Raw genomic sequence first — 57179 nt, forward strand, 5'->3', positions numbered from 1 at the left:
CCTACCGGACCTTCGACCACAAGGGCACGCGGTTCGTGCTGCTGGCCAGCGCGTACGGCACGCTGCGCGGCACGGAGTGGGACCAGCTCCCGATGCTCCGGAAGGCGCTCGCGAGCGCCGAGCGGGACCGGTCGGTGAGCAACGTCGTCGTCTTCGCCCACCACCCGGTGACGGACCCGGGCGACACGGCGGACAGCCAGCTCGGCGACGGCAACGAGGTCGCGCTGGTCCAGAAGCTGCTCACCGGGTTCCGGGAGCGCACGGACAAGGGTGCGGTGATGGTCGGGTCGCACGCCCAGATCGTCGACGTGCGCCGCGAGGAGGGCGTGCCCTACGTGGTCCTTCCCTCGTCGGGCAAGGGCCCGTACGGCACCCCGGACCGGGGCGGCTTCACCGGCTGGGTGAGCTGGTCGGTGGACCCGCGCCAGGACGCGAGCGAGCAGTGGGTGGAGGCCGACGTCCGCGCGTTCGCGCAGTCGGTCGCGCTGACTACGCCGGAGACGCTGGAGACGGGTGCGTCGGCGCAGCTCAGCGGCAGCATCGTGCAGCCGAACGGGGTCGCGGAGGGCAGCCGGGTGGTGCCGCTGAGGTACCCGATGTCCGTGCACTGGAGCGGTTCGCGGAACCTCGTGATCGGCACCGGTGAGCGTGCCGTCGAGTCGGCCCGCCGGGCCGGCAAGGTGGCGGTGCTCGACCCGGAGACCCGGACCCTGACGGCGCTGCGGCGCGGCGAGGTGACCGTCACGGTCACCAACGACGCGATGCGGACCTACGACGGTGCCGCCTCGCTCGCACCGGTCTCGACGTCCGAGACGATCGAGGTGGTCCCGTCCGCCGGTTCCGGGCCGCGGGTCACGGCCGAGGCTCCCGTGTTCACGGAGCAGCCGGTCGGTACACGCGGTCAGGTGCAGCAGGTGACGATCACCAGCACGGGCACGGCGCCCGCGCGGATTCGTTCGGTGGACGTGGTCGACGACGAGCGGCGAAGCCCGTTCAGTGTCGACCGCGACCGCTGCTCGGACCGGACGCTGGCCCCGGGCCGCACCTGCACCGTGTGGGTGCGGTTCGACCCGGAGCGCCCCGACGTGGCATCGACCGCCGAGCTGCGGCTCACCACGAACGGCGCCGAGCGCACCGAGACGGTGCCGCTGACCGGCACGAGCACCAGGCTCACCTGGACCGTGCCGGACGACGGCCCGGCCCGCCACTAAGGCCCGACCCTGCTTGGTCGTGGGCGTGATCGTTGCGAAGAACTGCCCGTTCCAGGCTCGACGATCACGCCCACAACCAAGGTCGGCTCAGTCGCAGAACTCGTTCAGCTCGAAGTCGTGCACCACCGTCTGTCCCTTGATGATGCGTGCAGACTTCGTCTCCGGCGGGTACCCGGTCGCCGAGCTGAGCAGCGTCAGCCGGTTGTTGGAGACCCCCATCCAGCGGGCGTAGCCGCCGTCCGCCCCGGTGACGAGCGTGACGTCGTGCTCGGACCCGTCGATGACCACGAAGGCGCCCTCGAGCGGGACCGTCTCGTCGTCGCAGGTGGCACCCGTGACCGTGCCGGTGATCTTGCCCCAGCTGGCGAGCGGGGTCACCGAGAGCGACACCTGCACGCGCGGCTCGTCGTACGGCGTACCGCCGTTGGCGACGACGGCCGACGTGTAGGTGCCCGGCTGGTCCACACGGCTGCTGTCGAGGTCGACGTGCACCGTCGTCGACTGACCGGGCTCCAGCGTGAACGCCGGCGGCTGGACGTCGAGCCACGGCACCTCGACGGTGGTCTCCCCGGTCACGTTCAGCACCGTGTGCATGTCCGGGAAGCCGATCTCCTCGAGCGTGGCGGGCTCGGCGTTGCCGCACTCCTCGGCAGCGATGTACGACGGCGCCGTCTCCGGCTCCGCGTTGGACCCGATGAAGATCTCGCCGTCCACCCCGACCACCTCGACGACGAGCGTGCTGCCCGCCGGCGCGGTGCCGGTGACCGGCACGTCGACCATCGTGAGCTCCTGCGGCTCCAGGGCCACGTCGGACGAGCCGAGCAGGGTCATGTTCGAGTACACGAGCTCCCCGTCGAGCTCGTACAGGTTGACCGTGACGTCCGTGGCCGCGAAGACCGACTCGACGCCGAAGGACACGTCGGTCACGGCGAACTCGCCGTCGATGTCGAAGTCCTCCAGCGTGAACGTCCGGAGCCATTGTGTCTGGCCGGACCCGCAGGCCACGGAGTTGCCCATCGTGATGTCCTGCGACGACGAGTGGGTGATGGTCGTCCCCTCGCCCGCGAGGAGCGACGGCGGGGCGGACGGCGTCCCGGTCGCCCCGGGCCGCTTCCCGTTCCGGGAGTACGTCTCACCGTCCTTCGCGGCCGGGCTGCGCTTCGCGCCCGACGACGCTGTGCTCACCTCCGTCGTGTCGTGGGTGGTTCCCTGGATGACGCCGGTGCCGCCGGTCGACCCGAGGATCTCGAAGTCGGACGAGCCGGGTGCGACCTCGACGTCGGCGGGCGCGGTGCCCTCGTTCGTCACGGTGAACGTGCCGGACCGGGTGCCGCCCATCCGCACCTGCCGCGACAGCTCCTCCGGCGAGACGGTGAGCAGCGGGGCGGCCAGCTCCACGTCCTGCCGGGTGATGGCGTCGGCCGCGACGATCACCGTGGCCTCCGTGCCCGTGTAGTCCTTGGCGGTATAGCCGATCTGCTGCTCGCCGACCCCCGTGGAGAACAGCGAGTAGTACCCGGCGCCCACGCCCGGGTTGGCCGGGTCGACGGACCGGGTGCTCTCCTCGGCCCCGGCGGTCACGGTCGCGCCGTTCACGCCGTCGCCCGTGTTGAGGTCGTGCACGAACCCGGCCACGAGGCCGCCGTCGACGGGCAGGCACTGGCCGATGGAGACGTTGTCGACCTGCCACCACAGGCCGAACGCGGCGTCGCCGTAGTGGAACCGGACCCGCACGTCGGACTCGCCGCCGGCGCCCGTGAGGGCGACGATCGCGCGCCCCTCGGCGTCGGAGGTCTGGTGCAGCGCGGTCTCCCAGGTCTCGCCGCCGTCGACGCTGACGTCCACGTCGGCGAAGTCGCCCGTCGCGAGGTAGCTCTGGTCGAACGTCAGGAGCGGCGCCTCGACGTCCGTCAGGTCGTAGGACGACGACGTGAGCGTCGTGTCCTGCGTCCCGTCGTCGCCGTAGCCATCGCTGTTCACCTCGGCGAAGAGGCCCTCGCCGCCGGTCATGTTGCCGTACCCGAAGGCGTCGTCGAACGTCCAGACCTGCTCGGTGCCCGCCAGGTCCTCGACGGTCCAGCCGTCGGGCACCTCGCCCGACTCGAACTCCTCGACCCCGGAGCCGGCCCCGGTCATCGCGTAGCCGGGAGCGGTGCACTCGCTGAGCACGGGCGTCGCGACGTCGGCCGACGCCGGCTCCGTGCCGACCTCGACGTCCTGCGTGAGCGTCCCGTACCCGGTCACCGACGGCTGGACCACCAGCGTGTGCGTGGTCGACTGCGGCAGCTCGAACGAGTACTCCCCCGTGAACGGGTCGGTCCACGCCACGACGCTGCTCGGCGCGCCCTGCACGGCGACCTTGGCGTCGAGCGGCCAGCCGTGCCCGGAACCGTCGGTGACGGTGCCGCTCACGGTGGTGGTCGGCGCCGCCTCCAGGCCGAGGTCCAGCGTGGTGGTCTCGCCCTCGACGACCTCGACCTCCGCCGTCGCGTCCAGGAATCCGAAGGCGGACACGCTCACCTCGTACGGACCCTCCTCCAGGCCCAGGCGGTACGCGCCCTCGGCGTCGGTCGTGTCGGAGCGCTCACCCACGGTGACCCGCGCGCCGGCGACCGGCTCGCCGTCCGGCCCGGTGACCGTGCCCGCGAGGAAGCCGTAGCCGTCGATCGGCGCGTTCGAGACCAGCGCCTGCACGTCGAGCTTGCCCTCGCCCCAGACGTTGTTGTCGGCGGTGGTGCCGCCGCACGTGTCGTCGGCGACGTCGACGGAGGTCTGGTCCAGGAGCTGCTGGGTGGCCTCGATGTCGCCGACCAGCACGGGCGCCGCGCTCCACAGGAGCGCCACCGCGCCCGCCAGGTGCGGGGACGCCATGGACGTGCCGCTGAACTCGGCGTAGTCGCCGCCGGGCACGGAGGAGCGCACCTCGTCACCGGGCGCGGCCAGGTTCGGCTTGGTCTCGCCGTCCTCGCCCGGTCCGCGCGACGAGAAGTCGGCGATCTCGCCGCTCTCCCCGAACGCACCGGACGCGTAGGTGGCCACGTTGGCCCCGGGGGACGACGTCGACGCGCAGCCGGCCTCGCCCGCGTTGCCCGCTGCCCATGCGCCGAAGATGCCCGCCGCCTCCCAGGCGGCGATCTCCTCGGACATGAAGTCGTCGATGGCGCCGGGCATCACCTGGCCCCACGAGTTGTTCACGACGTGCGGGCGCTGCGACGGGTCGGGGTCCGACCCGTCGGCCCGGGTCGGCGCGAGGATCCACTGGCCCGAGGCGAGCAGGTCCGCGTCGGAGCAGGTGGCGCAGCCGTTGGCCGCGATCCAGTCGGCGTCCGGGGCGACGCCGATCTGGTTGCCCTGCCCGTCGTCGCCCACCATGGTGCCCATCACGTGCGTGCCGTGGGCATCGATGTCGCAGGGCGCCCCGTCGCAGGAGCCGCTGGCGTCGAACCAGTTGTAGTCGTTGCTCAGGCCCTCGTCACCGAGATAGCCGCGGTAGTGCTCCACGAGGGCGGGGTGCTCGACGTCGACCCCGGAGTCGATGTTGGCCACGGTGATGCCGTCGCCGGTGTAGCCCATGTCCCACACGTCGGGGGCGCCGATGGCGTCCAGACCCCACTCGGTGGCGAGCGGCGCGTTCCTCGTCGGAGCCTTCCGCTCGACCGGCTCGATCTGCTGCGCCACGAACCGCTCGTGCACCTGCTCCACCTCGCGGCTGGCGGCCACCTGCTTCGCGAGCGCCTCCGTGCCGTCCTCGACGAGGATCGCGTTGCTGATCCAGTAGGTCTCGTAGTCGACGCCCGCCGTCTCCAGGTCGGCGACGACGTCCGCCTGCGACGCCGTGGCCGTGCTGGTCAGGGCGTCGTAGACGAACTGGCCGCGCTCGCCCCAGTCGGCGATGTCCTTGGCCGGCTCCAGGTCCGCAGCGTCGGCGAACCGGATCCAGAAGTCGGCGGACTCCTTGGCGTCGAGCCGGGTCTGCACGGCCGGCGAGATCTTGTCCGCCGGCCGCTCCGGGACGTCGGTGGTGACGGTCGGCGGTACCCCTGCCGGTGCAGGTGTACTCGCGAGTGCAGGTGTCACGCTGACCGCTGTCGCCAGCAGGGCGCCGACCGCTGCGAGAGCGATCGGTGCGCGTCGTCGTGGCATGCGACTGTGCATTCTTGCCTCCGGGGTGCAAGCGCCCCGCGCGGGGCGCGACCACTGGCCCACGAGCGTGTGCCAGGTCACAGCCTGGGAGCCAGGGGTGAAATGGGCAACGAAAGTCACCCGGTGCCCGGCCCGCACGCCGGTCTGTCGTGGTCCGCTGCGGGAACGCTGTTCGGCGTGTTTCCGGGCAGGAGGGCACGCTCAGCAGCGTGCTGAAGACGGACCGGGTGAAATCACCGCGGTGTGCCGCGGAATGTCTGGAGCGGGAGGTGGCGTTGGTGCCGACATGGACTTCAACCAGCAGATCATCGACACCTTCCGGGCCAACGGCGGCGAGGTCAACGAGCCGATGCGATTCGGCAAGAGCCTCGTGCTCGTGCACGTGCCGAAGAAGGACGGCAGCATCCGTGTCGCCCCGCTGGCCTCGATCCAGGACGGCGGCGCCTGGCACGTCGTCGGGTCCGCCGGCGGCTCGCCCAAGCACCCCGCCTGGGTCTTCGGCCTGCGCCGCACCGAGCAGGTGGACATCGAGGTCCCCGGTGACCCCGTCAAGACCCTCCAGGCCGAGGTCGAGGAGCTGACCGGAGACGAGCGTGACGCCCTGTGGGCCCGCTTCAAGGAGCTCTCCAGCGGTTTCGCGGAGTACGAGAAGACGGCGGAGGGCCGTGTCTTCCCGATCTTCCGGCTGAGCGCCTGACATGCTCGGGGTGCGGCCTGCGCGGCAGCCCGCATCCCGCTCCTGTTCGACGACGAACCCGAGGAGAACATCATCTGCCGGTATGAGCGCGTCCTGGTCACCGGCGCCGCCGGGCGCATCGGCCGCGGGGTCCTCGACGTGCTCGCCCGGGAGTCGGTAGCCGCCACGGCACTGGTCCTGGAGGACCCGGGCGACCTGGTCGCCGACCGCGTGGTGGTCGGCGACGCCCGGTCACCGGAGACCGTGGCGCAGGCGCTGGACGGGGTCGACGGCGTCGTCCACCTCGCGGCGATCCCGACGCCGCTGGACGACCCGCCCGAGGTCGTCTTCGGCACGAACACCCTGTCCACGTTCACGGTGCTCGACGCCGCGGGGCGCGCGGGCGTCCGGCGTGCGGTGATCGCGAGCAGCCAGGCCGCCTCGGGGATCCCCTTCGCGGCACAGGAGCTGCACCCGGTCTACGTGCCGGTCGACCACGAGACCCCCGACCAGGTTGCGGACGCGTACGCGCTGTCGAAACGGGCGGACGAGCTGACGGCGGACATGGTGGCCCGGCGCTACGGGATGCCGGTGGCCGCGCTGCGGTACCCGTTCGTCGGAGGCCTGGACGAACGGCTCCGCGACTACGCGGACGCCGTCGCGCGGGACCCCGCCGAGGGCGCGGACGGACTGTGGGCGTACCTGGAGACCCGGGATGCCGCGGAGGCGGCCTGGCTGGCCCTCCTGTGCCCGGCCGACGGCGCCGTCGTCATGCACGTCGCCGCCCCCGAGACGCTGGTGCCGGAGCCGACCCTCGACCTGCTGCGCCGGTACCACCCCGGCACTCCCGTGCGCCGCCCGATCGAGGGGCGCGCGGTGCCCTACGACCTCACGGCCGCCGAGCAGGTGCTCGGCTTCGGGGCCCGGCACCACGTGGTCGGAAGGCCGGAGCCGACCTGACTCTCCCCGTTGGTCGACCTCGACGCTCAGGCCCGCTGACGGGCCAGCAGCCGCTCCTCAGCGGCAGCAACCTTCTCCGGATCGACCGGGCGGGCCCGGTCCAGGTCGTCAAGACTCCTGGTCATCGCTCCCCTCCTGTTCCTGCTCCGCCGTCGTCAAGCTTCTTTGTCAGCGCCTTGAGGTGGCTGTCGTAGCGATCGTCAGCCAAAGGGATCGCCGATCTGCACCAATCCCGCCACCGCCCGGCTTTGTCTCCGGCCACGAGCAGGATCGCAGAACGCGCTGGGTCGAACGCGAACAGCACTCGAAGTTCGCTCCGGCCCGCAGACCCAGGCCGCCCTCCAGATCGGTCAGCCACACGAACACCGCCTGCGGAGCCAGCGGCTTGCATCAGGCCGACATCGACTCCACCGGCTCGCGCCGGACGCCCTCCACCTCAGGTGAGACGCGGCGTCCGAGCGCGAACGCCACCACGGCGATCCCGGCGCAACCGGCCACCACCACGCCGATGAAGCCGCCGGCCCAGCCGCGTTCCAGCAGCAGTCCCGCCACCACCGGGCCTGCGATGGTGCCGCCCTGGAACGCGCCCGAGCTGATCGCGTTGTACCGGCCGCGCAGGTGCGCGGGCGCCATGTCGTTCGTCAGGGCCGGCAGGGCGGACTGCATGAGGGTCTCTCCCAGCCCGAAGAAGGCGTGGAACACCAGGACGATCACCACCGCCGCCATGCCACCGGGCACCAGCCCTGCGACACCCAGCAGCAGCCACGCCGCCGCCCATACCGCGGCCATCAGCGCGAGCGCCCACGTACGGCGACGTCCGCGGACCCGGTTCATCACCCAGAACTGGAGCGCCACGATCACCACCGTGTTCACCACGAACGCGAAGCCGATGGTGCGGGTCGAGACCTCGGCCACCAGGCGTGCGAAGGCGGGGAACCCACCCTCCATCTGCCCGTAGCCCACGAAGGCCGCGAGCAGCCCGAGCCCGGACAGCCAGAGCACCTCGGGCCGGCGCAGGATGCTCAGGTAGCCCTCTGCCGCGCCGACGACGTCGGCCGGCCGGTCGACGCGCCCGTGCAGGTGCCGCAGCGGTCCCAGGAGCACGACGACGGGGACCACGAACGTCGCCGCGTTGACGAGGAACGCCATGACGAACGTGGCGGGCCGCTCGACGTCGACCACGAGGCCACCGACGACGCCGCCCACGCCGACGCCGAGGTTGAGCAGCGCGAAGTTCACGCCGTAGTACCGCTGCCGCAGGTCACCCTCGACGACGGTGGCGACCATCGCGTTGACCGACGGCCAGCCGACGCCGAGCTGCACGCCGAAGAGCGCGAGTCCCACGGCAGCCACGGAAGGGACGGTGGCGAACGCGAGCACCGAGTAGCCGGCGATGGCGAAGAACAACCCGGTGAGCATGACGCGCCGGGCGCCGTACCGGTCGACGAGCGCGCCGGCCGGTCCGGTGACGAGCAGGCCCACCACCGCGATCAGACCCATGAGCGTGCCCGACAGGCCGAGCGAGAACCCGCGCACCTCGTGCAGGTAGATGATCGTGAACGGGAGCGTCAGGCCGCGGCCGAAGAACTGCACCACCACGGTGGACAGGAGCCAGCGGCCGTCGCGGGGCAGCTCCGACCAGAATTCGAGCGCGCCGGAGCGTGGAGAGGATGTCACCGGCTGATCCTCGCTCGCGCCGCGGCGGGCCGGCTAGCGGATATCGGACGCTGTGGTGAGCGTGGGGCCGCGACGTTCAGCCCGCCGTCCGCCATGCCTCCGCCAGCGCCGCGACCGACTGCCATCGCGCCTCCCGGTCCGGCCGCATCGCTCGCGCTGCGACGTCGAACTGCGCGTCGGTGCCGACCCAGGCTTCTCGCGACTTGGTCTCGTCGTCGCCCAGGAACGTATGGGCCAGCGCCCCGAGCGCGAAGACGTTCGTGACCTCGTCGATGGGTGCGCCGAACTGGTACTCCTCGGGCGACATGAACCGGGTCGAGCCCCACATCCGCCCCATCCGGTTGACCACCGGGCCGCGTTCATAGAGGTCGACGTCGCACAGGACGACCCGCCCGCTGTCGGCGTCGAGCATCACCGAACCGTCGTACAGATCGATCGCTACCCAGCCGCGCCCCGCGGCGTGCCCGTGGAAGTCGTAGATCTGCTGCACGGCGGCAGCCCGCGCAGGCAGTCCGAGGTACCGCACGACGTGCGACCGCTCGTACTGTCGGCCGACCGGCGTCGCGTCGGCCCAGTCGAACACGAGGGCGTGCCCGCCGCCGACGTCGACGGCCTCGCGCAGCGTCACGAGGGACGGGTGCGCGAGCGCCCGGTAGACCTCGGCCGAGCGGCGGAGGTTCGCCACTGCCGTCTCGGCGGCGCCGTCGTACCGCACGGTCGGTGCGCCCGCGTACTTGACGAACACCCTGCCTGCGCGGCCCTCGACGCCGAAGCAGAGGTTGCCCGAGTCCTGCTGGTCGAGGACGGCGAACACGGTGCCCCAGCGCGCCAGGAAGGACAGGTCGTGCGGTGCACGGAGTCGCACGGGGACTCCGTCGAGCTCGGTAACGATCACGCGCGGGAGCCTAGGGCCGGGCCAGGGCGGGTGTCCCCCACATATCCAGGCTCATTCCCGGCTGCCGCCGGGGCGCCCCTCAGCACTCTCACCGCGCTGGTGCCCACGGCGGGCGTCGCGGTCGAAGATGCCGATGATCTCGCACGGGCCGCCCTCGGCGCCGATCGCGTGCGGGAGCATCGTGGGGAACTCCGCGGCCTGGTTGGTCTCGACGCGAAAGCGCCGGTTGCCCAGGAGCAGGGTCGCGGTGCCCGAGATGACCACCAGCCACTCGCGACCCGGGTGAGCCCGCAGGCGGGACGGGCTGTCGGGGGCCGGGTTGGTCATGCGCTGCCGCACGACGGACATGCCCGGTTCTGCCTTGATGGGCCAGCGCATCATGCCCCGCTGGGCGTCGATGGTCGGGTTGGCGATGACGTCGTCGGTGGCCGTCTCGACGAGCTGGTCCAGGGACGTGTCCAGCGCGCGGGCCAGCGTCACGAGCTGGTCCAGGGCCAGACGCCGCTGACCGTTCTCGATCCGGCTCAGCGTGGACTGGCTGACCTTGGCGCGGGTGGCCAGCTCCTCCAGCGACCAGCCCTGCGCCACCCGCAGGGCGCGGATGCGTTTGCGTACGAGGCCGTCCAGCTCGCCATCTTCTTGCGTCATAGGCAAGATCGTATGCCCGCACCGCAACATGACGCTAGCGTCGTCCGTGTCCGGCCCTCAACCCGGGCCGCTACGGAAGGGAACGACATCCATGTCTGCCACGAGCCCCGCCCCCGAGCACACCACCGGTGAGCTGCCGGCCGAGCCGATCGACGCAGTGGTGATCGGCGGTGGCGCCGCCGGCCTGAACGGCGCCCTCATGCTGGCGCGGTCACGCCGCTCGGTGGTCGTGATCGACAGCGGCACGCCCCGCAACGCGCCGGCCGAGGGCGTGCACGGTCTGCTGGGCCACGACGGCGTCCCGCCGGCGGAGCTGCTGGAGCGTGGCCGCGCGGAGGTCCGTGGCTACGGCGGCACGGTGCGGACCGGCGAGGTGATCAAGGCCTCCGCGACCGACCCGTCCGCCGACGGCGACCCGCGCTTCACCGTCACCCTCGCCGACGGCGCCACGCTGCACGCGCGCCGGCTCCTCGTGGCCACCGGCCTGCGTGACGTGCTGCCCGACGTCCCCGGGCTGGCCGAGCACTGGGGCCGCGGTGTGGTGCACTGCCCCTACTGCCACGGGTGGGAGGTCCGCGACGAGCCGATCGGCGTCATCGCGACCGGGCCGGCGTCGGTCCACCAGGCGCTCCTGTTCCGCCAGCTGACCGACGACCTCGTCTACTTCGTCCGTGGCACCACGCTGGACGAGGAGACCCGGGACCGCTTCGCGGCACGCGGCATCCGGGTCGTCGACGACGCCGTCGACCAGGTCGTGGCCGACGACGACGGGGGCATCGCGGGCGTGCGGCTCGCGGACGGCCGGCTCGTGGCCCGGCGGGTCCTCTCCGTCGCGACCACCATGCTGGCGCGCACCGACGGCCTGGAGGACCTGGGGCTGCCGATGCAGGACCTGCCCCATGGCATGGGCCGCCACGTCGTGACCGGGATGGCCGGGACCACCGAGGTGCCGGGCGTCTGGGTGGCCGGTAACACGACCGACGCGTCCGCTCAGGTCGGCGCCTCTGCGGCGGCCGGCGCGATGGCCGGTGCCCACATCAACGCCGACCTGGTGACCGCCGACACCGCAGCGGCCCTCGCGGAGACACTCCGGTAGCGTGTGCGTCCCCTTCCGACTGCCCGTCGACGTACTGTGCAGCTGTGCGCCCCCGCCGCAAGTTCCCGACCGCCACGCTGTCGACGGCAGCACGCGCGCGGTACACGAAGCGGCGGCAGCGCCGGCTCGCCCGTGTAGAGAACGACCTCACCGCCGCGCAGTGGGCCGACCTTCTCGCCGCCTGGGCGGGGTGCGCCTATTGCGGGGCAGAGAGCGCCGAGCTTCAGCGTGACTGCGTCACGCCGATCTCGCGTGGCGGCCGCTACACCCTGGAGAACGTGGTTCCTGCCTGCCCGTCCTGCAACGCGAGCAAGCACAACAGCGAGGTCACCGGGTGGCTCCGGCGCAAGAAGCTCGACGAGCGCACCTTCCTGCTGCGCCACGCGACGATCCTGCCCACCCTTCGTCCTGCCGGCTAGGCATGCTGGCCGGCCCCAGGCAGGCCGCTGCGAGGCAGAGGTGCGAGGCAGCGGGCAGCACGGTCGCCGGACAGGACGAAAGCCGGTGGGCGCCCGCTGACGCGGGAGCCCACCGGCTCGTTCACCACCGGACGAGCGACGGTCAGTCGCAGGCGTCGCAGCGGCCGGTCGCGGGCAGCTGCATGTAGCAGCCCGGGCAGCTCGCGGGAGCGGCGTCGGGCGCGTGCGCGAAGGTGTTGGTCTGCGTTCCGGAGAACCCGGCCATCAGGACGCGCTTGTACCCGCCGCCGTCCTGCTGGAGGTCGACGAAACCCTTGTTGAAGAAGGCGCTCGCATCCTGACCGGGGCCGGCCGACACCGCCACGTACGAGCGGGACGAGGGGATCCAGATGCGGGTCTTGTCGAGGCCCTCGGCGATCTCGCGCATCGCCGGACGGTGCACCTGCGGGATCGGCAGCGCCTCGAGCGCGGCCTCGAACGAGTCGAAGTCGTCGGGGGTGGCGCCCGAGAGTGCCACGAGGCACGTCTTGCACACCTTGAACTTCTGCCTGTCGAGGTCGGTCGCCGGCTGCAGGGAAGCCAGGCGATCCTCGGACAGGTGCTGGCAGTCCCTACCGTGCAGGACCTTGCCGTATGGAACCCGGAAGAGGAGCTCTACCGGGATCTCTGCTCCTGCCAGTGCAGGGGTCTCGCTGGACGTAGTCACCTGTTAAGTATCACTGCTGAAAGTGGCCTGTGGGGCCGCCTCGGCGAACTCGTCCTCGGACGGGCGCCTGAGGCGGCCCCGCCGATCGTGCGCCGGGCCGTGCGTCCGTGCTCGTCAACGGCTCGTCAGAGGCCCCTGCGCGATCCGTCGCGCATGGTCATGCGGCGGCCCGCAGCATGCGGAGGTGACCGATCTCGGTGACGTTCTTCATGAGCTCGGCATTCACCCACGCGAGCATGCGAGCGACCGTGTACTCAGGGTCGTCCTGCGGCGGGAACATGGCGACGGTCTCCAGCTCGGTGTCGGTGAGGCCGTCGAGCACTGCTACCCAGTCCTCGCGCAGGCCACGCAGCCACGCGACGGCGGCGGGCCCGTCGCCCGGCCACGTGACGTCGGTCCGATCCCGGGGCGGCAGCCCCCGCGCGTGATCGATCGCCACGCTCCACCACCAGCCGATGTGCCAGCTCACCCAGGCGATGGTGGGCACGGGAACCGGGTCCGGCTCCGTGTCCGCCCAGTCCGGCGCCCAGGCACCGTCGGCGGCCGGGCGTACCGTCCAGCAGAGGGCGGCGGGCTCCCACAGGAAGTCCGCGGGCTCCAGCCGCTCCAGGTGGTACTCGAACAGCGACCAGGTGAGGTCGAACTGCCAGCGCAACAGGTCACGTCGGGAATCGCTCACCCGAGGACCCTGACACGCCCTCCCTCGTCCAGGAAAGCGGTTATCCGGCGGCTGGCCTCCCCCGCTGCTACCAGGGCAGCACCCCGTTCTCGTCCTGGAAGGTGCCGGTCGGCCCGTCCGGACCGAGGGTCGCCAGCCGCACGACGGTCCGCGCGCTCTCCTCCACCGGCCTGCCGATGCCGTAGGCCGCGGTCATGTCCGTGGCGGTCGCCCCGGGCTCGAGCGCGTTGAACGTGATGTCCGGCTGGGACTTCGAGTACTGCACGGTCAGCATGGTCGCCGCCGCCTTGGACGCTGCGTAGAGCGCGAGCGGTATGCCGAACTCGGGACGGTCAGGATTGGTCACCGCCCAGAACGAGCCCATACTGCTCGAGACGGTCACCACGACCGCCTTCGAGGACTTGTGCAGCAGGGGCAGTGCCGCCTCGGTGACCCGCACCATGCCCACCGCGTTGGTGTCGAAGGCCCGCAGGGCCGCTGGACCGTCCACGGGCCCGTCCGCCAGGATCCCCGCGTTGTGCACCAGGACGTCGAGCACGCCCTCGGCCGAGCCGATGGTCACCAGCGCGCCGGCGACCGAGGCGTCGTCGGTCACGTCGAGCTGTACGAACCGGGCGCCGAGCGTGGCTGCCGCCTTCTCCCCCCGCTCGACGTCCCGCGCCCCGATGTAGACGGTGTGGCCCAGCTCCAGGAGCTGGCGGGCTGTCTCGTAGCCGATGCCCTTGTTGGCTCCGGTGATCAGTGCGACGGTCATGCGTCTCCCTCGTCGAAATACCTGGCCCGACCGGGCCGTTGGCAACGCTATGGACGTCCACCCGCACCGACCAGAGCCCTCCCGAGCCTGGGGTGTGACAGGGCCCCCGCTCCGTGCGGCCCGGCGCCATAGGTTGATCTCGTGAGCAAGAACCCGAACACCCTGGGCGCCTACCTGCGCGCCCGACGCGAGCTGGTGACCCCGCAGCAGGCAGGTATCCCCGAGGTCGGCGTGCGGCGCGTTCCCGGGCTGCGCCGCGAGGAGGTCGCCATGCTCGCCGGGATCAGCGCCGACTACTACCTGCGGCTGGAGCGGGGCCGGGACCGCAACCCGTCGGTACAGGTGCTCGAGTCGATAGCGCGGGTGCTCCAGCTCGACGACGACCATCTCGCCTACCTGCTGTCGCTGGTCGTGGAAGCGCCCCGGCAGCACAGGCACCGGGCGCGCACGGCGAGCGTGCCGGCCGGGGCGCTCAAGCTCCTGGGCTCCCTCGCCCAGCCCGCCTTCATCGAGGACCGGTACTTCGACGTCCTGGCCTCGAACGCTCTGGCCAGGGCACTCTCCCCCCGCCTCGCCGTCGGGGGCAACCAGCTGCGGGACATGTTCCTGGACCCGGCCGAGCAGGCCCTCTACCCCGGGTGGGCCGACTACACCGAGTGCTTCGTCGCCAACCTGCGCCAGGCGGTGGGCACCGACATCGACGATCCACGCTTCATCGACCTGGTCGGCGAGCTCTCGCTGGGCAGCCCCCTGTTCCGCCAGCTCTGGGCCCGCCACGAGGTACGCGGACAGCGCGGCGGGCTGATCCGGCTCGACCACCCCCAGGTCGGGGAGGTCACCCTCAACCGGGAACGACTGGAGATCGGCGGGAGCGAGGGCCTGATGCTGGTGGTGTTCCACCCGGACGCCGGGTCCGGCGACGCAGACAAGCTGGCCCTCCTGGCGTCCGCCGGTCTACCCACGTCGGGCAGGGCGACCCACACCCCCGCTGAGGCCGACTAGGAGCGTGACCGGTCGCTTCCACCTCCCACCGCGGCGGTCGTGCAGGTGGTCGGGCGCCTGCCCGGTGGCCGCCGGACCGGTGGCCACATACCGGATTACTGCTGACCGGATGGGCTGCTTATCAGACTGCGGGCGCGCAGGGCTGCGGCGGTGACTTCGGTCCGATGCATCGCGCGCACATGACTTCGGTCGGTTGCTCTGAGATCGGTCGGTTAATTGACCGATCTCAGAGCAACCGACCGAAGTCAGCATCCCGGGCTGACGCCTCGCGCGTAGCGGTTCACCAGCAGGCCGGCGGGAGGAGCCACTTCAGGGGATCTTCCTGCCGGCCGCCGCTACGGTGTCGCCAGGCACATCACCGACTGTGAACGGGGCACCATGGCGAGACGACCGAGCACGGACCGCCTCCGACGGCACTGGGACCGGCAGTCCGCGGGCTACGACCGGAAGATGGACCGCGCCGAGCGCCTGTTCGGCGACACTCGTGACTGGGTGTGCCGCCAGGCGACGGGGCAGGTCCTCGAGGTCGCCGTCGGCACCGGCCTGAACCTCGGCCGGTATCCCGAGCAGGTCACGCTGACCGGCATGGACCTCAGCCCGGCGATGCTCGACGGCGCCCGCGAACGTGCGGCCGCGCTGGGCCGTGACGTCGACCTCCGGGTCGGCGACGCTCAGCAGCTCGAGTTCGACGACGCCTCGTTCGACACCGTGGTCTGCACCTTCGGGCTGTGCGCGGTGCCCGACGACCAGGGCGCCGTCGACGAGATGGTGCGGGTGCTGCGCCCTGGTGGCCTGCTGCTGCTCGCGGACCACGTGGTCAGCACCTCGCCCGTGGTCCGGCTGCTCCAGGCGGCCGCCGAGCTGTACAGCGTGCCGGTCGAGAACGAGCACTTCCGGCGGCGTCCGATCCGGCACGTCAGGGCCGCCGGGCTCGACGTCGAGCGGCAGGACCGGTTCACGAAGGGGACCATCGAGCGTCTCGCGGCTCGCAAGCCCGCGACCCACGCCGTCGCCGGTTGACTTCATGTCGACGTGAGCTCGCATCATGACGGGGACACAGTCGACCCGACCGGACGAGGACACATGGGCGCGCAGCACTGGGACGAGCGGTATCGCAGCCGGGGTCGACTCTTCAGCGGGAACCCCAACGGGGTGCTCGTCACCGAGGCCGCCGGCCTGGCACCGGGCCGGGCGCTCGACGTCGGCTGCGGTGAGGGCGGAGATGCACTCTGGCTGGCCGGGCGCGGGTGGCAGGTGACCGCCGTCGACATCTCCCAGGTCGCCCTGGACCGCGGCGCTGCCGCGGCCGCGGAAGCGGAGCTGACGGGGCGGGTGACGTGGCAGCAAGCCGACCTCACCGCCACGCCACCGCCCACCGGGCCGTTCGACCTGGTGTCGCTCCAATACTTCCCGCTCCCCGCCCGGACGGGCCACGCCGCGGTGCACCGCCTCCTGGACGTGGTGGCGCCCGGCGGCGCGCTGCTCGTCGGCAGCCACGACATGTCCGACCTGGCCACGTACCGCCACCCGGACTTCGACCCCGCCGACTACTACGCGCCCGGTGACATCGCGCAGCTCCTCGGCGACGACTGGGCCGTCGAGGTCAACGAGAGCAGGCTCCGCACCACCGCCCCGCCCGAGGGCACGCACCACGTCCACGACACCGTGCTGCGCGCCCGGCGCCTGCGGTGAAAGGGCTCGTCAGGCGGCTGCCAGGGCAGCCAGAGCGCGAGCCATCGCGGCGTTGAACTCCTCCGGCGCCAGCGGCAGCCGCGCCTTGACGTCCCGGCTCCACTGGTCGGCGAGGACCTCGGCGGAGCCTGCCTCCACGCCGTCGAGCACCGCGTCGGCCAGGTCCGACGGTGCGAGCTTGGCCACGGGCCACCCGGCCGCCATGTCGGTGTCGGCCAGCCCCAGGTGGACGCCGGTCACGAGCGTGCCCTGCTCGGCGAGCTCCAGCCGTACACCGTTGGTCATGGCCCACGCGGCGCCCTTGGTCAGGTGGTAGCTGTTGCCGCGGTCGACCCCGAACCACGACATGGCGGAGAGGATGTTCACGATCGCGCCGCCACCGTTCGCGGCGAGGGTCGGCGCGAGCTCCCGGATCATCGCCAGACCGCCGAACAGGTTGGTCTCCAGCTCGTGGCGCAGGCGGTCGAGCGGGCCGGTCACCAGGTCGGTCGACGTCTGGATGCCCGCGTTGTTGACCAGCAGCGAGACGTCGGGGGCAGCCTGCGCCGCCGCACGTACCGACGCCGGGTCGGTGATGTCGAGGGCCAGCACCTCGACGCCGGGGAGGTCCACGGTCTCGGGGCGCCGGGCCGCCGCGTAGACGGTGCGCGCGCCCCGTTCGAGAAGGCGCTGGGCGATGGCGCGGCCCAGACCGCGGTTGGCTCCGGTGACGAGGGCGACCGAGTTGTTGATGTCCATGCCCCGCACGCTAAGACCTGACGTTGACGTCAGGGGCAAGAGGGCCGGTTCAGCGCCGCCCACCGGTGGCCCGGCCGCGGTGCCGTAGCCACCAGGTCAGCGCCACGCTGAGCACCAGCAGCACGGCGACCACCGCTGCCATTCCCCCGGCGCCGAGCATGTCCACGCCGTCGACCAGCCAGCGCTGGACGTTCCGTCCTGCGCCGATGACCGGGTCGTCCAGAGCGCCGTCGCGCAGCACCCGGATGTCGTACCAGCCGTAGTAGGCCACGTACACACCGGCGACCAGCAGGAGGCCGCCCCCCAGCCGCGGGACGATCTGACCGACCTTCCGCAGCCACGCCACCACCGCCGTCTGTGCCAGGGCCACCGCGAGCGAGACCGCCACGATCACCAGGCCCATGCCCAGCGCGTAGGCGCCGAACACCGCGAGCCCGGCGGCGACCGACTCCGCCCGGAAGCTCGCCACCACCGTGGCGAGGAACGGCGCGATCGTGCAGCTCAGCGAGGCGGTCGCGTACGCGACGCCGAACATCGCCATCGACGACGCCGACCGGGTCAGCGTCGGCCGCTTGACCCCGGCGACCCGCAGGCCGGGCAGGTCACGCCCGGCCAGCAGCCAGGCGCCCAGCCCGATCAGCACGACGCCGAGCACCACCGTGAACCACGGCAGGTACCGCTGCACCACACCGACGCTGGAGGCCAGCGTGAGCAGCAGCCCGAAGGCGCCGAACACGGCGGTGAACCCCGCGGTCATGGCCAGTGCGAAGGCGAGCGCCCGCCGGATCGCCACCGCGCGCCCGGGTGTCTCCTTGCCCATGACCAGCATCGAGGCATACGCGGGGAGCATCGCGAACCCGCAGGGGTTCACCACGGCGACCATCCCGGCAGCCAGCGCGAGCCCGAGCGGCAGTCCGTCCATGCCTCAGCCGACCAGCTCGGCGACGCGGCCGGCCAGCTCGTCCGGATCCAGGTGCCCGGTGTGGGTGACGACGCCGTTCTTGTCGAGCACGGCGAACGTGCTCTGCTCGGTGATGCCGAACTGCCGCCACACCGCGCCTTCCTCGTCGTTCAGATGGGTGAGGCTGTCGGTGTCGGTCATCTCGATGAAGTCGGCCATCGCAGCGGGCTCGTCGAGACCGGCGACGCCGACGACGTTAACCGCGTCGCCGTGCTCCTCGGCGAGGTCGAGCACCTGCGGGGACTGGGAGACGCACGTCGGGCACCACGGCGCCCAGAACCAGAGCACGGTGGGGCGACCGGCGAGGTCGGCCGCGGCGAAGTCCGCGCCGTCCACCGTGGTCGCGGTGAACGTGAGCGCCGAGTCCGCCTGCTCCGACTCGGTGGCGTCCGACTCGGCCGGGTCGGGCTCGGTGCTCGGCGCTTCGGTGGTGTCGGGCTCGGCCGTGGCCAGGTCGCTCGCCGGCGGCACGTCACTCTCGGCGGCGCAGCCCGCCAGCAGCAGCGAACCCGCTGCCACGACGACGACCAGCGCCTTTCGGCCCTGCATCACGGTACGACGTATCACTGCGACCCACTCCGTCCAGAGCTCTGCACCGGCACGCGGAAGGTGCCCGTTGCCGTAACCCTCGCGTACCGGCCCCGTCCCGTACAGAGGATGAGCCCTCTCCAGCGGACCTGTAAGAAGGACGTAAGGCCGGTGGTCAGCGACCCGAAAATCGTTGGGCTCGGACAGCACCTGGATGGTCTTCTGGCCCCATGACGCCTGAGACGGAGCCGGCCGATCCCCTGTGGAGGTCCAGGGACGGGCGTGCCCGCGCCGTGCGACGCCCGGACGGCAGGTGGCAGCTCCGGCTGCCCGCCACTGCGCAGGACGCCTGGCCCGAGCTGGTCGGCGAGCTACGACAGGGCGTGACCGGAACCGTGATCACCACCGCACCGGAGGATCCCTGGTCCGCACCCCTGCTCCGGGCGGCCGGCCTGGTCCCCGTTCGCCGGATCCAGCACTGGTCCGTGCCGATCGATGCCGAGTACCTAGCGCACATCGGCGTCCTTCCCGGTGACGAGCCGGCGAGCCCGCGACATCCGACCGCACATCGGCTGCTCCGGGTCACGGATGCCGACCCCGCAGCGGTGGTCAGCCTGGACAACACGCTCCGCCACGAGATCCCCGGTACGGCCGGGTGGCAGGGGACGGAGGCGGACCTTCGCGAGGATCTGGCGAGTGCGGCCTTCGACCCGGAGCTGTACCTGGTGGTCCAGGACAAGAGGTCCGGAGACTACGCCGGGCTGATCCGCGTGTGGCTCAACGAGGACGGACCACGGCTGGGCTGTGTCGCCGTCCGGCCGGCGGTGCGCGGCACCCGCGTGACAGGCGCACTGATCCGTGCCGTCGCCACCGAGCTCGTCCGACGTGGGTACCACCGGATCATCGCAGAGACCGCCGCGACCCATCGTGCCGCCGTCCGGCTCGCCCGGCGCTTGGGGGCGTCAGCGACCCGGGTCGAGGTGGAGTGGGCCACCCCCGACGGCGACGGCCCCGCGAACTGATGGTCCGTCCGCGCGGGCACATCGCGGAGCGGGCGTCCGGCTACGGCCGGCCGACCCGCTCGCCGTCGACGTAGAGCTCCAGGTCGGCGCTCTTCTCCGGCCAGAAGCAGACCAGCCCGGCCACCCGCAGCGCCTCGCGCAGCGGCGTCTCGTAGCCCCAGACCACGTCGGTCACCTCGAGGTCCCCGACCCGGAGGGTCCAGTACGACGCGGATCCCTTGTACGGGCAGTGGCTCACGGTGTCGGTGGGCGTGAGCAGGTCCATCCGCACGTCGGTCCGCGGCAGGTAGTAACGCGGGCCCAGCCCGGTCTCGGTGAGCACCACCGGCCGGCGCGACTCGGCGACCACCTCTCCCCCGGCCACCACGCGCACGTGCCGGCTCGACGGCAGCGCGTCGATCCGCACGTACGGGCTGCGCGCGTGGGTGTGCAGCACCTCTTCTTCCTCGAGCCAGGTGTCGAAGGCCGACCACACCAGGGTGAACCTGCTCCGCACGGCCTCGTCCGGCGCTTCCGGATAGTTCCGTGCGGCACCCTTCAGCATGCGGTCGCCGACGACGACGTCGAACAGCTCGCTGATGCCCAGCGACTCGGAACGCTTGCCCTGGCCTGCCGGGCGCAGCTCTGCCCTCAGGTCCTCGGGCGCGAAGAAGTACCGGGGGAAGTACGCGTTCTCCCAGACCAGCAGCGCCGGGTCGGCGTCGGCCACCAGGGCGCCCGCACTGAAGGCGCGGATCCGGGTCTGCCCGGGCCGGGCCGCTCCCGCCGGGATCACGAACGGGTTCTCGCCGTTGTCAGACATCTCTGTCACCTCTCGCTGCGGGGCCTGGTCCCGGAAGCCACGCTACCCACGGCCCCGGGCGTCTCACCCCTCGACAACCCGTCGGGCCGTCGGGGTTGTTCCCGCCCGGGGCCGGCCGTCACGCGTCGAGGACGACGGCGATGACCACCGGTTCCCGTCGGGAGCTTCGGGCGAGCGACCGCGCGACGGCCTTCGCGATGATGTCCTCGAGCTGGTCGCCGGCGGTGGTCTTGTTCCGCGTGGCGTCCGCCAGCGCCTTCTCGACGGCGCGGGAGGCGTTGTCGAGGCTGTCCTGGCCGTGCACGGAGCCGCGGTGCAGGTACTCGAGCGGCTCGGCGAGCTCCGCCGTGCCGGGGCGGAGGAACGCCAGGACGGTCAGGACGCCGGCCGCACTGAGCTTGCGCCGGTCGGCCAGGGTGTCCTCGGTGACGTGGCCGACGGTCTGGCCGTCGACGTAGACGAGGTCGTTCTCCACCTGCCCCACGATGCGTGCGACCCCGTCGACCAGGTCGACGACGACGCCGTCGCGGGTGATCAGGACGTTGTCCGCGGGAACCCCCGTGCGCTCCGCCAGGGCGCCGTTGGCACGCAGGTGCTTGGGCTCGCCGTGGACCGGCATGACGTTGCGCGGGCGCAGGATGTTGTAGCAGTAGACGAGCTCGCCGGCGCTGGCGTGGCCGGACACGTGGACGCGCGCGTTGCCCTTGTGGACCACGTTCGCGCCCAGGTCGGTGAGCTTGTTGATGATGCCGTAGATCGCGCTCTCGTTGCCCGGGATCAGCGAGCTGGCCAGCAGGACGGTGTCACCGTCGCTGATCCGGACCTCGTGCGTCTCGCCCGCCATCCGGGCCAGCGCCGCCATGGGCTCCCCCTGGGAGCCGGTGCAGATGAGCGTCACCTTGTTCGGCGGGAGGTTGCGGGTCTTGGCGTAGTCGATCACCAGTCCGCGCGGGACGGTGAGGTAGCCGAGCTCACGCGCGATGCGCATGTTGCGCACCATCGACCGGCCGACGAACGCCACCTTGCGACCGCGGGCGTGGGAGGCGTCCAGGACCTGCTGGATGCGGTGGACGTGGCTGGCGAAGCTGGACACGATGACGCGCCCGGGCGTCGTGGTGAAGACCTGGTCGATCGCCGGGGTCAGCTCCGTCTCGGAGATGGTGAAGCCCGGGATCTCCGCGTTGGTGGAGTCCACCAGCAGCAGGTCGAGCCCTTCCTCGCCCAGCCGGCCGAAGGCGCGCAGGTCCGTCAGGCGCCCGTCGAGCGGGAACTGGTCCATCCGGAAGTCGCCGGTGTGCAGCACCACGCCGGCGGGCGTCCGGATCACGACGGCGAGCCCGTCGGGGATCGAGTGGTTGACGGCGATGAACTCGAGCGAGAACGGACCCGCCGTGTGGCGGTCTGCGGCCTCGACGTGCACGAGGACGGGCTTGATGTTGTGCTCGGTGAGCTTGGCGGACAGGAACGCCAGCGTGAGCTGCGAGCCGACGACGGGGATGTCCGGCCGCTGCTTGAGCAGGTACGGCACCCCGCCGATGTGATCCTCGTGCCCGTGCGTGAGCACGATGGCCTCGATGTCGTCGAGGCGGTCCTCGATGCTCGTGAAGTCGGGCAGGATGACGTCGATCCCCGGCTGCGTGTCCTCCGGGAACAGGACCCCGCAGTCGACGACGAGCAGCTTGCCGGCGTGCTCGAAGACCGTCATGTTGCGGCCGATCTCGCCGATGCCGCCGAGCGGCGTCACGCGCAGCGCTCCGGGGTTCAGTGCTGGAGGGCTGGCGAGGTCTCGGGCTGCAGTGCGCATGAAGTCCTTCTGGGCGGTGACGCCGGGTATTGGGGAGTGGGTGGCACCGACCCGTGGAAACGGAGAATCATGGGGGCCGAGCCATCCGCGACCTTACCCTAACGTCGGGGCAGGTTTGCATCCGGCGCGTCATGGGGGACACCGCTGCGTGGGCATGGCCGACCTCGCTGACCCTCACGTCACGGCAGTGTTCCGGGTCGCCCCTGCGGGCTGAGCCGACAGGACCGGCTCGTCGCGCAGCAGCTCGGGCAGGTCGCGGATGGTGGACCACCTCGATCGGGAGCCTGTCCGCGCTGGTGCGGTTCAGGACCAGCGCTCCGGGCAGGTCGCGCGTCGATCCGGGTGGCGCCAGATCGGGCGCGATCCGGGGAAGCGGGCGGGACGCCGGGTCCAGCACGTGGCGTGGCAGGTTCCCGTGTCGTCGGCAGGGTCACAGGACGGCCCATCTCTCACGGAGCGTGAGTGTACGGTGAATGCTCTACCGCTGTCGTCAGTCAAACCGCGACGCACGCGTCTTCCGTAGCGGTAGAGTAGGGCTTTCGAGCGGAGGAGGCGCTGTGGGCTTGCAGCACAAGCAGATCGGCGAGGTGGCGGAGCGTATCGGGCTGTCGCTGCGCACGATCCGCTACTACGAGGAGGTCGGCCTCGTGACGCCGTCGGCCCGGTCACAGGGCGGGTTCCGCCTCTACACCGAGTCGGACATCGCGCGCCTGCAGCTGATCAAGCGGATGAAGCCCCTGGGGTTCTCCCTGGACGAGATGCGCAGCCTGCTCGACGCGCTCGACACCCTGGACGCGGGGCACGACGCCGAGGTCCCGGACGAGGGTTCGCGAGGCGCGGCCCTGGACCGCCTGAGCATGTTCGAGTCTGCGGCCGAGGAGCGGTGCGAGGCGCTGCGCGACCAGCTCGCGATGGCCGAGGAGTTCGCCGACAGCCTGCGCAGGGAGGTGCGTCGGCAGCAGCGGGGAGTCCGGTCCGGTGAGGTCCGCGCGGGCGGGACCCGTTGACCGCGCTCGCCACCGGATCAGGTACCGTCCGTGCGAAGGCCGCACGCCACCGCAGCATCACCGTCATCTCCCAGCTGACGCCGGCACGTCGACGCTGACCGAGACGCTGGCGCCACCTGGAACCGTTGCAGCTCTCGACGGCCCCGAGGTCGCCCTGACCCCGCTGGTCGCCGGCGGGGACTGACGGAAGGAAACAGGCAGCACGTGTCGTTGAAGCACCCGCACGCCACATCCCCGCAGGGCTTCTACGGATGGCACATCGTCGTCTACGCGGCGCTCGCCCTGGCCGCCTCCGGCCCTGGCCAGACCGCGGGCATCTCACTGTTCATCGACCCGTTGATCGCCGACCTGGGCATCAGCCGGTCGATGATCTCCACGTCGTACCTGATCGGCACCGTCACCGGCGCGCTCGCCCTGCCGTGGGTGGGACGAGCCATCGACCGGTACGGCACCCGCCGGGTCATGGCCTGCATCGGCCTGGGCTTCGGCGGCATCCTCATGGCGATGTCCTTGGTCAGCGAGATCGTCGGCCTCACGGCCGGATTCGTGGGGGTCCGGATGGCCGGGCAGGGCGCGATGGCGCTGACGGCCACCACCGTCGTCGCCCACTGGTTCGAGAAGCGTCGGGGCCTCGCCGGGGGCCTGGCTGCCGCGTTCGGCGCGATGGGCATCTCGCTCACCCCGCTGATCGTGGAACGCCTCATCGCGGACGTGGGCTGGCGCACAGCCTGGCTCATCGAGGGTGCGGCGGTGTGGTGCATCGTGCTGCCACTGGCCCTGTTCGCGATCCGTGACCGCCCCGCCGACCTGGGCCAGATGCCCGACGGCGCCACCCCCGACCCCGAAGCCGTCCACGCCCCGGTCCGCGGGCTGACCCGCGCCCAGGTCGTGCGGCAGCCGTACTTCTGGCTGGTCACCAGTGCTCTGGCGGCCTCCGCGATGCTCGGCACGGCCATCGCGTTCCACCAGATCAGCCTGCTGACCGCAAACGGGCTCACGGCCACGCAGGCTGCGGCGAACTTCCTGCCGCAGACCGCCGCCGGGCTCGTGGCCACGCTGGGTGGTGGCTGGCTCATGGACCGGGTCGGCGGACGTGCCCTGCTGGTCACGTCCATGCTGGCGCTGGCAGGGGCGCTGCTCTGGGGCACGGTCGTGGCGCCGGGCTGGTCGGCGATCGGGTTCGGGATCTGCCTCGGCGTGGCACAGAACGTGGCGCGGGCGGTCGAGAACGCCGGTCTGCCGAACTACTTCGGCATCCGGCACATCGGGTCGATCCGCGGACTGGTGTCCTCCGCCGGAGTGGCCGCCTCCGCCGTCGGGCCACTGGTGTTCGCCGCCGTGTACGACGCCGTCGGAAGCTACGCACCAGCGCTGATGGCCACCGCGATCGTGCCGGTCGGGATCGCCGTCTGGGCTGCGGCCGCCCCTGAACCGCACGCCCTGGCCCAGCTGCCCGAGCGGGACACGTCACATCCGGATGAATCGACTCTTCCCTAACGTCAGGGTAGAGTTCCCCACGGCGCGGTCCTCCTGCCTACCCATGCCGGGTGCCGTCGCCGACCCACATTCTTCGTACGCAGTGTCGCGTGCTCAGTCCTGTCCACCCGGACCGGGTCTCGCGACCTCGGTCCTTGGGGCGTGCGCGCCCCGGAGCCCGTAAGGAATACTGCGTGTCTCACACTCCCCTTGACCTGCCCGATCCTGCCCCGGAGCCGATCCCGGTGACGGGCGCACCGGAGGCGACCGCATCCGGCTCGTTCAAGGCCGCGTTCAGCTCGGTCAGGACGCTGCGCACCGAGGTCCTCGCCGGCCTCGTGGTCGCGTTGGCCCTCATCCCCGAGGCGATCGCCTTCTCGATCATCGCGGGTGTCGACCCGCGGCTCGGTCTGTTCGCGTCGTTCACGATGGCGGTGTCGATCTCCTTCCTCGGTGGTCGCCCTGCCATGATCTCCGCGGCGACCGGCGCCGTCGCGCTGGTCATCGCACCCGTCGCCCGTGAGTACGGCATGGACTACTTCATCGCGACAGTGATCCTGGCCGGCGTGCTCCAGGTGGTCCTCGGTGTGCTCGGCGTCGCGAAGATCATGCGGTTCATCCCCCGCTCCGTCATGGTGGGCTTCGTCAACGCGCTGGCCATCCTGATCTTCCTGTCCCAGGTGCCCCACCTGACCGGTGTGCCGTGGATCGTCTACCCGCTGGTCGCCGTCGGGATCGTGATCATGGTCCTGCTGCCCCGGTGGACCAAGGTGATCCCCGCGCCGCTCGTGGCCATCGTCCTGCTGACGGTCGCGGTCGTCCTCGCGGCGATCAACGTGCCCACCGTGGGTGACGAGGGTGAGCTGCCCGAGTCGCTGCCCAGCCTGTTCTTCCCGAACGTCCCGCTGAACCTCGAGACGCTCCAGATCATCGCGCCCTACGCGCTGGCGATGGCCCTGGTCGGCATCCTGGAGTCGCTGCTGACCGCCAAGCTGGTTGACGACGTCACCGACACCCACTCCAACAAGACGCGCGAGGCGTGGGGCCAGGGCACCGCCAACATCATCACCGGCTTCTTCGGTGGCATGGGCGGCTGCGCGATGATCGGCCAGACGATGATCAACGTGAAGGCCTCCGGAGCACGCACCCGCCTGTCCACGTTCCTGGCCGGCGTGTTCCTGCTGATCCTCGTGGTCGGCCTCGGCGACGTGGTCGCCATCATCCCCATGGCCGCGCTCGTCGCGGTGATGATCATGGTCTCGGTCGGCACGTTCGACTGGCACTCCGTCCGCCTGTCGACCCTGCGGCGCATGCCGAAGTCGGAGACGACCGTCATGGTCGCGACAGTCGTGGTGACCGTGGCGACGCACAACCTCGCCTACGGTGTGATCGTCGGCGTGCTGGTCGCGATGGTGCTGTTCGCCCAGCGGGTCGCGCACTTCACCTCGGTCAAGCGCCTGGACGCCTCGGACGCCGACGACCAGCGCGTGTACGCGGTGGAGGGCGAGCTGTTCTTCGCGTCGTCGAACGACCTGGTCTACCAGTTCGACTACGCCGGCGACCCGAAGAACATCGTGATCGACATGACCAAGGCCCACATCTGGGACGCCTCGACCGTCGCGACCCTGGACGCGATCACGACCAAGTACGAGGCCAAGGGCAAGTCGGTGACGATCATCGGCATGAACGACGACTCCGCGGCCCGGCACGAACGGCTCGCGGGAAATCTCGGCGCAGGCCACTGAGCCGATTCGCGTGACACGTTGAGCCCCGGCTCCTCCTGGTGGTGGTCCCACACCAGGAGGAGCCGGGGCTCTCTGTCTCGAGGTCACGCTGTCTCGAGCTCACGCCCTCCCCAGCGACTCCGGCTCCCGCAGCATGTGCGACTCGATGAGCTCGTGGCGCCGGAAGTAGGTGGTCGCGACCGCCTGGATCGTCGCGGCGACGGGCAGCGCGAGGAACGCGCCGAGCACCCCGAAGACCGCGCCGAACGCCAGCACCACCAGCAGGCTGACCGCCGCGTTCATCTCCAGCGCCCGGGCCGAGACCTTGGGGGCCAGGTACAGGTTCTCGAACTGCTGGTACGCGATCACGAAGGCCAGCACGCCCAGCGCCTGGGGCCACCCCTGCGCGGTCAGGGCGACCATGGTGGGCAGCGCGCCGCCGAGGTAGGCGCCGATGGTCGGCACGAACTGGGAGACCACGCCGACGAAGACGGCCAGCGGCAGCGCGTACGGCGTCTGCAGGATGGCGAGGAACGCGAACGTGACCCCCGTCGAGACGGCGGCCAGGACCACGCGGGAACCGATGTAGTCGGACACCTTGCCCTGCGTGACCTCCCACAGGTGCAGCATCTCCTGCTGGCGCGCCGGCGTCAGCCAGCCGCACACCGCGGCACGGAACCGCGGCCCGGCCGCGAGCAGGTAGTAGGAGACGAGCAGGATGGTGAGGGTCGCGAGGAGCCCGCCGACCACCGTCGTGCCGACCAGCAGCGCCCCGGAGGCGACGTCGTCGCCGAACTCCTCGAGCGCCTGGCGCAGCAGGTTCCCGGAGTCGGGGACGATGATGTCGAACCGTTCGGCGACGAAGCCCTGCAGGCCCTCGTAGAGGCGAGGCACAGACTGAGCGAGCGCGACGAGCTGCTGGACGAACAGGTTGCCGAACAGGGCCATGAGCACGATGACCACGACGAGCGACCCGAGCAGGGTGACGGCGGCGGCCAGGCCCCGCCGCCAGCCGCGGCGCACCAGCCAGACCGTGCCCGGCTCGAGGGCCAGCGCGATGAAGACCGCGATGAGCACGTTCACGAAGAGCCCTTCGAGGGCTCCCAGGGCGTTCCACGCGAAGACCGCGACGAAGACCGTCACGACCGCCATGAACAGCGCCCGGGGCAGCCAGCGCGGCGGGCGCGGTGAGTCGGGAGCACCCGGCGGTGGATCCGGCGGGTCCGTCGGGGGCCGGCCGGACGGCGGCTGATCGGTCGGCGGCTGGTCGGAACCGGGTGGCACGTCAGGGCCGGGAGCACCCGTCTCGGACGGGCTGGGCGACGTCATGCCCAGACCGTATTCCCCGCTGCTCGACGAACGGGTGTTCCCGGGCCGGAGTGTCGGCTCAGACGCCGCTGGCGACCAGCGGGACCAGCGGGACGTCGGGGTGCGCACGCTCGAACGCACGCGCGTGCCAGACGTCGCGCAGCAGGACCAGCGGGGTCCCGTCACCCCGCCGCACCACCTCCACGCCCGGGTAGCCGGCGATGGTATCGATGTCGCTCGGCGCGGCCTCCCGGGCGAGGGACAGCCCGAGCGTCTCCATGCGGATGGGCGCGGAGAACTCGTGCTCCATCCGGAACGTCGCCACCTCGAACTGCAGCGGACCGACGGCGGCCAGGATCGGGTTGCCGTCGCCGCGCGCCTCGGAGATCAGGACCTGGACGACGCCCTCCTGCTCCAGCTGGGCGATGCCCTTGCGGAACTGCTTGGAGCGGCCCGGGTCGGCCACGCGTGCGGCGGCAAAGTGCTCGGGCGCGAACACCGGCATCGGTGGGAACCGCACGCGGGGTCCCGAGGAGTCGAACACCGTGTCGCCGACGGCGAGCGTGCTGGCGTTGACGAGGCCGACGACGTCGCCGGGGTAGGCGTCCTCGACCGTCGACCGCTCGCGGCCGAAGACCGACAGGGCGTACTTGGTGGCGAACGGCCGGCCGGTGCGCTCGTGCGTCACGACCATGCCGCGCTCGAACCGGCCCGAGCACACGCGGATGAACGCGACGTGGTCACGGTGGTTCGGGTCCATGCCCGCCTGCATCTTGAACACGAACCCGCTGAACGGCTGGGTGACCTCGCGGGCTCCGCCGTCGACGTCGGGGCGGGCGCCCGGGGCGGGCGCGAGCTCGACGACGGCGTCCAGGAGCTGGCGGACGCCGATGTTGGCCAGCGCCGCACCGAAAAGCATCGGCGTCGTCGTGCCGGTGAGGAAGGAGTCGTGGTCGACCGGGTCGAGCAGCTGCACGCTCTCGACGGCCTCGGTGTGGTCGTCACCCAGGGCCTCGGCGGCGGCCTGCGGGGTGAGCACGCTCTCCTCGGCGATCGAGGCGCCGCCCGGGGTGCGGCGGTAGGTGCGGACCTCGCCGCTGGCCCGGTCCAGCAGCCCGAGGAAGCGGCCCGCCTCGCCGATCGGCCAGGTGAGCGGCGTCGGGCGCAGGTTGATGCGCTCCTCGAGCTCGTCGCACAGCTCGAGCGCCTCGCGTCCGGGCCGGTCCCACTTGTTGACGAACGTGATGACCGGCACCCCGCGGCGGCGGCAGACCTCGAACAGCTTGAGCGTCTGCGGCTCCAGGCCCTTGGCCGAGTCGAGCAGCATGACGGCGGCGTCGACGGCGGTCAGGACGCGGTAGGTGTCCTCGGAGAAGTCGGCGTGGCCGGGCGTGTCCAGCAGGTTGATCACGACGTCGCCGTAGACGAACTGGAGCGCCGCCGACGTGATCGAGATGCCGCGCTTCTGCTCCATCTCGAGCCAGTCCGACACGACGCCGGCGCGGTTGCCCTTGCCGTGCACCGCCCCGGCCTCCTCGATGGCGTGCGCGTGCAGCGCCAGGGCCTCGGTCAGCGTCGACTTACCGGCGTCGGGGTGCGAGATGACGGCGATGCTGCGCCGTCGTGCCGCCTCGACGGCAACGGGACGGGCGTCAGAGGTAAGGACGGTCACCGGGACCCACCGATCTGTTCGTGCTGCACAACCCACCTGTCTTCCGTCGACCAGCGCCCAACTCTACCCGTCACACCACCACCCCCTCGTTGAGTGCTGGCTATTTGCGGCTCAGAAGGGCCGGACAGCGCAGATATCCAGCACTCAACTAGCTCTTCGTGGGGTGTATACATCGTGTGTATAGTTCCGTGCATGAGTATCGGACACGCACTGCTGGGGCTGCTCGAGGGCGGGCCGCGGCACGGGTACGACCTGAAGCGTTCCTACGACGAACGTTTCGGCCAGGACCGCCCCCTGGCCTACGGCCAGGTCTACTCGACGCTCGCCCGGCTGCTGAAGAACGGCCTCGTCGAGGTCGAGTCGGAGCCTGGCGCGGGGCCCGAGCGCAAGAAGTACGCGATCACCGACGCCGGTGTGTCCGACGTCGGCGGCTGGCTCGCCCGGCCCGAGAAGCCGGAGCCCTACCTGCAGAGCACGCTCTACACGAAGGTGGTGCTCGCCCTGCTCACGGGGCACGACGCCAACGACGTGCTCGACACGCAGCGCTCCGCGCACCTGCGCCTCATGCGGGACCTCACCCGCCGCAAGGCCGGCGGCGACCTGGCCGACCAGCTCATCTGCGACCACGCGCTGTTCCACCTCGAGGCGGACCTGCGCTGGCTCGAGCTCACCGCCGCACGCCTGCAGCAGCTCGCCGCGCAGGTCCGCGCGTAGCCCTCACCGGCCCGTTCCCCGCCGAGACCACCACACACCTGGAGCCCTGATGCCCACCGAACCACTGCTCACCGCCGAGGACCTGCACCTCAGCTTCGGCTCCACCCCGGCGCTGGACTCCGCGTCCGTCGAGGTGCACGCCGGCGAGATTCTCGCCCTCATGGGCCCGTCCGGGTCCGGCAAGTCCACCCTGCTCCACTGCCTGGCCGGGATCCTCACCCCGGACTCGGGCCGCGTGACCTACGCCGGGCGCGACCTGACCGCCCTGCACGACAACGAGCGCAGCGCCCTGCGGCGCAGCGAGTTCGGGTTCGTCTTCCAGTTCGGCCAGCTCGTCCCGGAGCTCACCTGCCTCGAGAACGTGGCGCTGCCCCTGCGGCTGGGCGGTGCCAGCCGCCGCGCGGCCCTGCGCAGCGCCGAGGCCTGGCTGGAGCGGCTCGAGGTGTCCGACGTCGCGGACAAGCGCCCCGGCCAGGCCTCCGGCGGACAGGGGCAGCGGGTCGCCGTCGCCCGCGCGCTCGTGACCCGGCCCAAGGTCGTCTTCGCCGACGAACCGACCGGCGCCCTGGACAGCCTGAACGGCGAGCGGGTCATGGAGCTCTTCGTCGCAGCGGCCAGGGACACTGGAGCCGCCGTCGTGCTCGTGACGCACGAGCCGCGCGTCGCGGCGTACTCCGACCACGAGGCGGTCGTGCGCGACGGCCGCGTGCGCGCGCGGGAGTACGTCCGATGAGGCGCATCGCGGACCTCGCCCTCGGTGTCCGTCTCAGCGTCGGCGGCGGGCGGTCCGGCTGGACCCGGCTCGCACTGATCGCCGTCGGCGTGGGGCTCGGGGTGGCGATGCTGCTGATCGCAGCCAGCATCCCCACGGTGCTCGAGTCCCGCACCGCACGAGCCGACGCCCGCTCCGTGGCCTGGGACCAGCAGCTGACCCCGGGCGAGCCGACGGTCCTGACCCAGGAGGTGCGGTCGACGTTCCGCGACTCCCCCATCGTCGGTCTGCTCCTCCAGCCCGACGGCGACGACGCCCCGCTCCCCCCGGGCCTGACCGAACAGCTCGCGCCCGGCGACCTCGTCGTCTCCCCCGCGCTCGCCGATCTGCTTGCCTCGGACGACGCCGACGCACTGCAGGGCCGGTGGGGGGAGCGCGTCGTCGGCACCATCGGGACCGAGGGCCTGACCGGCCCCAACGAGCTCCGGTTCTACCTGGGCACCGACGAGCTGACCGCCGAGTCCGCCTCCACCCGGCGCATCCAGACGTTCGGCGGGGCCCAGGGGACCAGCGAGGGCCTCGGCCCCGTCCTGCTGCTGCTCGCCCTGGTGGGCATGGTCGTGCTGCTGCTCCCCGTCGCGATCTTCATCAGTACGGCCGTGCGCTTCGGCAGCGAGAACAGGGATCGTCGCCTCGCGGCGCTGCGGCTGGTCGGCGCCGACGTAGGTATGACCCGCCGGATCGCCGCGGGCGAGACCCTGGCGGGTGCCGCGGGCGGGCTGGCCGTCGGCGCCCTGCTCTTCCTCCTGATCGGGCCCGTGGTGGCGTACGCCGTGCCCGCGGGCATGGGCTTCTACCCGGAGGACCTTCGGCCGGCGCCGGCACTGGTGGCGCTGACTGTCGTGCTGGTCCCGGCGACGACGGTGCTTGTGACTCTGTCGGCGCTGAAGCAGGTGCTGGTCGAGCCGCTGGGCGTCGTCCGGCGCGCCAGCGAGCGCCGGCGGCGGTTCTGGTGGCGGCTCGTCGTACCGGTGGTAGGCCTGGCCCTGCTGACCCCGCTGATCGGTGGGCTCGACACCTCACTGGTCAGCCAGGTCATGGTCGTGGCGGGCCTGGTCCTCGTGCTGGTGGGCGTGGCGTTGATCCTTCCGTGGCTGGTCGAGGCGACGGTGCACCGGCTGCGCGGCGGGGGCGTCGCGTGGGAGCTCGCGGTACGGCGCCTGCAGCTCGACAGCGGGACGGCGGTGCGCGCCGTCTCCGGGATCGCCGTCTCGGTGGCCGGGCTGATCGCGGTGCAAGGGCTCGTCGGGGCGATCGGCACGGTCAGCCCGTGGGGGCAGGCCGACACCAGCACGTTCCAGGCAACGGTGCTGGACATCGATCCAGAAGGGGACTCCGCGGAGGTGTGGGAGCGCGAGCTGTCCCGGGCCGAGGGCGTGACGGGGGTCGGGACGCTGACCTCGGTGTGGGCGCGGTCCGCGCCGGCTCAGGCGGGGCAGTCCGTGTCGGACGACGAGACGCTGATCGACATCGGAACGTGCGAGGTGCTGGCCCAGGAGGCCCAGATCGACTCGTGCGACGACGGCGACGTGTTCGTCGTCGAGCCGGACGGTACGACTGCCCCGGCGTCCGGCAGCACCTACGTGCTGGGCGCCGAGCAGGACACGCGGTGGACGCTCCCGGCATCGGCCGAGGCCGTGGCCCCGGCACCGGGCACGGTTGGATCGTTGAGTGGCATGCCCGCACGGATCATGGTCACTCCCGGGGCGCTGGGCGGCATCGACGTCACCCCGGGGGCGATCACCGTCTACGTCGCCCTCGATCCCGCCGTACCGGACGCACCGGACCACATGCGCACCGCGGCGGCCCAGGTCGACCCGGCCGACTACGAGTCGCCGATCGCCCCGGAACGCACCACCTTGATCCTGGGCAACGTACGGGAGGCGCTCCTGGTCGGCACGGTGGCCCTCCTGGCGCTGATCGGCGTGAGCATGCTGGTCAACGTCATCGAGCAGCTCCGCGAGCGCCGTCAGCTGCTCGCGGTGCTCACGGCGTTCGGTACGCGGCGCCGGACGCTCGGTGGGTCGGTGCTGTTCCAGATAGCCATCCCGGTGGCGCTCGGGCTGGCCCTGGCGGTGGTCACCGGCTCGGTCCTGACGCTGGCGCTCCAGGCCGCGGTGGATGCCTCGCCCGCGTTCGACTGGCGGACCATCGGGATGACCTCCGGGGCCGCCGCGCTCGTGGTGCTCCTGACGACGGCCGGCAGCCTGCCGCTGCTGTGGCACCTGACCCGTCCGGGAAACCTCCGGAGCGAATGACGCCGGTGGTTCGTCCGGTGGTCGAGCTTGTCGAGGCCGCACCCGGTCTCGACAAGCTCGACCACCGGCGGCGTCAGCCTCTGCCGGCCACCTTCGCCGTCGCCTCCGAGACCGCGACGCCCGGGAACGCGCCCGGCCGCTGCGCGGTCACCCGCACGGACATCCGGTGCCCGACGTCGGCGCTCGTCGGGCGCAGGGTCTGGCGGGTCGCACCGGCCACCGGCTCACCGTCGCGGAGCCACTGGTAGCTGAACGTGACGTCGTCCTTGTCCCAGGTGCCGGGCGTCCCGGCGAGCGTCGTGCCGACCGCCGCCCTGCCCCGCACCTTCGGCGCCCGCAGCGCCTCCGGCTGGACGCCGTCGTAGGGCAGCGGGTCGACGCTGGTGAGTGTCGGCACCACCTTCTGCATGAGGCCGTCGTCGCCGAAGGTCAGCCGGTCGATGGTGGTCTCGCGGTGCGTGCCGTCGCCGCCCGGCATCCCGAACCGGTGGTAGGCGATGTACCACTCGTCGGTCCCCGGCACCTGCACGATCGAGCTGTGCCCGGTCCCGAGGATGCCCTGGCTCGGGTCCTTCTCCAGGATGACGCCGCGGTACGTCCACGGACCATGGACGCTGGTGGCGGTGGCGTAGCCGACCCGGTAGTTCGGCGACCCGGTGTCGTCGATCGAGTAGGTCAGGTGGTACAGCCCGTCGCGGTAGTTGAGGAAGAGGCCCTCGCGGAAGTCGTTCAGGCCGCTGATCCGCCGGAGCGTGTCCTGCTTGATCGAGAGCATGTCGTCGCTCAGCTCGGCGTAGACCGGCCCGTTCGACGGCCCGCCGTTGCCCCAGAAGAGGTAGAACTTCCCGGTCTCCGGGTCCTCGAACGCGGCGGGATCGATCGCCTGGCCCGACGTCACCGCCTCGTTGTTGAGGATCATCGCCTCCGGCTGTGCGGTGAAGGGGCCCTCAGGGCTGTCGGCCACGGCGACGCCCAGCGTCTTGCGGTTGTACGTCGGGTTGTGGCCCGAGAAGTAGAAGTAGTACTTCCCGTCCCGTTCGATGATGGTCGGCGCCCAGGCGTTCCCGCTCGCCCACGGCACGTTGCCGTTCGCACCGTCCAGCGTCAGGAACGGCTCCTCCGAGCGCTCCCAGCTCGCCAGGTCGGTCGACTTCCAGACGTAGAAGTCCTTGCCGCCCCAGCCCGCCACGCCGTCGGTCGTCGCGTAGAGGTAGTAGTGGTCGCCGAACTTCGCGATGTTCGGGTCGGCGTACAGGCCGGGCAGGACCGGGGACCGCATCTCGACGGCGCGCACCGTCCAGTCGCGGGTGGCGCCGTCCTGCGCGGTGACCGTGAACGTCATCTCCGTCGAGAGGTCGACCGGTCCGTCGACCTGCGGCGAGATCGTCGACGTGGACACGACCTCGAAGGCCGGCTCCAGCGCCGTCCGGTCGGTGCCGGGCGTGACCGGCAGCGTCACGGTCGAGGTGGCGTCGTCGATCACCGCAGGGACCTTGAGGCTGTCGAGCTCTACGCCGGTGATGGCGGTCGGGTCCGCCCCGAGCTCGCGGACCTCGTCCGCCGACAACGCGCGGTTGTAGATGCGGAAGTCCCGCACCTTGCCCTGGAGGTACCGGTCCGAGGCGTAGGTGGAGCGGCCGATGTAGTTGGCCGTCGTCCGGCCCCTGCCGATGTCGCCGGGCTCGGTGGTGACGCCGGTCTTCTCGCCGACCTCGACGCCGTCGAGGTAGAGCGTGGCGGTCCCGCCCTGGAGCGTGTAGGTCAGCGTCTTCCACGCCCCGCGCGGCAGCGCCGAACCGGATGCGACGGTCTGCTCGGTGCTCCAGTTCCCGGTCGCGATCGAGGTCCGGTAGTTGTTGCCCGTGGTGAACAGGTAGCCGTTGCCGACGCCTGCGCCGTCGGTGTTGCCGAGGCCCCAGATGAAGTACGGCGTCGCCTGGGCGGGGTCGAGCCAGACCTTCGTCGAGACGGTGATCGCGTCGAGTCCCGCCATCATGTCGTTCGGCAGCCTCACGTGACCGTTGGTCCCGCCGAGGCTCAGGGCGCCGTCGGCGAAGGTCGCGTCGCCGCTGACCGCACCGTCGTACCCGTGACCGGTGCTGTCGGTGGCGACGGTGCCGCCGCTCTCGTCGAAGTCGTACTGCGCGACCAGGCCGTTCTCGTCGGCGACGACGGGGGTGGGCTCCTCGGGGACCACTATGCCGTCGCGCAGCGCCGCGAGCTCCGCGGCGGTGACCGGGATGACCGTGCCGTGCCGCGGGCTGGCGGGCAGGTCGTACGACGGCGGAACCTGCCAGTCCGGGTTCTCCAGGTCCTCGGTACCGAGCGGGATGTAGCCGCGGCCGCCGTACTCGTCGACGAACAGGTAGTACGGCGAGCCGGACGTGTCGCCGGGGTTGGCCTCGAAGACCGTCGGGCCCTCGACGGCGGAGGTGCCGGCGTCACGGCCGATGCAGCCGGCCATGAACTCCCACGACGGGTCGCCCGGCAGGTCCACCGCGGTCAGCGTCGGGGACTTCTCCTGGATGATGTCGGAGCAGCCGGTGCCGCCGCCGCCCTCGTCCTTGGTGAAGCGGTAGTAGGTGTCGTTCTCCTTGATGACCGTCGAGTCGATCCGGGACTCACCGCGGTCCTGCCAGACCGTGGCCTCGCTGAACGTCACGAAGTCACGTGTGGTGGCGTAGAGCATCCGGTTGTACGCGCTGCCGGTGTGGTCCGGGTCGTCGTCCGCGTACAGCTTCGAGGCCCAGAACACCACGTACTGCTGGAGGGACTCGTCCCAGTACGCCTCGGGAGCCCAGGTGTTGCCGGCATTGTCCGGCGAGACCTTGACGTGCCGCTGCTCGGACCAGCTGACCAGGTCCGTGGACTCCCAGATCTCCAGGTACTTGCTGCCCTGGCGCTGCGCGGCGTCCCAGTTCCCGTTGCGGCCGATCGACAGGTCGGTGGCGATCAGGAAGAAGCGGTCGCCCTCGGGCGAGCGGATCAGGAACGGGTCGCGCAGGCCGAGCGTGCCCTTCGTCGACTCGAGCGTCGGCTGCCCGTCGTTCAGCTCGTCCCACCGGAGCGCGTCGTTGCCGCGGCTCGCCGCGAAGTAGATCTTCTCGCCGGCCACCGAGTTGCCCGTGAAGTAGCTGAACGCGTAGCCCTCGTACGGCGCGGCGGCCGGCTGCTCACGCACCGTGAGCGGGATCTCGCGGGTGGCGGTCGCACCACCGACGTCGGCGGTCCCCGTCAGCCTGACCTGCGTGTCCCCCGCGCCGTGCTCCGGGCGGTGGACGATGCCGTCCGTGCCGACGACGGCGGGGGCGGACGACGTCCAGGTGACCGTCGCGTCGTGCAGGCCGGACGACGGCAGCGTGAGGTGCCCGCGCACGTCGTCGGCGTGCACGATGCTCAGTGCGGCGGCAGCGGCGTCGGCCTCCGCCTGGTCGGTGGCGTCGGCGGCGGTGGTGATGGACATCGTGGTCTCCAGCGCGGTCACGGGCGCTCGGGTCCCCGTGGCGCTCGCCGGCAGGAACGGGATCAGGCTTCCGAGCAGTGCCGCGACAGCGCCGACGGCGACGGGGCGGAGGGGCAGGCGGGAACGACTGGTGCTTCTTTGCACGGTGACCTCGCGAGAATGTGAGCGTTAACAGTCGCGCCATACGACCATCGCGAGATCGTCGTGTCAAGCCTCCGCAAAAAACCTTGGCCTGCTCCGGAAGGCGGCTCGTAGGGTCGGTCCCGATGAACGCCATGACGATGAACGTGATGATCAGAGAGCGTTCCGCCCGCTAGCGGCGCGGAACGCACACTCACACCCAGCGCGTGCCCCGCGCCGCCGGCTCCCGCCGGGCGGCGCGTTCGTGCTGCCCGGAACTCGAGTACCGACGACTTCCGGAGCACACCATGTCGCGCAACCATTCCTCACGTACGTCTGCCCGAAACGCCGCCCGTCACGCCCTCTCCCGCGCAGCCTCACCCGACCGGCGGGTCACCACGGAGGCGGCCCACGACCTGCCGGGCGGTGCCCACGAGCTGGGCCAGAACCTTCTGGTCGACACGCAGGTCATCCGCCGTGTCGTCGACCTCGTCCCCGATGCCGACCGGCCGCTGGTCGAATGGGCGGCGGGTCGCGGGGCGCTGACCCTGCCGCTGGCGCGCCTGGGCCGCCCGCTCGAGGCGGTCGAGATCGACCCGCGCTCCACCGGGCGGCTGGGCCGGACGGTCCCGGGCAACGTCACGGTCACGCGGGACGACATCCTGCGCCACGCGCCGCCTTCGGACCCTTACGACCTCGTGTGCAACGTGCCGTTCCATCTGACCACGCCGGTGCTGCGACGCCTGTTCACACTGACCGGCTGGCAGCGGGCCGTGCTGATCACGCAGTGGGAGGTCGCGCGCAAGCGCGCCGCCGTCGGCGGTGCCACCCTCCTGACCGCGCAGTGGTGGCCCTGGTTCTCGCCCCGCCTGGACCGCCGCGTCCCCGCCGGAGCGTTCCGGCCGCGGCCGAGCGTCGACGCCGGGGTGCTCGTGCTCGACCGTCGCGCGGAGCCGCTGCTGCCCGCGCACGAGCAGCGCCGCTACCAGCGCTTCGCCGCAGCCGTGTTCAACGGTCGCGGCCGGGGCCTGCACGAGATCCTCGCGCGGCACGGGCTCCCGCGGGACGACGTGCGGCGGTGGGCCCGCGAGAACGACGTCCGGCCGGGTGCGCTGCCCCGTGAGCTGGACGCCCACGCCTGGGTGGGGGCATACCGCGTGAGCAGGCGGTGAGTCGGCCCGGACCCATCACAGCACGCCCAGCGGATCGTCATGTCCGTGCTGTCGAATGGTCCCCATGACACGGAGCACCCCTCACCGTCCCCGCCGTCGCTGGATCATCGCCACCGCCTCGGTGATCGGTGGGCTGGTCGTGCTCGGTGTGGCCGGCGAGCTCGTCCTGCGCGGCATCATCGACGACCAGATCGAGACCACCGAGTCGGAGCTGCCCGCGGGGGTGACCGTCGAGCGGGACGACACACCGGCGCTCTGGCAGGTCGCGACCGGTCAGGCCACCGTGTCGGTGCGGGTCTCCCCCGAGGCCCTCACCGACACGGCGCGGACCGCGACGGACCTGCCGGAGCTCCAGGTCGCCGTCGAGTCCGGGAACCTGGTGGCACAGGTGCCGCTCTCGATCGCGGGCAACGAGCAGACCGTGGACGTGCTGCTCTCGGTGGCGGCCGAGGGCGGTCAGGCGGTGCTGCGCGCGGACACCGTGCAGTTCGCCGGGCTGTCCCTCCCCGTCGCCGTCCTGGCGGACCAGCTCGACAACGCCGACCTGGACCGGCTCGCCGAGGGCGTGGCGTTCCCGGAGGGGCAGGACGACGTGACGATCTCGTCGGCGCGCACGACCGACGACGGGCTGGAGCTCGGGGCCGAGGTGACGATGTGGTGATGACGTCGGTCGCCGGGACCATTCGGTTCGCCGTGGCCCGGGTCTCCAACGAGCTCGGGGAGGACCTCGAGGTCCAGGTCTTCGTGGACGACGTCGAGATGACGTCCCGTGGCGCAGGGCTCGGCATGTCGCCGTTCGGGCTGCTCTTCCCGGAGAACCGGCTCGTCGCGACGACCGAACCCAGGATCGTGCCGATCGCCCGCTGCACGTGCGGCACCTACGGGTGCGGCGTCACCGACGTCCGGATCCGGCGGCAGGGCGATGTCGTGCACTGGGACTGGCTCCACGAGACCCCGGCCGACCACGGGGCGACGTTCGACGCGGCGGCGTACGACGCCGAGGCCGCGCGCATCGGCGCCGACCACACCTGGGAACGAGCGGAGGACACCGCCGAGCGCCTGATCCTCACCGGCGTCGACCACGCGTGGCTCGACGCCGAGGGCTTGCGGCTGCAGTTCGCCCGGCCGGTGTTCGACGACCCGTCGACCTACCGCATCGTGCTGCGGACGACGGACAGGGGGTATCAGGTGTTCCTCCGCTTCCCGCTCCGCGGCCGCACCCCGGTCGACGTGGTCGACGAGGCGCTCGCGACGCTCCGCACGCCCCCGGCGAGCTGGCCCGCGACGTTCAGCCCGACGTCGAGGACCGTGACCGGCCCGCCCGGCATCGCGGGTCGGCGCTGGCGGCAGGAACGCTTCCTCCGCCGCCGCACGAGGAAGGGCTGACGAGGGTTCGGCGCTTGCCCGCGGCGAGCGGACCGGCGTCAGCTGAGCACCAGGCTCGCGATCTTCCCGTCACGCAGCACGAACTTGAACGGCCCGGTCCCGTTGAACCGGTTGCTCGTCACCTTGATGTTCGCGGTGTACTCGCCGTGCGCGGACCCGGGCAGCACGGAGATCAGCTCGAACTGGCTCTCCATGCCGATGTTGTCGGTCTCGTTCCAGCTCCGGACGCCGTCGGGCCCGTGGAACTCGCGCCCCCAGTCGTTCAGGTACGCGTCGTCCGTGAAGGTGGCCACGAAACGTCCGGTGTCGGCCGCGTTGGTGGCGTCGATGAACTCCTGGATGACGGGCGGGACGACGGCGGGCGGGTCGTTGACAGCCATGCAAACCTCCAAGGCGCTCGGTCTCCTCGACCATAAGCACACTTCGCTCGCTCAGCCAGGGCTCGGCGGTCCGCCCGAACTCTAAACGTTTCAGCAGGTAGTTTTCGCCCGCACGACCTCCGCACAGTGTTCCTGCACGCGCCGTGGCGGGCTCCGCCAGGCGCACCCGCCCGAGCACCTGGAGGAACCCATGTCCATCCGTGCGCACAAGCGCAGTCTCACGCTCGCCATCGCCGCGACGCTGGTCGCTCCGTTCGCCATGGTGGCCGCGGTCGCCGCGGACACCGTCACGGCGGCCCCCGCCGCGGCACACGGTTCCGTGACCGACCCGCCCACCCGCAACTACGGGTGCCTCGAGCGCTGGGGCAGCGATCACCAGAACCCCGACATGGACGAGCTCGACCCGATGTGCTGGGGCGCCTGGCAGCACGACCCCAACGCCATGTGGAACTGGAACGGCCTCTACCGGGAGAACGTGGGCGGCAACCACGAGGGCGTCATCCCGAACGGGCAGCTCTGCTCCGGCGGCCGCACCCAGTCGCCGCGGTACGACTACATGGACACCCCTGGTGAGTGGGTCGCCAAGGACGTCCCGCAGCAGTTCCACCTCACCCTGACCGACCAGGCCCGGCACGGCGCCGACTACCTGCGCATCTACGTCTCCGAGCCGGGCTTCGACCCGACGACGGAAGCGCTCGGCTGGGACGACGTCCAGCTGGTCAAGCAGACCGGCTCCTACCCGTCGCAGGGCACGTACGAGACCGACGTCAACCTGTCCGGGCGCAGCGGCCGGGCCGTGCTGTACACGATCTGGCAGGCCTCCCACCTCGACCAGCCGTACTACCTGTGCTCGGACATCAACATCGGCGGCGGTGCGGCTCAGGCCCAGGCCAAGGCCGACACCGAGCCGGCCGTCAAGACACGGGTGGCGACGACGGCGGCGGCCGCCTGCCGCCTCGGCCAGTACGCCACCTGATCCGCGCCCGGCGGCCGTTCCGGCGTCAGCCCGGCACCCAACCCCTCAGCGGCCCGTCGGCCTCGGTCCTTCGGTGGACCGGGGCCGATGTGGTGTCCGACGACCGAGGCAAAGCATCGACATGATCGATACCTGAGACAGATCTTGTCTCACAGTCCCCGCCCGCGTAATCTGCTCCAGGCGAGCCGATGGCTCGCTACGGAACATGCAGCCGCGCGGCCAGGTGGCCGCCCCACGCAGGGAGGACGTCTTGAGCACCGTGCGCTCCGCACTCCCCACCTCCGCCCTCCTGGCCGCCACGCACTCGATGTGCGCAACTGACTGCTGCCCCCGAGGCTGTCTGTAGAGCGTCCGCTCTGCGCCCGACCACACCGGCCCCGCCGAGCGTGGCCCTGGCGCCGGCGCGATGCTCCGGACCCCGCCACAACCCCAGACGCTCCACGCCAGTCCCGAGGCGTGCTTCCGCACGACCCGGGCGCCGACGTCGGACAAGCACGACTCCACCCAGCAACACCCGCCACACAGCGAAGGAAGAACACACCATGGCCCGCATCTACGACGACGCGACCAAGCTCATCGGCAACACCCCTCTCGTCAGGCTCAACCGCCTCACCGAGGGCCTCGAGGCGACGGTTCTCGCCAAGCTCGAGTTCTACAACCCCGCCAGCTCCGTCAAGGACCGTATCGGTGTGTCGATCGTCGACGCCGCCGAGGCCTCCGGCGAGCTCAAGGAGGGTGGCACGATCGTCGAGGGCACCTCGGGCAACACCGGTATCGCGCTGGCGTTCGTGGGCGCGGCCCGCGGTTACAAGGTGGTCCTGGCGATGCCGGAGACCATGTCGAAGGAGCGCCGCGCCCTGCTGCGCGCGTACGGCGCCGAGCTGGTGCTCACGCCGGGCTCCGAGGGCATGAAGGGCGCGGTCGCCGCGGCCGAGAAGATCGCCGCCGAGCGCCCGGGCGCCATCCTGGCGCGCCAGTTCGCGAACGAGGCCAACCCGAAGATCCACCGCGAGACCACGGCCGAGGAGATCTGGGCCGACACGGACGGCGCCGTCGACATCCTCGTGGCCGGTATCGGCACGGGCGGCACCATCACCGGCGTCGGCCAGGTCCTCAAGGAGCGCAAGCCCGAGGTCAAGGTCGTGGCGGTCGAGCCCGAGGAGTCGCCGATCCTCAACGGCGGCGCCCCCGGCCCGCACAAGATCCAGGGCATCGGCGCGAACTTCGTGCCCGAGATCCTCGACACCAACGTGTACGACGAGGTCATCGACGTCAACGCCGGCACGGCCATCGAGTTCGCCCGACGGGCGGCCCGCGAGGAGGGCCTGCTCGTCGGCATCTCGTCGGGTGCGGCGCTGTCCGCGGCGCTGGAGGTCGCGAAGCGTCCGGAGAACGCCGGCAAGACGATCGTCGTGATCATCCCCAGCTTCGGCGAGCGCTACCTGTCCACCCCGCTGTTCGAGGGCCTGGTCGACTGATGGCGCGGGCGCACGGGCTCCTCCAGGTTCTTGCCGAGGACCTGGATGCCGCGCGCGCCCACGACCCGGCCGCGCGGTCCCGCCTGGAGGTCGCACTCGCCTACCCCGGCGTGCACGCCCTCTGGGCCTACCGCGCGGCGCACCGCATGTGGCGGGTGCCGGTCCTGCGCCTGCCCGCGCGGCTGCTCTCGCAGCTCGCGCGGGCAGCGACCGGGATCGAGATCCACCCCGGTGCCCGGCTGGGGCAGCGGCTCTTCATCGATCACGGCATGGGTGTGGTGATCGGCGAGACGGCGGTGGTGGGCGACGACGTCATGCTCTATCACGGCGTCACGCTGGGCGGCCGGTCGCTCAACCGGGGCAAGCGCCACCCGACGCTCGGCGACCGGGTGACCGTCGGCGCCGGCGCGAAGGTGCTGGGCCCCGTCTGGGTCGGGGACGACGTGCAGATCGGCGCCAACGCCGTCGTCGTGAAGGACGTTCCCGCGGGAGCCGTCGCGGTGGGTATCCCCGCACGGATCCGGGTGCCGAACGCCCCGGTCGCGGAACGTCCGCGCCACGAGGACCCGTCGGAGCTCATCGAATACTCGATCTGACCGCGCGCGGCGCCACCGCCGATGCGGGTGGTCGGTAGAAGGTCAGGAGGTCGGCAGCTCGGGCTGCCGACCTCCTGACGTTCTAGCGACCACGCGGACGTGCTCCCGCCGGAACCGGTGTCAGCGCAGGCGGTCCGCGTGCTTCTGCGCCAGGGCCGGCGGTGCCGTGGCGAGCCAGGCGTCCACCAGGGCCTCCCCCAGCTCGTCCTCGCCGACCACGTCGAGCTGGATCAGCAGCCCGGCGAAACCGTCGAAGTGCTGGATCGTGAAGAAGCCCGGCCGCCCTTCCGCCAGGATCGCCTCCTTCTCGCCCAGGTCCTCGACGCGGACGCCGACGATCGGGCCTTCCGGCACCGGGTCGTCCCCGTACCGCTTGAGATCGGCCTGGGTGAACGGGCGCTCCCAGGCGAACGCCTTGCGCCACACGGACCAGGCGCGATGGCGGTAGCTCGTACCCTCGGAGGCCTCGGGCAGCGCGAGGGCGAGCCGGGCGACGTCGTCGTAGGTGGCCACGTCTCCACGGTAGCCGGAACGGTTCCGAACGGTCGGTAGACCACCGGCCGGCTAGCGGTAGGGTGGGCGCGGTACCTGGGACGGGCCGTTTCAGGTAAGACGTTGACACGACGAGGTGACTCCCATGCGCATCGGATTCCAGACCGGTTACTGGTCCCGCAGGCCCCCGAAGGGCATCCAGCAGTTCATCGTGGCCGCCGACCGGCTCGGCCTCGACTCGGTCTGGACGGCCGAGGCCTACGGCTCCGACGCCTTCTCGCCGCTGGCCTGGTGGGGCTCCCGCACCAGGAACGTGCGGCTGGGCACGGGCATCGCCCAGCTGTCGGCCCGCACGCCGACGGCGACCGCCATGCAGGCGCTCACGATGGACCACCTGTCCAAGGGCCGGTTCGTGCTCGGGCTCGGTGCCTCCGGGCCGCAGGTCGTCGAGGGCTGGTACGGCCAGCCGTACAAGCGGCCGCTGGCCCGCACGCGCGAGTACGTCGACATCGTGCGGCAGGTCATGCGCCGCGAGGCGCCGGTGACCCACGACGGTTCCTTCTACCAGCTGCCGCTGCCCGCCGAGGCACCCGGCGCGATGGGTCTGGGCAAGGCGCTCAAGCCGACGGTGCACCCGTTCCGGCCGGAGATCCCCATCGTGCTCGCCGCGCAGGGCCCCAAGAACGTGGCTCTCGCCGCCGAGATCGCCGACGGCTGGATGGCCGGCTTCTACGCGCCCCGCATGGACGACGAGTTCCGCGCGCTGCTCGCCGAGGGCTTCGACGTCCGCGCGGAGGAACGTTCGCCGGCCGACGGGTTCGAGGTCGCGGCCACGGTCCCCGTCGTCGTGCGGGACGACGTCGAGGCCGCCGCCGACGTCATCCGCCCCCACATCGCCCTCTACGCGGGCGGGATGGGCACCAAGGAGGCGAACTTCCACAAGCAGTCGCTCGACCGGCTCGGCTACCAGGAGCCGCTCGACAAGGTGCAGGAGCTGTACCTCGCCGGGCGCAAGGAGGAGGCGGCCGCGGCGGTCCCGACGCAGCTCGTGGAGGAGATCGCGTTGGTCGGGCCGATCGACAAGATCCGCCGCGAGCTGCCGACCTGGGAGCGCACGGCGATCACGACCATGCTCGTCCAGGGTGACCCGGCATCGATGCTGGCGCTGCTGTCGGCGTCGCAGGACTCGTCGCTCGGCGGCCGGGTCCGCTCGACGACGGGTGCGCTGCTCTCCCGCGTAGCCCCTAAAAAGATCTGACCCGCGCGCCCCGTTGAGTGCTGGGTATTTGTGCGTTCAGGGCTCTCGAACCAACAAATAGCCAGCACTCAACGAGGGTTTACGGCAGGAGGGTGATGCGGCCCTCCGTCGCGACGTTGATCGTGGCGAGGGTGCGGGCGTGGTCCGCGATCACCTCGGCGTCGACCGGGGCGTCCCCGATCGGCACGAGCACCTCGGCGTCGGCGAACCCGCTGACGCCGTCGCCGCCCCCGGCCACGTACGCGGTCACAGCGACCGTGTACGTGGCGTCCGGGTCGAGCGGTGCGCCGCCGATGCTGACCTCGCGCACGCGCGAGCCGACCGCGGCGCTCGGCGCGTAGGCGTACGCCATGCCGGAGACCTGCGGGAAGCCCCCGCCGGCGTCCTGCACACGGGAGACCGCGTCCTCGAGCGACTGCCGCAGGCCCGCGCCGCTGACCCGCACGTTCAGCACCCGGTTGGCGAACGGGGCGATCGAGTAGGCGTCGCGGAGCGTGAAGTCGGGCCCCGGCGCCTCGGCCCGCAGCCCGCCGCCGTTCACCCAGCCGACGTCGGCCCCGTGCCGCTCACGGAACGCGTCGGCGACGAAGTTGCCCAGCGCCGTCTCCTGGGACCGGCTGACCTGGCCCGGGTTCAGCAGCGACGTCCGCACGTCGGCGAGCACCTCGGACAGCCGCTCGTCCATCTCGGCCGCGTAGCGCTCCTCGACCTCACGCAGCGCGGGGTCCGGCGCAACCGTGTGGTCCACCTCGATCACCGACGGTGTCACCGCGTGCTCGCCGCGCCGCTTGGTGATGTCCAGGCGGATCAGCGAGCCGATGTTCCCCTCGGACGCCATGAGCGGCACGTCGCCCTCGTACTCGATCACGGAGTCGTACTCGGCCATCTCCTCGCCGAACACGGCGTCCAGCTCCGGGACGGCCCGCACCAGCTGGTGGTTCTCGGCCATGGGGTACTGCGTGACGGCCACGACGACGTCGGCCTTCGCGTACTCCTTCAGGTCGGCGACGGCGGCGCGTGCCGCAGCTATCGGGTCGCCCTCGACGAGGTCCCCGGCAGCCGACGTCGTCTCGATCGCGTCCGTGAGACCGACGAACCCGACGCGGACCTTGCCCACCCGCTGCACGGCCCAGGTGCCGCCCTCGACGAAGGGTGTCCCGTCGGGCGTGGTCAGGTTCGACGTGATCCACGGGAAGTCGGACGCCGCGACGAGCTCGCGCGCGTGGTCGACGCCGAAGTCGAAGTCGTGCTGCCCGAAGTTCGCCAGGTCGACGCCGACGTCGTTGAGCGCCTCGACCATCGGCACGCCCTTGTACAGGCCGCCGAAGAGCGTGCCGCCTGCGAGGTCGCCGCCGAAGACGACGGCGGTCGCCGGGTTCTGCTCCTCGACGGTACGCACCGCGGTGGCCAGCCGGGCGACCCCGCCACGGTCCTGCCCACCGGTCACCACCGGGCCGATCTCGTGCGCGTCGTGGAAGTACAGGAGCGTCGCGGAGTGCTTGGCGCGATCAGCAGCTGAGCCGGCGGCCTGGTCCGCGGCAGGGTCCGCGGCGGGGTCCGCGGCGGGGTCCGCGGCGGCGGGCGGCAGGCCCGACGCGGCCAGGCCGGACACGAGCAGCAGGGTTCCGAGAGCCCTGGTGATGCGGGTGAGGGGGCGGTGCATGGCAGTACCTCCGACGGCGGATCCGATTCGGCTCGGCACGCTAGCGGGCGGCCGTGAACGGCACGGTTCCCCGGGCGTGAACGATGGGTGACTCCGGCCGCGGGTGACTCGCGGCACGGCGGCTCCGCCCGAGAAACCGCTCAGGCGTCGGCCGGGCCCGGCGGCTCGTCCTCGGGGAACCAGACCGCCCGGCGCAGGTTCACGCGGCGTCCGTCCCGGGACAGCGGGCAGCCCTCGGCGCGCAGAGCATCCAGCGCCTCGGTCAGGTGGTGCTGCGGCGGGGAGCCGGCGGCGTTGACGACGCGCCACCACGGGACGCGGTCGCCATACGGGTCGGCGCCGTCGAGGTCGGCGTCGTCGTCCGGGACCAGGTGCGCGTAACGGTCCCCGGAACCGGCCATGACGCTCCCGACCTGACGTGGCCCGCCGCGGCCGAGCCGCTCGCCCACGATCTCCGCGATCAGCCCGTAGGTCATGGCGCGGCCGGACGGGATGCGCCGGACGACGTCGAGCACGGCGGCGGCGTACTCCTCGACGTCGGTGAGCGGGGTTCCGGGCGGCGAGTCGGTCACGGGTGCGATCGTAGACGGAGCCGGCTGAACGCGATCAGCCCGTGGCCGTGCACGGGAATGTGCTTGCGGCGGGTGCGACGATCGCATCATGGCACTCCCCCAGATCGCCCTGCCCGCGGGCTACCGCTGGCGCACGCTGACGCCCGCCGACCGCCGCCTCGTGACCGAGCTGGACACCTGGGCGTTCCCGTCGGGGACCTCCCACGACGACCTCGATGCCGCGCCGTCACCACTGACCTGGGACCGCGCGATCGCGATCGAGGCGGACGGGTCCGAGGGCCTGGTGGCGATGCACGCGTCGTACCCGTTCGGACACTTCCCCGTGCCCGGGGCAGAGCTGCCGACGGCGGGCCTGACCTGGGTGGGCGTACACCCCCAGCACCGTCGGCGCGGTCTGCTGACGGCGATGATCGACCTGCACCTCACACGCTCCTCCGAGCGTGGCGAACCGCTGAGCGCCCTGTTCGCCGCCGAGGCCGCGATCTACGGCCGGTTCGGCTACGGCCACGCCGCCGACGACCTGCGTCTGGACATCCCGCGCGGCGCGGCCCTGCGGGACGTGCCGGGCGCGGAGCGGCACACGGTCCGGGTCGAGATCGCTGCCCGGGAGCGGCACGGCGTGCTCGTGGACCGCCTGCACCGCGCGGCCGGCGCCGCACCGACCGGCGTACCGGGGATCAACCGGCCCGGCTGGGTGACACGCGAGACCGAGGAGCTGCAGGCCGTGCTCTGGGACGACTCCCCCGCGCACCGCGGCGGCCGCGAGTCCCGGCGCATCATGATCGTCGAGCTCGACGGCGAGCCCCGCGGCTACGTGACGTTCCGCCGCTCCCTGGCCTGGGAGCCCACGGGCCCGCGCGGGCGGGTCGACGCCGGTGAGGTCGTCGCGGTCGACGCCGCCGCCGCCCGCGCCCTGTGGGGCGCGCTGCTCGACCTCGACCTGACGAACGAGGTCACACCGTTCACCCTGCCCGTCGACGACGTCGTCACGCAGCTCCTCGTGAACCTGCGCGCCGCAGCACCCCGCACCCCGGACAACCTCTGGGTCCGGCTGGTCGACGTCGCCGCGGCGCTCGCCGGGCGCCGGTACGCGGCCGACGTCGACGTGACGATCAAGGTCACCGACGCCCGGCTGCCCGCGAACGCGGGTGTCTACCGGCTCCGGGCGGAGGCCTTCGGGCCGGCGTCGGTGGAGCGCGTCGACCCGGAGTTCGAGGCCCCTGAGCTGTCGCTCGACGTGCGCGAGCTGGGCGCCGCCTACCTCGGCGGCACGTCGCTCGCGGCACTGGCGGCCGCGGGCCTCGTCACCGAGCACCGCCGTCAGGGACAGCAGACGAGCGCGCTCGCCCGCGCGAGCACGGCGTTCGGCTGGCCGGTCGCGCCCGGATCGTCCTGGGTCTTCTGACCCACCCACACCCCGACAGGGACATTGCGGTGCCGGGTCAGGTCTGGCAGGTGGGGCACCAGAACAGGTTGCGGCCGGCCAGCTCCTTGATCAGCACTGGCGTGCCGCAGATCCGGCACGGCAGGCCGGCCCGGTGGTAGACGTAGAACGCCTGCTCCGAAGGCACGGCGCCGGGATCTCCGTCAGCGTTCTGCCGCGTACGACCCCGCCTCACCCGAGGCTGGTCCTCTGCCGGAAGGGTCCCCCCGAGCTCGCGGTGCTCCGGGCGCGTGGTGACGATCGCTCCCCGCTCGACGCCCTCGCGCATGAGGTCCACGAGGTCGTCCCAGATCGCGCGAACCACCGCGGCGGGCACGTCGCGGCCAGGTCGCAACGGGTCCACGCCAACCCGGTACAGCACCTCGGCGCGGTAGATGTTCCCCGCCCCGGAGATGACCGATTGATCCATGAGCAGCTGCGCGATCGTGACTCTCGATCGGCCGACCGCGGCGATGAAGGTGTCGACGTCGGCGTCGTCCCGGATGGGGTCGGGGCCGAGGCGCGCCTGGACCGTCGTCTTCTCCTCGGTGGTGATCACCTCGCAGGCCGTGGGGCCGTTGAGATCCGCGACGGCGTGGTCGCCGAGCAGGCGCACGCGGACCTGCCCGCGCGGCTCCGGCGGGAGCCATTCGCCGCCGCTGGTCGAGCTTGTCGAGCCCTGACTCCCGACCGACCCGCCGACCGGCGGCGTCGTCTCCCGTTCGCCGATCCGCTTGCGCGGCGCGCCGATCGCGTGCGCCACCTCGGGCGCGTCCGAGGAGCCTGCGAACGTCCACGCGCCGTACAGCCCGAGGTGCACACGGAGCCAGAGGAGGTCAGGCCCGGAGGCCGCTCCGTCGACCTGATCGTCTGACACATCGGCAGGCACGAACCCCAGGAACAGCTGCTTGCCCCACGCCTCGCTCGCCATCAGGCGGCGCCCCGAGAGCACGGCGGCGCCGTCGGCGAACCGCCCCTGCGGGCTGCTCAGTCGCAGGACCTGCCCGCCGTAGAGCGAGCCGAACGTCCGCGCGAGGCGGTGGACGACGTTCCCCTCAGGCACGCTTTGCTTCGTAGTCGGCGAGCTGGTCGATGCGGCGCTGGTGCCGCTCGTCGCCGCTGAACGGCTCGGCCACGAAGGCCTCGACGAAGGACGTCGCCTCCTCCGCCGAGTGCATGCGGCCACCCACGGCGATCACGTTCGCGTCGTTGTGCTGGCGGCCCAGCCTGGCGGTCTCCAGCGACCACGCGAGGACGGCGCGGACGCCGGCCACCTTGTTGGCGGCGATCTGCTCCCCGTTGCCGGAGCCGCCGATCACGATGCCGAGCGAGCCCGGCTCGGCGACGACGGCCTCACCGGCGGAGATGCAGAAGGCGGGGTAGTCGTCCAGGGGGTCGAGCTCGTGGGCTCCGTGGTCGACCACCTCGTGCCCGGCAGTGGTGAGAAACTGCACCAGGTGCTGCTTGAGGTCGTACCCGGCGTGGTCGGCGGCGATGTGCAGGCGCATGGTGCCCATTCTTCCCCATCCTGGAGGTGGGTCGCGCAGCGCAAGAACCGGGATGCGAAGGTTGCGTACGCTGGCGCAATGACCACCGACGCCACGGGTCTCACGTCGGGCATCGACCTCGACGCGCTCGACCCCGCAACCCGACCGCAGGACGACCTGTACCGCCACGTCAACGGGCGGTGGATCGACAGCCACGAGATCCCCGCCGACCGCGCCATGGACGGCGCGTTCCGAGAGCTCTACGACACGGCAGAGGTGCACGTCCGGGAGATCATCCAGGACGCGCCGACCGGTTCCAAGATCGGCGACCTGTACGCGAGCTTCGTGGACACGGAGCGCATCGCCGCCCTCGGCACCGCGCCCCTGGACGAGGACTTCGCCCTGATCCGGGACGCCCACGACATGGCGGCCCTGACGCGCGCACTGGGCACGCTGCAGCGGACGGGCGGCACGGCCGGCGTCCGCTTCTGGGTCGACAACGACGCCACCGACCCGGAGAAGTACGTCGTCTACCTGCGGCAGTCCGGGCTCGGCCTGCCCGACGAGGCGTACTACCGCGAGGAGCAGTACGCGCCGATCCGCAAGAAGTACCGGCCGCACGTGTCCCGGATGCTGCGCTTCGCGAAGGTCCACGAGACGTGGGGCATCTCCTGCGACGACGCCGCCAGCCGGGTCTTCGACCTCGAGAAGCGGCTCGCCGCGCACCACTGGGACGTGGTGCGCGACCGCGACGCCACCCTCACGTACAACCCGATGACGCTCGCCGACCTCGTCGAGTCGGCGCCCGGCTTCGACTGGGCGGCCTGGGCCGAGGCCCTCGGCGTGCCCGAAGGCGCCTTCGACCACCTCGTCGTGCGCGAGCCCGGCTACGCGACCGGGTTCGCCGCCCTGTGGCGCGAGCTGTCGGTGCTGGACTGGCAGCTCTGGATGACGTACCACGTGATCAGCGCCCGGGCCCCGTACCTGACGGACCAGATCGTCGAGACCAACTTCGACTTCTACGGCCGCACCCTCACCGGTGCCCAGGAGGTGCGCGAGCGCTGGAAGCGTGGCGTAGCACTCGTCGAGGGCGCGCTCGGCGAGGCAGTCGGAGCCGAGTACGTCGCGCGGCACTTCCCGCCGGCGAACAAGGCCAGGATGGACCGCCTCGTGGACGCCCTCGTGGTGGCCTACCGCGACTCGATCCAGGGTCTCGACTGGATGACCGACGAGACCAAGGCCAAGGCCCTGACCAAGCTGGAGAAGTTCACTCCCAAGGTCGGGTACCCCGTGAAGTGGCGCGACTACTCCGGGCTCGAGGTGGACGCGACGGACCTCGTGGGCAACGTCCGGCGGTCCAACGCGTTCGACCAGGACTACGAGCTGGCGAAGATCGGCAGGCCGCTCGACCGCGACGAGTGGTTCATGACGCCGCAGACCGTCAACGCCTACTACAACCCGGGCATGAACGAGATCGTGTTCCCGGCGGCGATCCTGCAGCCCCCGTTCTTCGACCCCGAGGCCGACGACGCCGTGAACTTCGGCGGCATCGGCGGCGTCATCGGGCACGAGATCGGGCACGGCTTCGACGACCAGGGCTCCAAGTACGACGGCGACGGCCGCCTCGAGGACTGGTGGACCGACGCCGACCGCACCGAGTTCGAGAAGCGCACGAGCGCGCTCATCGCGCAGTACGACCAGTTCCGCCCGGCGCAGCTCGTGGCGGCCGCTGGCGCGGGGTCCAGTGGCGCGGGGTCCGACGGCGAGGGTGTCGAGGACGCGCACGTCAACGGCGGTCTCACGATCGGCGAGAACATCGGTGACCTCGGTGGGCTGTCGATCGCGATCAAGGCGTACCGGCTCGCGCTCGGCAAGCCCCTGGAGGAGGCACCGGTCATCGACGGCCTGACCGCCCTGGAGCGGATCTTCCTCGGCTGGGCACAGGTGTGGCAGTCCAAGGGCCGCGACGAGGAGGTGCTGCGCCGTCTCGCGACGGATCCGCACTCCCCCAACGAGTTCCGCTGCAACGGCGTCGTGCGCAACGTGGACGAGTTCTACACGACGTACGACGTGCAGCCCGGCGACGCCCTGTACCTCCCCCCGGAGGAGCGCGTCCGAATCTGGTAACCCCGTCGTTGAGTGCTGGGTATTTGTGGGATCAGAGCGTCCGATCCCACAAATACCCAGCACTCAACCGGAGGTCAGGCGTCCGTGGACTGGGCCTTCAGGGCTCGGTCCGTGCCTGCCAGGGACTCCACGACCAGGCGGCGGAGGGCCGGGGGCGCCTCGGCGTTCGTGTCCAGCCACGCCGCCGTCGCGTCCCGCAGCTCCGCCGACGCCAGCGGCGCCGGGTAGAAGCCCTCGATGACCTCCTCGGCGATGTGGTAGCTCCGCTCGTTCCACACCTTGAGCACGGCGTCCAGGTACGGCTGCACGACGTCGGCCAGCGCGGCCGGGTCGTTCACGTGCACGAACCCGAGGCCCGTGTTCCGGATGATCGCGTTCGGCACGTCGGCGTCCACCACGGACGACAACGCGGCCAGCTTGCCCTCGACCGTCGGCTTCGCGGCCCGTGCGCGCGCAGCTGCCTGGCGGCCGGTGGCGGTGTTGTCGGCCGCGAGCATCTCGTCGATCTCCTGGTCGCCCGCAGCCCCGTTGAGCACGAGGCCTTCCAGGAGCTCCCACCGGAGGTCGGTGTCGAGGGTCAGCCCGTCGAGGCCGACCGAGCCGTCGAGCAGCCCGGACAGCGTCTCCACGTGCGCCGGCGTGGACGCCACGTGCGCGAAGAACTTGACCAGCTGGAACTGGGTGTCGGAGCCGGCCTCGGCCTCGCCCACGAGCGCCCAGAGCGTGTCGCCCACCTCGGCGAGCGTCGCCGTCCGGGCCGACGGCGCCACGTACTGCTTGGCCGCCAGCACCATCTGGTTGAGCGTGGTCCGAAGCGTCGTCGACTCCGTCTCGCGGGCGATGCCCCCGAGCACCAGGCGCACGTACTCCGAGGCCGGGACCTCGCCGTCACGCACCGAGTCCCAGACCGAGCCCCACACGAGGGAGCGGGCCAGCGGGTCCGCGATGTCGGCCAGGTGCTCCAGGGCAACACGCAGCGACGAGGCGTCGAGGCGGATCTTCGCGTAGGCGAGGTCCTCGTCGTTGAGCAGCACGAGCGCCGGGCGGTCGAGCTCGACGAGCTCCTTCACGTCCGTCCTCGGCCCGTCGACGTCGACCTCGACGAAGTGGGTGCGCACGAGCTCACCGGCGTCGGACAGGCTGTAGAAGCCGATGCCGAGGCGGTGCGGGCGGATCGTGCGCCACTCGGCGGGCGCCGTCTGCTCGACGACGAACGACATGATGCGGCCGTGGCTGTCCGTCTCGATGACCGGGCGCAGCGTGTTCACGCCCGCCGTCTCCAGCCAGAGCTTCGACCAGGCCTTGAGGTCGCGGCCGCTGGTCGCCTCCAGCTCGGTCAGCAGGTCCGGCAGCTCGGTGTTGCCCCACGCGTGCTTGCCGAAGTACGCCGAGACGCCCGAGATGAACGCCTCACGACCCACCCAGGCCACGAGCTGCTTGAGCACGGACGCACCCTTGGCGTAGGTGATGCCGTCGAAGTTGACCTGGACGTCCTCGAGGTCCTTGATCTCGGCGACGATCGGGTGCGTGGACGGCAGCTGGTCCTGCTTGTAGGCCCACGACTTCTCCATCGCGGAGAACGTGGTCCAGGCAGCCTCCCACTCCGTGGCCTCGGCCGTGGCGAGCGTGGAGACGTACTCCGCGAACGACTCGTTCAGCCACAGGTCGTTCCACCACTTCATGGTGACCAGGTCGCCGAACCACATGTGGGCCAGCTCGTGCAGGATCGTGACGACCCGGCGCTCGCGCACGGCGTCGGTCACCTTGGAGCGGAACACGTACGACTCCGTGAAGGTCACGCAGCCCGCGTTCTCCATGGCGCCCATGTTGTACTCGGGCACGAACAGCTGGTCGTACTTGGTGAACGGGTACGGCACACCGAACGTCGACTCGTAGAACTCGAAGCCCTGCCGGGTCTTCTCGAAGATGTAGTCGGCGTCGAAGTGCGCGGACAGCGACTTGCGGCAGAACGCGCCGAGCGGGATCTCCCGGCCGTCCGACGACGTCAGCGACGAGCGGACCACGGCGTACGGGCCGGCCACGAGCGCCGTGATGTACGTCGAGATACGGCCGGTGGGCTCGAAGCTCCAGATGGCGACGTCGCCCTCGGAGCCCTCGGAGCCGTCGGACGCGCGGGCCGGGACCGGCACCGGCTCCGGCGTCGGCTCGTTGCTCACGACCTGCCACGCCGCGGGCGCGGTGACGGTGAACTGGAAGGTGGCCTTGAGGTCCGGCTGCTCGAAGCAGGCGAACACGCGTCGGGCGTCGGGCACCTCGAACTGCGTGTAGAGGTACACCTCGCCGTCCACCGGGTCGACGAAGCGGTGCAGGCCTTCGCCCGTGTTCGTGTAGCCGCAGTCGGCGACGACGACGAGCTCGTTGTCGGCGGCGAGCCCGTCCAGGGTGATGCGCGAGTCGGCGAACACGGCGGCCGGGTCCAGCTCGCGGCCGTTCAGCACCACCGATCGCACCGACGGGGCGACCAGGTCGACAAAGGTCGAGGCGCCCTCCGTAGCGGTGAAGCGCACAGTCGTGGCGGACGCGAAAGTCTCGGGACCGGTGGTCAGGTCCAGCGCGATCTCGTACGACTCGACCGATACGACGCCGGCGCGTTCGACCGCCTCGGCGCGGGTCAGGTTCTCTCCGGGCACAGGCCCTCCACGTCTGTCTTCTCGTGGGCGCCGGTTGGCGCCCCGCGCGTCCGTTGGGCGCGCCTTTTCGGTTGGCTTGTCGTCCGGTCTGTGAACTACCTGCGACGACTCGTCGATCATGCCACGCAGGAGTAACAGCGAGTAACGCCTTTGTGTACGATCGACCGCGGTCGCCCGACCGACCGATTTGAGCTGAGGGAGTCGCCTGATGTCCGGCACAGTGCCGCCGCCACCGCCGCCAGGCGGTTGGCCCGACGAGGACCCGGGTGCGTCGCCCCAGGAGCAGCACCCGCCCACCGCACCCACGCCCGCCCAGCAGGCACCGGTGCAGCGTGTTTCCGCGGCAACCCGCAAACCGCCCGCCATCTCGCCCGCGAACCAGTTCTCGCAGGCCGTCACCCCGGCGCCCGCCGCGCCAGGTGCCCCCGTGGTCCAGTCCGTGCACAACGGCGGCGGAGACCCGCAGTACTACACCGAGCCGTACCAGCAGCAGTACCAGCAGCCGTACCAGCAGGGCTACGCACAGCCCCAGGCCTACGCGCAGCAGGCGCCGCAGGGCGGTCAGTACCCGCCGCAGCCTTACCCGCCGCAGGGCTACGACCAGTATGGTCAGCCGGTCTACGCCGCGCAGCCGGGCGGCGGCTACCCGCCCGAGCCCCCGCGCGAGCGCAAGAAGCTCAGCCCGGGCTGGATCGCCTTCATCGCCCTGGACGTGGTGCTCGTCATCGCCGCGATCGTGTTCGCGGTGAACCTGCTGGGCCAGCCCGACGACACCCAGGAGAGCAGCGGCACGCCGGCCGCGGAGCAGCCGGCGTCGCCGGAGCCCGAGGAGGGTCTGGAGACCGGCGGTGGTGCCGGCGTCGAGACGTTCGCCGCACCCTCGCTGAACATCACGTGCACGATCTCGGCGGACGCTGCCACGTGCGGCATCGCGCAGCTCAACCAGAAGCCGGCACCGGACGCCACCTGCGACGGCGCCTCCGGCTACGTGGCGAAGGTCGACCCGAGCGGCAACGTGACCCAGCCGTGCGTCGACAAGAAGAACCAGCCCAAGAAGGCGGGCGGGGACATCGCGATCCTCGAGTACGGGGCGCAGAAGAAGGCGCACGGCTTCACCTGCCTCAGCGACCAGAGCGGCATGAAGTGCGTCGCCGACGAGAGCGGCAGCGGCTTCTCGATCGCTCGCGCGGGCATCGGCTCCGCCTGACCGGTCTCCCGAGGCCGAGGCGACACCGCCGAAGCAGGCAACGAACAGGCCAGACCGCGAGAACAGTGCTGTGGCGCACCCCGCCCGGGGTGCGCCACAGCACTGTCTTGCCGACTACCTCGCCAGACGACTACCTCGGCGGATCGACCTCCGGCTCCTCCTCGTTCATCACGCCCACGAGCGACCGCAGACGCGCGTTGCCGAACAGGTCCTCGAGCAGCACCACGGTGCCCGCTGAGTCCGCCAGCGGGACCTTCCAGTTCGGGTACTCGGTGTCCGTCCCGGGCTGGTTCTGGGCACGCCGCTCCCCCACCGCGTCGGTCAGGTACACCCCGACCAGCGCGGCCGGCGTGTCCTTGAGGAAGCGGTGCAGGCCCTCGACCAGCTCGCGCTCGGACGGGTCGAAGGTCGTCAGCCCGCGGCGGGACAGCGCCTCCACGAGCGACTCCCGCTCCGCGCGCGCTTGCCCCCGCAGCACCGTCGGCTCCTCGGTGAGCAGGCCGAGCCGCTCGCGCAGGTCCACGTGCTCGCCGGCCAGGTACCCGGCGGTCGGCGGCAGGTCGTGGGTGGTCACCGTCGCCAACGCCGCCCTGCGGTAGGCCTCCGGCTCGACGGGGGCGCCGGCGGCGTCGCGCTCGAAGAGCAGCACGGAGGTGCCGAAGATGCCGCGCTCCTCCAGGTAGTCGCGGATCCACGGCTCGAAGGTGCCCAGGTCCTCGCCGATGACGGTCACCCCGGCGCGCTGCGCCTCCAGGCACAGGATGCCGATCAGCGCCTCGTGGTCGTAGGTGACGTACGCACCGGCCGAGGCGCGCGCTCCGCCCGGGATCCACCACAGGCGGAAGAGCCCGAGGATGTGGTCGATGCGCAGCGCGCCGCAGTGCCGCAGCACCGTGCGCAGCATCTCGCGGTAGGGCGCGTAGCCCGCCTTCGCGAGAGCCCGCGGGTGCCACGGCGGCTGGGACCAGTTCTGGCCCTGCTGGTTGTACATGTCCGGCGGAGCACCGACGGAGACGCCCTGGGCGAGCACCCCGGCGTCGGCCCAGGCGTCGGCGCCGTGCGAGGCCGAGCCCACCGCGAGGTCCTTGAGCAGGCCGAGCCGCATGCCGGCGTCGAGCCCGGCCCGGTGCGCGGCGCGGAGCTGCTCGTCGGCGACCCACTGGAGCCAGCAGTAGAACTGGACCCGCTCCGAGAGCGCGTTGCGCAGCGTGGTCACCGCGGACGACGACGGGTCGGCGAGCTCCGGCGGCCAGTCGCGGCCGTCGAGGTGCTCCGTGATGGCGCACCATGTCGCGAAGTCGACCAGGCCCTTGCCCTGCTCCAGCACGAACTCGTCGAACGCCGTCTGCCGGGCGGCCGACCGCTTCGCCGTCCAGACGACCTC

General features: G+C 71.6%; 49 protein-coding genes (2 of these 49 running past the window's edge). 25 read left to right on the forward strand and 24 right to left on the reverse strand.

Annotation, left to right across the window (positions count from 1 at the left end; genetic code table 11):
- Positions 1 to 1211, forward strand: partial view of a phosphodiester glycosidase family protein gene (locus LUM46_RS17760; protein WP_274995616.1) — the 3' end only. The gene continues 2608 nt to the left of window position 1, outside the view; the window shows 1211 of its 3819 coding nt (coding positions 2609-3819); its start codon lies off the left edge, out of view; the stop codon is at positions 1209 to 1211.
- An 87-nt stretch (positions 1212 to 1298) separates the two neighbouring features.
- On the opposite strand, the gene LUM46_RS17765 is transcribed toward LUM46_RS17760, so the two are convergent.
- Positions 1299 to 5354, reverse strand: a complete 4056-nt coding sequence (locus tag LUM46_RS17765) for a S8 family serine peptidase (protein WP_274995617.1) — start codon at positions 5352 to 5354, stop codon at positions 1299 to 1301.
- A gap of 286 nt (positions 5355 to 5640) precedes the next feature.
- On the opposite strand from LUM46_RS17765, the gene LUM46_RS17770 reads away from it, so the two are divergent.
- Positions 5641 to 6051: a nitroreductase/quinone reductase family protein gene (locus tag LUM46_RS17770; RefSeq protein WP_274995618.1), complete on the forward strand. Its 411-nt coding sequence runs from the start codon at positions 5641 to 5643 to the stop codon at positions 6049 to 6051.
- A 93-nt stretch (positions 6052 to 6144) separates the two neighbouring features.
- The gene (locus LUM46_RS17775) at positions 6145 to 6990 is read left to right on the forward strand and encodes an NAD-dependent epimerase/dehydratase family protein (RefSeq protein ID WP_274995867.1); all 846 of its coding nucleotides are present in this window, start codon (positions 6145 to 6147) and stop codon (positions 6988 to 6990) included.
- 121 nt (positions 6991 to 7111) lie between these two features.
- On the opposite strand, the gene LUM46_RS17780 is transcribed toward LUM46_RS17775, so the two are convergent.
- The 4 genes from LUM46_RS17780 to LUM46_RS17795 all read right to left on the reverse strand — a co-directional run bounded on the left by LUM46_RS17780 (position 7112) and on the right by LUM46_RS17795 (position 10210).
- Entirely contained in the window at positions 7112 to 7381 is a 270-nt protein-coding gene (locus LUM46_RS17780) for a type II toxin-antitoxin system RelE/ParE family toxin (protein WP_274995619.1), read from the reverse strand.
- Positions 7381 to 8667, reverse strand: a complete 1287-nt coding sequence (locus tag LUM46_RS17785) for an MFS transporter (RefSeq protein WP_274995620.1) — start codon at positions 8665 to 8667, stop codon at positions 7381 to 7383. The genes LUM46_RS17780 and LUM46_RS17785 overlap by 1 nt, the downstream gene beginning before the upstream one ends.
- Before the next feature lie 76 nt (positions 8668 to 8743).
- Positions 8744 to 9562: a serine/threonine-protein kinase gene (locus LUM46_RS17790; RefSeq protein WP_274995621.1), complete on the reverse strand. Its 819-nt coding sequence runs from the start codon at positions 9560 to 9562 to the stop codon at positions 8744 to 8746.
- 51 nt (positions 9563 to 9613) lie between these two features.
- Positions 9614 to 10210 carry an XRE family transcriptional regulator gene (locus tag LUM46_RS17795; RefSeq protein ID WP_274995623.1) on the reverse strand — a complete coding sequence of 199 codons (597 nt, stop codon included), beginning with the start codon at positions 10208 to 10210 and terminating at the stop codon, positions 9614 to 9616.
- Positions 10211 to 10301: 91 nt separating this feature from the next.
- Between LUM46_RS17795 and LUM46_RS17800 the strand changes: the two genes are divergently transcribed.
- Both LUM46_RS17800 and LUM46_RS17805 read left to right on the forward strand, forming a co-directional pair.
- Complete coding sequence (locus tag LUM46_RS17800) at positions 10302 to 11306, forward strand: NAD(P)/FAD-dependent oxidoreductase (RefSeq protein ID WP_274995625.1); 1005 nt, start codon at positions 10302 to 10304, stop codon at positions 11304 to 11306.
- A 44-nt stretch (positions 11307 to 11350) separates the two neighbouring features.
- Positions 11351 to 11725: an HNH endonuclease gene (locus tag LUM46_RS17805; RefSeq protein WP_274995627.1), complete on the forward strand. Its 375-nt coding sequence runs from the start codon at positions 11351 to 11353 to the stop codon at positions 11723 to 11725.
- 142 nt (positions 11726 to 11867) lie between these two features.
- Here the strand turns inward: LUM46_RS17805 and LUM46_RS17810 are convergent, their stop codons facing one another.
- The 3 genes from LUM46_RS17810 to LUM46_RS17820 form a co-directional block, all read right to left on the reverse strand.
- Positions 11868 to 12431, reverse strand: a complete 564-nt coding sequence (locus tag LUM46_RS17810) for a hypothetical protein (protein WP_274995628.1) — start codon at positions 12429 to 12431, stop codon at positions 11868 to 11870.
- 157 nt (positions 12432 to 12588) lie between these two features.
- Positions 12589 to 13110 carry a DinB family protein gene (locus LUM46_RS17815; protein ID WP_274995629.1) on the reverse strand — a complete coding sequence of 174 codons (522 nt, stop codon included), beginning with the start codon at positions 13108 to 13110 and terminating at the stop codon, positions 12589 to 12591.
- A 67-nt stretch (positions 13111 to 13177) separates the two neighbouring features.
- Entirely contained in the window at positions 13178 to 13864 is a 687-nt protein-coding gene (locus LUM46_RS17820; RefSeq protein ID WP_274995632.1) for an SDR family NAD(P)-dependent oxidoreductase, read from the reverse strand.
- Between the two features lie 141 nt (positions 13865 to 14005).
- Between LUM46_RS17820 and LUM46_RS17825 the strand changes: the two genes are divergently transcribed.
- The 3 genes from LUM46_RS17825 (at position 14006) to LUM46_RS17835 (ending at position 16558) form a co-directional block, all read left to right on the forward strand.
- Positions 14006 to 14866 carry a helix-turn-helix domain-containing protein gene (locus tag LUM46_RS17825; RefSeq protein WP_274995633.1) on the forward strand — a complete coding sequence of 287 codons (861 nt, stop codon included), beginning with the start codon at positions 14006 to 14008 and terminating at the stop codon, positions 14864 to 14866.
- A 378-nt stretch (positions 14867 to 15244) separates the two neighbouring features.
- Positions 15245 to 15886 (forward strand): class I SAM-dependent methyltransferase, encoded by a 642-nt coding sequence (locus LUM46_RS17830; protein ID WP_274995634.1) that lies wholly within the window; start codon positions 15245 to 15247, stop codon positions 15884 to 15886.
- Positions 15887 to 15949: 63 nt separating this feature from the next.
- Positions 15950 to 16558: a class I SAM-dependent methyltransferase gene (locus LUM46_RS17835; protein WP_274995635.1), complete on the forward strand. Its 609-nt coding sequence runs from the start codon at positions 15950 to 15952 to the stop codon at positions 16556 to 16558.
- 9 nt (positions 16559 to 16567) lie between these two features.
- Here the strand turns inward: LUM46_RS17835 and LUM46_RS17840 are convergent, their stop codons facing one another.
- The 3 genes from LUM46_RS17840 to LUM46_RS17850 are packed head-to-tail and all read right to left on the reverse strand — an operon-like array spanning position 16568 to position 18824.
- Positions 16568 to 17296: an SDR family oxidoreductase gene (locus LUM46_RS17840; RefSeq protein WP_274995636.1), complete on the reverse strand. Its 729-nt coding sequence runs from the start codon at positions 17294 to 17296 to the stop codon at positions 16568 to 16570.
- Positions 17297 to 17345: 49 nt separating this feature from the next.
- Positions 17346 to 18218: a cytochrome c biogenesis CcdA family protein gene (locus tag LUM46_RS17845; RefSeq protein ID WP_274995637.1), complete on the reverse strand. Its 873-nt coding sequence runs from the start codon at positions 18216 to 18218 to the stop codon at positions 17346 to 17348.
- A gap of 3 nt (positions 18219 to 18221) precedes the next feature.
- Positions 18222 to 18824, reverse strand: coding sequence for a TlpA family protein disulfide reductase (locus tag LUM46_RS17850; protein ID WP_274995638.1), 603 nt, complete (start codon positions 18822 to 18824; stop codon positions 18222 to 18224).
- A gap of 191 nt (positions 18825 to 19015) precedes the next feature.
- Between LUM46_RS17850 and LUM46_RS17855 the strand changes: the two genes are divergently transcribed.
- Entirely contained in the window at positions 19016 to 19807 is a 792-nt protein-coding gene (locus LUM46_RS17855) for a GNAT family N-acetyltransferase (protein WP_274995639.1), read from the forward strand.
- A gap of 40 nt (positions 19808 to 19847) precedes the next feature.
- Here the strand turns inward: LUM46_RS17855 and LUM46_RS17860 are convergent, their stop codons facing one another.
- Together LUM46_RS17860 and LUM46_RS17865 are read right to left on the reverse strand one after the other, a co-directional pair.
- The gene (locus LUM46_RS17860; protein WP_274995641.1) at positions 19848 to 20609 is read right to left on the reverse strand and encodes a DUF427 domain-containing protein; all 762 of its coding nucleotides are present in this window, start codon (positions 20607 to 20609) and stop codon (positions 19848 to 19850) included.
- Positions 20610 to 20727: 118 nt separating this feature from the next.
- A complete protein-coding gene (locus LUM46_RS17865) occupies positions 20728 to 22413 on the reverse strand; it encodes a ribonuclease J (RefSeq protein WP_274995643.1) in 1686 nt (561 codons plus the stop codon).
- Positions 22414 to 22970: 557 nt separating this feature from the next.
- On the opposite strand from LUM46_RS17865, the gene LUM46_RS17870 reads away from it, so the two are divergent.
- From LUM46_RS17870 to LUM46_RS17880, 3 genes are all read left to right on the forward strand, one after another.
- The gene (locus LUM46_RS17870; protein ID WP_274995645.1) at positions 22971 to 23420 is read left to right on the forward strand and encodes a MerR family transcriptional regulator; all 450 of its coding nucleotides are present in this window, start codon (positions 22971 to 22973) and stop codon (positions 23418 to 23420) included.
- A 204-nt stretch (positions 23421 to 23624) separates the two neighbouring features.
- Positions 23625 to 24917, forward strand: a complete 1293-nt coding sequence (locus LUM46_RS17875) for an MFS transporter (protein WP_274995647.1) — start codon at positions 23625 to 23627, stop codon at positions 24915 to 24917.
- Positions 24918 to 25090: 173 nt separating this feature from the next.
- A complete protein-coding gene (locus tag LUM46_RS17880; protein ID WP_274995649.1) occupies positions 25091 to 26641 on the forward strand; it encodes a SulP family inorganic anion transporter in 1551 nt (516 codons plus the stop codon).
- 99 nt (positions 26642 to 26740) lie between these two features.
- Here the strand turns inward: LUM46_RS17880 and LUM46_RS17885 are convergent, their stop codons facing one another.
- Positions 26741 to 27949 carry an AI-2E family transporter gene (locus LUM46_RS17885; protein WP_274995650.1) on the reverse strand — a complete coding sequence of 403 codons (1209 nt, stop codon included), beginning with the start codon at positions 27947 to 27949 and terminating at the stop codon, positions 26741 to 26743.
- Between the two features lie 58 nt (positions 27950 to 28007).
- Positions 28008 to 29600 (reverse strand): peptide chain release factor 3, encoded by a 1593-nt coding sequence (locus tag LUM46_RS17890; RefSeq protein ID WP_274995652.1) that lies wholly within the window; start codon positions 29598 to 29600, stop codon positions 28008 to 28010.
- Between the two features lie 192 nt (positions 29601 to 29792).
- On the opposite strand from LUM46_RS17890, the gene LUM46_RS17895 reads away from it, so the two are divergent.
- From LUM46_RS17895 to LUM46_RS17905, 3 genes are read left to right on the forward strand one after another with little or no spacing between them, the layout of a single operon-like run.
- Entirely contained in the window at positions 29793 to 30314 is a 522-nt protein-coding gene (locus LUM46_RS17895; RefSeq protein WP_274995654.1) for a PadR family transcriptional regulator, read from the forward strand.
- Positions 30315 to 30363: 49 nt separating this feature from the next.
- The gene (locus tag LUM46_RS17900; RefSeq protein WP_274995655.1) at positions 30364 to 31047 is read left to right on the forward strand and encodes an ABC transporter ATP-binding protein; all 684 of its coding nucleotides are present in this window, start codon (positions 30364 to 30366) and stop codon (positions 31045 to 31047) included.
- Positions 31044 to 33344: an ABC transporter permease gene (locus LUM46_RS17905; protein ID WP_274995659.1), complete on the forward strand. Its 2301-nt coding sequence runs from the start codon at positions 31044 to 31046 to the stop codon at positions 33342 to 33344. Before LUM46_RS17900 ends, LUM46_RS17905 begins: the two co-directional genes overlap by 4 nt.
- A 73-nt stretch (positions 33345 to 33417) precedes the next feature.
- On the opposite strand, the gene LUM46_RS17910 is transcribed toward LUM46_RS17905, so the two are convergent.
- Complete coding sequence (locus LUM46_RS17910; protein WP_274995660.1) at positions 33418 to 36951, reverse strand: family 43 glycosylhydrolase; 3534 nt, start codon at positions 36949 to 36951, stop codon at positions 33418 to 33420.
- A 284-nt stretch (positions 36952 to 37235) separates the two neighbouring features.
- Here LUM46_RS17910 and erm point away from each other — a divergent pair, with 284 nt between their 5' ends.
- The 3 genes from erm to LUM46_RS17925 all read left to right on the forward strand — a co-directional run bounded on the left by erm (position 37236) and on the right by LUM46_RS17925 (position 39485).
- Positions 37236 to 38099: a 23S ribosomal RNA methyltransferase Erm gene (gene erm / locus LUM46_RS17915; RefSeq protein ID WP_274995663.1), complete on the forward strand. Its 864-nt coding sequence runs from the start codon at positions 37236 to 37238 to the stop codon at positions 38097 to 38099.
- A gap of 64 nt (positions 38100 to 38163) precedes the next feature.
- The gene (locus LUM46_RS17920) at positions 38164 to 38760 is read left to right on the forward strand and encodes a hypothetical protein (protein ID WP_274995665.1); all 597 of its coding nucleotides are present in this window, start codon (positions 38164 to 38166) and stop codon (positions 38758 to 38760) included.
- Positions 38760 to 39485 carry a hypothetical protein gene (locus tag LUM46_RS17925; protein ID WP_274995666.1) on the forward strand — a complete coding sequence of 242 codons (726 nt, stop codon included), beginning with the start codon at positions 38760 to 38762 and terminating at the stop codon, positions 39483 to 39485. Before LUM46_RS17920 ends, LUM46_RS17925 begins: the two co-directional genes overlap by 1 nt.
- Positions 39486 to 39523: 38 nt before the next feature.
- On the opposite strand, the gene LUM46_RS17930 is transcribed toward LUM46_RS17925, so the two are convergent.
- Complete coding sequence (locus LUM46_RS17930; RefSeq protein WP_274995668.1) at positions 39524 to 39865, reverse strand: nuclear transport factor 2 family protein; 342 nt, start codon at positions 39863 to 39865, stop codon at positions 39524 to 39526.
- A gap of 190 nt (positions 39866 to 40055) precedes the next feature.
- On the opposite strand from LUM46_RS17930, the gene LUM46_RS17935 reads away from it, so the two are divergent.
- The 3 genes from LUM46_RS17935 to epsC all read left to right on the forward strand — a co-directional run bounded on the left by LUM46_RS17935 (position 40056) and on the right by epsC (position 42915).
- Positions 40056 to 40841 (forward strand): lytic polysaccharide monooxygenase auxiliary activity family 9 protein, encoded by a 786-nt coding sequence (locus tag LUM46_RS17935; protein WP_274995669.1) that lies wholly within the window; start codon positions 40056 to 40058, stop codon positions 40839 to 40841.
- 542 nt (positions 40842 to 41383) lie between these two features.
- A complete protein-coding gene (cysK, locus tag LUM46_RS17940) occupies positions 41384 to 42319 on the forward strand; it encodes a cysteine synthase A (RefSeq protein WP_274995670.1) in 936 nt (311 codons plus the stop codon).
- On the forward strand, positions 42319 to 42915 hold the full coding sequence (gene epsC, locus LUM46_RS17945; RefSeq protein WP_274995671.1) for a serine O-acetyltransferase EpsC: 597 nt from the start codon (positions 42319 to 42321) through the stop codon (positions 42913 to 42915). Before cysK ends, epsC begins: the two co-directional genes overlap by 1 nt.
- Before the next feature lie 120 nt (positions 42916 to 43035).
- Here epsC and LUM46_RS17950 read toward each other — a convergent pair whose 3' ends face one another.
- Positions 43036 to 43428 carry an MmcQ/YjbR family DNA-binding protein gene (locus LUM46_RS17950; RefSeq protein WP_274995672.1) on the reverse strand — a complete coding sequence of 131 codons (393 nt, stop codon included), beginning with the start codon at positions 43426 to 43428 and terminating at the stop codon, positions 43036 to 43038.
- Positions 43429 to 43552: 124 nt separating this feature from the next.
- Between LUM46_RS17950 and LUM46_RS17955 the strand changes: the two genes are divergently transcribed.
- Positions 43553 to 44665, forward strand: coding sequence for an LLM class F420-dependent oxidoreductase (locus LUM46_RS17955; protein WP_274995673.1), 1113 nt, complete (start codon positions 43553 to 43555; stop codon positions 44663 to 44665).
- Positions 44666 to 44744: 79 nt separating this feature from the next.
- On the opposite strand, the gene LUM46_RS17960 is transcribed toward LUM46_RS17955, so the two are convergent.
- Positions 44745 to 46328 carry a bifunctional metallophosphatase/5'-nucleotidase gene (locus LUM46_RS17960; protein WP_274995674.1) on the reverse strand — a complete coding sequence of 528 codons (1584 nt, stop codon included), beginning with the start codon at positions 46326 to 46328 and terminating at the stop codon, positions 44745 to 44747.
- A 140-nt stretch (positions 46329 to 46468) separates the two neighbouring features.
- The gene (locus tag LUM46_RS17965; protein WP_274995675.1) at positions 46469 to 46900 is read right to left on the reverse strand and encodes an MGMT family protein; all 432 of its coding nucleotides are present in this window, start codon (positions 46898 to 46900) and stop codon (positions 46469 to 46471) included.
- 88 nt (positions 46901 to 46988) lie between these two features.
- Between LUM46_RS17965 and LUM46_RS17970 the strand changes: the two genes are divergently transcribed.
- Positions 46989 to 48305, forward strand: coding sequence for a GNAT family N-acetyltransferase (locus LUM46_RS17970; protein ID WP_274995677.1), 1317 nt, complete (start codon positions 46989 to 46991; stop codon positions 48303 to 48305).
- A 37-nt stretch (positions 48306 to 48342) separates the two neighbouring features.
- Here the strand turns inward: LUM46_RS17970 and LUM46_RS17975 are convergent, their stop codons facing one another.
- Complete coding sequence (locus tag LUM46_RS17975; protein ID WP_274995678.1) at positions 48343 to 49386, reverse strand: Fpg/Nei family DNA glycosylase; 1044 nt, start codon at positions 49384 to 49386, stop codon at positions 48343 to 48345.
- Positions 49379 to 49831, reverse strand: coding sequence for a ribose-5-phosphate isomerase (locus tag LUM46_RS17980; protein ID WP_274995679.1), 453 nt, complete (start codon positions 49829 to 49831; stop codon positions 49379 to 49381). The genes LUM46_RS17975 and LUM46_RS17980 overlap by 8 nt, the downstream gene beginning before the upstream one ends.
- Before the next feature lie 78 nt (positions 49832 to 49909).
- On the opposite strand from LUM46_RS17980, the gene LUM46_RS17985 reads away from it, so the two are divergent.
- A complete protein-coding gene (locus LUM46_RS17985; RefSeq protein WP_274995682.1) occupies positions 49910 to 51937 on the forward strand; it encodes a M13 family metallopeptidase in 2028 nt (675 codons plus the stop codon).
- 74 nt (positions 51938 to 52011) lie between these two features.
- Here LUM46_RS17985 and pepN read toward each other — a convergent pair whose 3' ends face one another.
- A complete protein-coding gene (gene pepN / locus LUM46_RS17990) occupies positions 52012 to 54588 on the reverse strand; it encodes an aminopeptidase N (protein ID WP_274995685.1) in 2577 nt (858 codons plus the stop codon).
- 208 nt (positions 54589 to 54796) lie between these two features.
- Between pepN and LUM46_RS17995 the strand changes: the two genes are divergently transcribed.
- Entirely contained in the window at positions 54797 to 55795 is a 999-nt protein-coding gene (locus LUM46_RS17995; protein ID WP_274995687.1) for a hypothetical protein, read from the forward strand.
- 130 nt (positions 55796 to 55925) lie between these two features.
- Here the strand turns inward: LUM46_RS17995 and malQ are convergent, their stop codons facing one another.
- Positions 55926 to 57179, reverse strand: partial view of a 4-alpha-glucanotransferase gene (gene malQ, locus LUM46_RS18000; protein ID WP_274995869.1) — the 3' portion only. It continues 993 nt past the right edge of the window; 1254 of the gene's 2247 nt are visible here — the last part of the coding sequence; its start codon lies off the right edge, out of view; it ends in the stop codon at positions 55926 to 55928.

It is taken from the genome of Promicromonospora iranensis, from assembly GCF_028994805.1.
Lineage (GTDB): Bacteria > Actinomycetota > Actinomycetes > Actinomycetales > Cellulomonadaceae > Promicromonospora > Promicromonospora iranensis.

Coding starts and splice junctions, on each gene's coding strand:
- LUM46_RS17765 (WP_274995617.1), bottom strand. CDS start 5,354: ATGCCACGACGACGCGCACCGATCGCTCTCGCAGCGGTCGGCGCCCTG.
- LUM46_RS17770 (WP_274995618.1), top strand. CDS start 5,641: ATGGACTTCAACCAGCAGATCATCGACACCTTCCGGGCCAACGGCGGC.
- LUM46_RS17780 (WP_274995619.1), bottom strand. CDS start 7,381: ATGCAAGCCGCTGGCTCCGCAGGCGGTGTTCGTGTGGCTGACCGATCT.
- LUM46_RS17795 (WP_274995623.1), bottom strand. CDS start 10,210: ATGACGCAAGAAGATGGCGAGCTGGACGGCCTCGTACGCAAACGCATC.
- LUM46_RS17800 (WP_274995625.1), top strand. CDS start 10,302: ATGTCTGCCACGAGCCCCGCCCCCGAGCACACCACCGGTGAGCTGCCG.
- LUM46_RS17820 (WP_274995632.1), bottom strand. CDS start 13,864: ATGACCGTCGCACTGATCACCGGAGCCAACAAGGGCATCGGCTACGAG.
- LUM46_RS17830 (WP_274995634.1), top strand. CDS start 15,245: ATGGCGAGACGACCGAGCACGGACCGCCTCCGACGGCACTGGGACCGG.
- LUM46_RS17835 (WP_274995635.1), top strand. CDS start 15,950: ATGGGCGCGCAGCACTGGGACGAGCGGTATCGCAGCCGGGGTCGACTC.
- LUM46_RS17840 (WP_274995636.1), bottom strand. CDS start 17,296: ATGGACATCAACAACTCGGTCGCCCTCGTCACCGGAGCCAACCGCGGT.
- LUM46_RS17845 (WP_274995637.1), bottom strand. CDS start 18,218: ATGGACGGACTGCCGCTCGGGCTCGCGCTGGCTGCCGGGATGGTCGCC.
- LUM46_RS17855 (WP_274995639.1), top strand. CDS start 19,016: ATGACGCCTGAGACGGAGCCGGCCGATCCCCTGTGGAGGTCCAGGGAC.
- LUM46_RS17860 (WP_274995641.1), bottom strand. CDS start 20,609: ATGTCTGACAACGGCGAGAACCCGTTCGTGATCCCGGCGGGAGCGGCC.
- LUM46_RS17865 (WP_274995643.1), bottom strand. CDS start 22,413: ATGCGCACTGCAGCCCGAGACCTCGCCAGCCCTCCAGCACTGAACCCC.
- LUM46_RS17885 (WP_274995650.1), bottom strand. CDS start 27,949: ATGACGTCGCCCAGCCCGTCCGAGACGGGTGCTCCCGGCCCTGACGTG.
- LUM46_RS17895 (WP_274995654.1), top strand. CDS start 29,793: ATGAGTATCGGACACGCACTGCTGGGGCTGCTCGAGGGCGGGCCGCGG.
- LUM46_RS17900 (WP_274995655.1), top strand. CDS start 30,364: ATGCCCACCGAACCACTGCTCACCGCCGAGGACCTGCACCTCAGCTTC.
- LUM46_RS17905 (WP_274995659.1), top strand. CDS start 31,044: ATGAGGCGCATCGCGGACCTCGCCCTCGGTGTCCGTCTCAGCGTCGGC.
- erm (WP_274995663.1), top strand. CDS start 37,236: ATGTCGCGCAACCATTCCTCACGTACGTCTGCCCGAAACGCCGCCCGT.
- LUM46_RS17920 (WP_274995665.1), top strand. CDS start 38,164: ATGACACGGAGCACCCCTCACCGTCCCCGCCGTCGCTGGATCATCGCC.
- LUM46_RS17925 (WP_274995666.1), top strand. CDS start 38,760: ATGACGTCGGTCGCCGGGACCATTCGGTTCGCCGTGGCCCGGGTCTCC.
- LUM46_RS17930 (WP_274995668.1), bottom strand. CDS start 39,865: ATGGCTGTCAACGACCCGCCCGCCGTCGTCCCGCCCGTCATCCAGGAG.
- LUM46_RS17935 (WP_274995669.1), top strand. CDS start 40,056: ATGTCCATCCGTGCGCACAAGCGCAGTCTCACGCTCGCCATCGCCGCG.
- cysK (WP_274995670.1), top strand. CDS start 41,384: ATGGCCCGCATCTACGACGACGCGACCAAGCTCATCGGCAACACCCCT.
- epsC (WP_274995671.1), top strand. CDS start 42,319: ATGGCGCGGGCGCACGGGCTCCTCCAGGTTCTTGCCGAGGACCTGGAT.
- LUM46_RS17955 (WP_274995673.1), top strand. CDS start 43,553: ATGCGCATCGGATTCCAGACCGGTTACTGGTCCCGCAGGCCCCCGAAG.
- LUM46_RS17960 (WP_274995674.1), bottom strand. CDS start 46,328: ATGCACCGCCCCCTCACCCGCATCACCAGGGCTCTCGGAACCCTGCTG.
- LUM46_RS17970 (WP_274995677.1), top strand. CDS start 46,989: ATGGCACTCCCCCAGATCGCCCTGCCCGCGGGCTACCGCTGGCGCACG.
- LUM46_RS17980 (WP_274995679.1), bottom strand. CDS start 49,831: ATGCGCCTGCACATCGCCGCCGACCACGCCGGGTACGACCTCAAGCAG.
- LUM46_RS17985 (WP_274995682.1), top strand. CDS start 49,910: ATGACCACCGACGCCACGGGTCTCACGTCGGGCATCGACCTCGACGCG.
- LUM46_RS17995 (WP_274995687.1), top strand. CDS start 54,797: ATGTCCGGCACAGTGCCGCCGCCACCGCCGCCAGGCGGTTGGCCCGAC.